Annotated in this window: 59 protein-coding genes (1 of these 59 running past the window's edge); 32 read left to right on the top strand and 27 right to left on the bottom strand. The window is 68.8% G+C overall.

Annotation, left to right across the window (positions count from 1 at the left end; genetic code table 11):
• Positions 1-246 precede the first annotated feature (246 nt).
• Positions 247-1434, top strand: a complete 1188-nt coding sequence (gene tuf / locus ACFV9C_RS27625) for an elongation factor Tu (RefSeq protein ID WP_380198136.1) — start codon at positions 247-249, stop codon at positions 1432-1434.
• A 13-nt stretch (positions 1435-1447) separates the two neighbouring features.
• On the opposite strand, the gene ACFV9C_RS27620 is transcribed toward tuf, so the two are convergent.
• Together ACFV9C_RS27620 and ACFV9C_RS27615 are read right to left on the bottom strand one after the other, a co-directional pair.
• Complete coding sequence (locus ACFV9C_RS27620) at positions 1448-1714, bottom strand: DUF4031 domain-containing protein (protein ID WP_380198134.1); 267 nt, start codon at positions 1712-1714, stop codon at positions 1448-1450.
• The gene (locus ACFV9C_RS27615) at positions 1711-2415 is read right to left on the bottom strand and encodes a copper homeostasis protein CutC (protein ID WP_380198132.1); all 705 of its coding nucleotides are present in this window, start codon (positions 2413-2415) and stop codon (positions 1711-1713) included. The genes ACFV9C_RS27620 and ACFV9C_RS27615 overlap by 4 nt, the downstream gene beginning before the upstream one ends.
• A gap of 100 nt (positions 2416-2515) precedes the next feature.
• On the opposite strand from ACFV9C_RS27615, the gene ACFV9C_RS27610 reads away from it, so the two are divergent.
• From ACFV9C_RS27610 to ACFV9C_RS27565, 10 genes are all read left to right on the top strand, one after another.
• Positions 2516-3553 carry a LacI family DNA-binding transcriptional regulator gene (locus ACFV9C_RS27610; RefSeq protein WP_380198131.1) on the top strand — a complete coding sequence of 346 codons (1038 nt, stop codon included), beginning with the start codon at positions 2516-2518 and terminating at the stop codon, positions 3551-3553.
• A 73-nt stretch (positions 3554-3626) separates the two neighbouring features.
• Positions 3627-3878 carry a hypothetical protein gene (locus ACFV9C_RS27605; protein WP_380198129.1) on the top strand — a complete coding sequence of 84 codons (252 nt, stop codon included), beginning with the start codon at positions 3627-3629 and terminating at the stop codon, positions 3876-3878.
• A gap of 59 nt (positions 3879-3937) precedes the next feature.
• Positions 3938-4282 (top strand): hypothetical protein, encoded by a 345-nt coding sequence (locus ACFV9C_RS27600; protein ID WP_380198127.1) that lies wholly within the window; start codon positions 3938-3940, stop codon positions 4280-4282.
• 57 nt (positions 4283-4339) lie between these two features.
• The gene (locus ACFV9C_RS27595; RefSeq protein WP_380198126.1) at positions 4340-4696 is read left to right on the top strand and encodes a hypothetical protein; all 357 of its coding nucleotides are present in this window, start codon (positions 4340-4342) and stop codon (positions 4694-4696) included.
• Positions 4693-5127, top strand: a complete 435-nt coding sequence (locus ACFV9C_RS27590) for a hypothetical protein (RefSeq protein WP_380198125.1) — start codon at positions 4693-4695, stop codon at positions 5125-5127. The genes ACFV9C_RS27595 and ACFV9C_RS27590 overlap by 4 nt, the downstream gene beginning before the upstream one ends.
• Entirely contained in the window at positions 5124-6644 is a 1521-nt protein-coding gene (locus ACFV9C_RS27585; RefSeq protein WP_380198124.1) for a multicopper oxidase domain-containing protein, read from the top strand. The genes ACFV9C_RS27590 and ACFV9C_RS27585 overlap by 4 nt, the downstream gene beginning before the upstream one ends.
• Positions 6645-6717: 73 nt before the next feature.
• Positions 6718-7047, top strand: a complete 330-nt coding sequence (locus ACFV9C_RS27580) for an ArsR/SmtB family transcription factor (protein WP_380198122.1) — start codon at positions 6718-6720, stop codon at positions 7045-7047.
• Positions 7044-7514: an SRPBCC domain-containing protein gene (locus tag ACFV9C_RS27575; RefSeq protein WP_380198120.1), complete on the top strand. Its 471-nt coding sequence runs from the start codon at positions 7044-7046 to the stop codon at positions 7512-7514. The genes ACFV9C_RS27580 and ACFV9C_RS27575 overlap by 4 nt, the downstream gene beginning before the upstream one ends.
• Positions 7515-7516: 2 nt before the next feature.
• On the top strand, positions 7517-8116 hold the full coding sequence (locus tag ACFV9C_RS27570) for a dihydrofolate reductase family protein (protein ID WP_380198118.1): 600 nt from the start codon (positions 7517-7519) through the stop codon (positions 8114-8116).
• A gap of 2 nt (positions 8117-8118) precedes the next feature.
• Positions 8119-8703: a dihydrofolate reductase family protein gene (locus tag ACFV9C_RS27565; RefSeq protein ID WP_380198116.1), complete on the top strand. Its 585-nt coding sequence runs from the start codon at positions 8119-8121 to the stop codon at positions 8701-8703.
• On the opposite strand, the gene ACFV9C_RS27560 is transcribed toward ACFV9C_RS27565, so the two are convergent.
• The gene (locus ACFV9C_RS27560; protein ID WP_380198114.1) at positions 8688-9359 is read right to left on the bottom strand and encodes a peptidyl-tRNA hydrolase; all 672 of its coding nucleotides are present in this window, start codon (positions 9357-9359) and stop codon (positions 8688-8690) included. The two genes, ACFV9C_RS27565 and ACFV9C_RS27560, sit on opposite strands and share 16 nt — an antisense overlap.
• Positions 9360-9558: 199 nt before the next feature.
• On the opposite strand from ACFV9C_RS27560, the gene ACFV9C_RS27555 reads away from it, so the two are divergent.
• Both ACFV9C_RS27555 and ACFV9C_RS27550 read left to right on the top strand, forming a co-directional pair.
• Complete coding sequence (locus ACFV9C_RS27555; protein WP_380198112.1) at positions 9559-10350, top strand: thymidylate synthase; 792 nt, start codon at positions 9559-9561, stop codon at positions 10348-10350.
• Positions 10347-10802 (top strand): dihydrofolate reductase, encoded by a 456-nt coding sequence (locus ACFV9C_RS27550; protein WP_380198111.1) that lies wholly within the window; start codon positions 10347-10349, stop codon positions 10800-10802. The genes ACFV9C_RS27555 and ACFV9C_RS27550 overlap by 4 nt, the downstream gene beginning before the upstream one ends.
• Positions 10803-10851: 49 nt before the next feature.
• On the opposite strand, the gene ACFV9C_RS27545 is transcribed toward ACFV9C_RS27550, so the two are convergent.
• A complete protein-coding gene (locus ACFV9C_RS27545) occupies positions 10852-11718 on the bottom strand; it encodes a hypothetical protein (RefSeq protein WP_380198110.1) in 867 nt (288 codons plus the stop codon).
• Complete coding sequence (locus tag ACFV9C_RS27540; protein WP_380198108.1) at positions 11715-15776, bottom strand: AAA domain-containing protein; 4062 nt, start codon at positions 15774-15776, stop codon at positions 11715-11717. The genes ACFV9C_RS27545 and ACFV9C_RS27540 overlap by 4 nt, the downstream gene beginning before the upstream one ends.
• 324 nt (positions 15777-16100) lie before the next feature.
• Between ACFV9C_RS27540 and ACFV9C_RS27535 the strand changes: the two genes are divergently transcribed.
• Genes ACFV9C_RS27535 through ACFV9C_RS27490 form a run of 10 tightly spaced genes read left to right on the top strand, consistent with a single transcriptional unit; the run spans position 16101 to position 28121 of the window.
• The gene (locus ACFV9C_RS27535) at positions 16101-17354 is read left to right on the top strand and encodes a toxic anion resistance protein (RefSeq protein WP_380198106.1); all 1254 of its coding nucleotides are present in this window, start codon (positions 16101-16103) and stop codon (positions 17352-17354) included.
• A gap of 24 nt (positions 17355-17378) precedes the next feature.
• Positions 17379-17957, top strand: a complete 579-nt coding sequence (locus tag ACFV9C_RS27530; protein WP_380198105.1) for a hypothetical protein — start codon at positions 17379-17381, stop codon at positions 17955-17957.
• Positions 17954-19291: an AAA family ATPase gene (locus tag ACFV9C_RS27525; RefSeq protein ID WP_380198102.1), complete on the top strand. Its 1338-nt coding sequence runs from the start codon at positions 17954-17956 to the stop codon at positions 19289-19291. Before ACFV9C_RS27530 ends, ACFV9C_RS27525 begins: the two co-directional genes overlap by 4 nt.
• Positions 19288-20613 carry a hypothetical protein gene (locus tag ACFV9C_RS27520; RefSeq protein ID WP_380198101.1) on the top strand — a complete coding sequence of 442 codons (1326 nt, stop codon included), beginning with the start codon at positions 19288-19290 and terminating at the stop codon, positions 20611-20613. Before ACFV9C_RS27525 ends, ACFV9C_RS27520 begins: the two co-directional genes overlap by 4 nt.
• Positions 20610-21602: a glutamate ABC transporter substrate-binding protein gene (locus tag ACFV9C_RS27515; RefSeq protein WP_380198099.1), complete on the top strand. Its 993-nt coding sequence runs from the start codon at positions 20610-20612 to the stop codon at positions 21600-21602. Before ACFV9C_RS27520 ends, ACFV9C_RS27515 begins: the two co-directional genes overlap by 4 nt.
• Positions 21599-22714: a hypothetical protein gene (locus tag ACFV9C_RS27510; RefSeq protein ID WP_380198098.1), complete on the top strand. Its 1116-nt coding sequence runs from the start codon at positions 21599-21601 to the stop codon at positions 22712-22714. The genes ACFV9C_RS27515 and ACFV9C_RS27510 overlap by 4 nt, the downstream gene beginning before the upstream one ends.
• Positions 22711-25062: a tetratricopeptide repeat protein gene (locus tag ACFV9C_RS27505; RefSeq protein ID WP_380198096.1), complete on the top strand. Its 2352-nt coding sequence runs from the start codon at positions 22711-22713 to the stop codon at positions 25060-25062. The genes ACFV9C_RS27510 and ACFV9C_RS27505 overlap by 4 nt, the downstream gene beginning before the upstream one ends.
• Positions 25047-26123, top strand: a complete 1077-nt coding sequence (locus ACFV9C_RS27500) for a PP2C family protein-serine/threonine phosphatase (protein ID WP_380198095.1) — start codon at positions 25047-25049, stop codon at positions 26121-26123. The genes ACFV9C_RS27505 and ACFV9C_RS27500 overlap by 16 nt, the downstream gene beginning before the upstream one ends.
• Before the next feature lie 13 nt (positions 26124-26136).
• Positions 26137-27414 carry a VWA domain-containing protein gene (locus ACFV9C_RS27495; RefSeq protein WP_380198094.1) on the top strand — a complete coding sequence of 426 codons (1278 nt, stop codon included), beginning with the start codon at positions 26137-26139 and terminating at the stop codon, positions 27412-27414.
• Positions 27411-28121, top strand: a complete 711-nt coding sequence (locus ACFV9C_RS27490; RefSeq protein ID WP_380198092.1) for an FHA domain-containing protein — start codon at positions 27411-27413, stop codon at positions 28119-28121. Before ACFV9C_RS27495 ends, ACFV9C_RS27490 begins: the two co-directional genes overlap by 4 nt.
• On the opposite strand, the gene ACFV9C_RS27485 is transcribed toward ACFV9C_RS27490, so the two are convergent.
• Both ACFV9C_RS27485 and ACFV9C_RS27480 read right to left on the bottom strand, forming a co-directional pair.
• Positions 28118-28573 carry a hypothetical protein gene (locus ACFV9C_RS27485; RefSeq protein ID WP_380198090.1) on the bottom strand — a complete coding sequence of 152 codons (456 nt, stop codon included), beginning with the start codon at positions 28571-28573 and terminating at the stop codon, positions 28118-28120. The genes ACFV9C_RS27490 and ACFV9C_RS27485 overlap by 4 nt on opposite strands.
• A 73-nt stretch (positions 28574-28646) precedes the next feature.
• Entirely contained in the window at positions 28647-29576 is a 930-nt protein-coding gene (locus ACFV9C_RS27480; protein WP_380198088.1) for a GNAT family N-acetyltransferase, read from the bottom strand.
• Positions 29577-29786: 210 nt separating this feature from the next.
• Here ACFV9C_RS27480 and ACFV9C_RS27475 point away from each other — a divergent pair, with 210 nt between their 5' ends.
• Positions 29787-30167, top strand: a complete 381-nt coding sequence (locus ACFV9C_RS27475) for a ribonuclease domain-containing protein (RefSeq protein ID WP_380198087.1) — start codon at positions 29787-29789, stop codon at positions 30165-30167.
• A gap of 45 nt (positions 30168-30212) precedes the next feature.
• Positions 30213-31163 (top strand): glycoside hydrolase family 6 protein, encoded by a 951-nt coding sequence (locus tag ACFV9C_RS27470; RefSeq protein ID WP_380198085.1) that lies wholly within the window; start codon positions 30213-30215, stop codon positions 31161-31163.
• 74 nt (positions 31164-31237) lie between these two features.
• Here the strand turns inward: ACFV9C_RS27470 and groL are convergent, their stop codons facing one another.
• The 4 genes from groL to ACFV9C_RS27450 form a co-directional block, all read right to left on the bottom strand.
• The gene (gene groL / locus ACFV9C_RS27465; RefSeq protein WP_380198084.1) at positions 31238-32863 is read right to left on the bottom strand and encodes a chaperonin GroEL; all 1626 of its coding nucleotides are present in this window, start codon (positions 32861-32863) and stop codon (positions 31238-31240) included.
• Positions 32864-33081: 218 nt separating this feature from the next.
• Entirely contained in the window at positions 33082-33408 is a 327-nt protein-coding gene (locus ACFV9C_RS27460; RefSeq protein ID WP_380198082.1) for an MmcQ/YjbR family DNA-binding protein, read from the bottom strand.
• A 33-nt stretch (positions 33409-33441) separates the two neighbouring features.
• Complete coding sequence (locus ACFV9C_RS27455) at positions 33442-34269, bottom strand: PASTA domain-containing protein (protein WP_380198080.1); 828 nt, start codon at positions 34267-34269, stop codon at positions 33442-33444.
• Positions 34266-34757, bottom strand: coding sequence for a SigE family RNA polymerase sigma factor (locus tag ACFV9C_RS27450; protein ID WP_380198079.1), 492 nt, complete (start codon positions 34755-34757; stop codon positions 34266-34268). The genes ACFV9C_RS27455 and ACFV9C_RS27450 overlap by 4 nt, the downstream gene beginning before the upstream one ends.
• 130 nt (positions 34758-34887) lie before the next feature.
• On the opposite strand from ACFV9C_RS27450, the gene ACFV9C_RS27445 reads away from it, so the two are divergent.
• Complete coding sequence (locus tag ACFV9C_RS27445; RefSeq protein WP_380198078.1) at positions 34888-35223, top strand: PspC domain-containing protein; 336 nt, start codon at positions 34888-34890, stop codon at positions 35221-35223.
• A gap of 68 nt (positions 35224-35291) precedes the next feature.
• On the opposite strand, the gene ACFV9C_RS27440 is transcribed toward ACFV9C_RS27445, so the two are convergent.
• Together ACFV9C_RS27440 and ACFV9C_RS27435 are read right to left on the bottom strand one after the other, a co-directional pair.
• Positions 35292-36257: a glycerophosphodiester phosphodiesterase gene (locus ACFV9C_RS27440; RefSeq protein WP_380198076.1), complete on the bottom strand. Its 966-nt coding sequence runs from the start codon at positions 36255-36257 to the stop codon at positions 35292-35294.
• Positions 36258-36320: 63 nt separating this feature from the next.
• Complete coding sequence (locus tag ACFV9C_RS27435) at positions 36321-36923, bottom strand: lysoplasmalogenase (protein WP_380198075.1); 603 nt, start codon at positions 36921-36923, stop codon at positions 36321-36323.
• Positions 36924-37010: 87 nt separating this feature from the next.
• On the opposite strand from ACFV9C_RS27435, the gene ACFV9C_RS27430 reads away from it, so the two are divergent.
• Together ACFV9C_RS27430 and ACFV9C_RS27425 are read left to right on the top strand one after the other, a co-directional pair.
• The gene (locus ACFV9C_RS27430) at positions 37011-38732 is read left to right on the top strand and encodes an ABC transporter ATP-binding protein (protein WP_380198073.1); all 1722 of its coding nucleotides are present in this window, start codon (positions 37011-37013) and stop codon (positions 38730-38732) included.
• Positions 38729-40465, top strand: coding sequence for an ABC transporter ATP-binding protein (locus tag ACFV9C_RS27425; RefSeq protein ID WP_380198072.1), 1737 nt, complete (start codon positions 38729-38731; stop codon positions 40463-40465). The genes ACFV9C_RS27430 and ACFV9C_RS27425 overlap by 4 nt, the downstream gene beginning before the upstream one ends.
• 115 nt (positions 40466-40580) lie before the next feature.
• On the opposite strand, the gene ACFV9C_RS27420 is transcribed toward ACFV9C_RS27425, so the two are convergent.
• Both ACFV9C_RS27420 and ACFV9C_RS27415 read right to left on the bottom strand, forming a co-directional pair.
• Positions 40581-41123 (bottom strand): rRNA adenine N(6)-methyltransferase family protein, encoded by a 543-nt coding sequence (locus ACFV9C_RS27420; protein ID WP_380198070.1) that lies wholly within the window; start codon positions 41121-41123, stop codon positions 40581-40583.
• A gap of 61 nt (positions 41124-41184) precedes the next feature.
• Positions 41185-42315 carry a CapA family protein gene (locus ACFV9C_RS27415; RefSeq protein ID WP_380198068.1) on the bottom strand — a complete coding sequence of 377 codons (1131 nt, stop codon included), beginning with the start codon at positions 42313-42315 and terminating at the stop codon, positions 41185-41187.
• A 100-nt stretch (positions 42316-42415) separates the two neighbouring features.
• Here ACFV9C_RS27415 and map point away from each other — a divergent pair, with 100 nt between their 5' ends.
• A complete protein-coding gene (gene map / locus ACFV9C_RS27410) occupies positions 42416-43183 on the top strand; it encodes a type I methionyl aminopeptidase (RefSeq protein ID WP_380198065.1) in 768 nt (255 codons plus the stop codon).
• A 4-nt stretch (positions 43184-43187) separates the two neighbouring features.
• Here the strand turns inward: map and ACFV9C_RS27405 are convergent, their stop codons facing one another.
• Genes ACFV9C_RS27405 through ACFV9C_RS27395 form a run of 3 tightly spaced genes read right to left on the bottom strand, consistent with a single transcriptional unit; the run spans position 43188 to position 45652 of the window.
• The gene (locus ACFV9C_RS27405; RefSeq protein WP_380198064.1) at positions 43188-44204 is read right to left on the bottom strand and encodes an Rv2578c family radical SAM protein; all 1017 of its coding nucleotides are present in this window, start codon (positions 44202-44204) and stop codon (positions 43188-43190) included.
• Between the two features lie 33 nt (positions 44205-44237).
• Positions 44238-44801 carry a DinB family protein gene (locus tag ACFV9C_RS27400; RefSeq protein ID WP_380198062.1) on the bottom strand — a complete coding sequence of 188 codons (564 nt, stop codon included), beginning with the start codon at positions 44799-44801 and terminating at the stop codon, positions 44238-44240.
• Between the two features lie 17 nt (positions 44802-44818).
• Positions 44819-45652, bottom strand: coding sequence for an NmrA family NAD(P)-binding protein (locus tag ACFV9C_RS27395; protein ID WP_380198061.1), 834 nt, complete (start codon positions 45650-45652; stop codon positions 44819-44821).
• Between the two features lie 72 nt (positions 45653-45724).
• Here ACFV9C_RS27395 and ACFV9C_RS27390 point away from each other — a divergent pair, with 72 nt between their 5' ends.
• The gene (locus ACFV9C_RS27390) at positions 45725-46501 is read left to right on the top strand and encodes a TetR/AcrR family transcriptional regulator (RefSeq protein WP_380198059.1); all 777 of its coding nucleotides are present in this window, start codon (positions 45725-45727) and stop codon (positions 46499-46501) included.
• Between the two features lie 65 nt (positions 46502-46566).
• Here the strand turns inward: ACFV9C_RS27390 and guaA are convergent, their stop codons facing one another.
• From guaA to ACFV9C_RS27350, 8 genes are all read right to left on the bottom strand, one after another.
• Entirely contained in the window at positions 46567-48117 is a 1551-nt protein-coding gene (guaA, locus tag ACFV9C_RS27385) for a glutamine-hydrolyzing GMP synthase (protein WP_380198057.1), read from the bottom strand.
• Between the two features lie 9 nt (positions 48118-48126).
• Positions 48127-48324 (bottom strand): hypothetical protein, encoded by a 198-nt coding sequence (locus ACFV9C_RS27380; RefSeq protein ID WP_380198055.1) that lies wholly within the window; start codon positions 48322-48324, stop codon positions 48127-48129.
• Positions 48325-48335: 11 nt separating this feature from the next.
• A complete protein-coding gene (locus tag ACFV9C_RS27375) occupies positions 48336-49415 on the bottom strand; it encodes a hypothetical protein (RefSeq protein ID WP_380198053.1) in 1080 nt (359 codons plus the stop codon).
• Positions 49412-50068 (bottom strand): dethiobiotin synthase, encoded by a 657-nt coding sequence (bioD, locus tag ACFV9C_RS27370; RefSeq protein WP_380198051.1) that lies wholly within the window; start codon positions 50066-50068, stop codon positions 49412-49414. The genes ACFV9C_RS27375 and bioD overlap by 4 nt, the downstream gene beginning before the upstream one ends.
• Positions 50065-51186 (bottom strand): 8-amino-7-oxononanoate synthase, encoded by a 1122-nt coding sequence (locus ACFV9C_RS27365; RefSeq protein WP_380198049.1) that lies wholly within the window; start codon positions 51184-51186, stop codon positions 50065-50067. The genes bioD and ACFV9C_RS27365 overlap by 4 nt, the downstream gene beginning before the upstream one ends.
• Positions 51186-52499 (bottom strand): adenosylmethionine--8-amino-7-oxononanoate transaminase, encoded by a 1314-nt coding sequence (locus tag ACFV9C_RS27360; RefSeq protein ID WP_380198047.1) that lies wholly within the window; start codon positions 52497-52499, stop codon positions 51186-51188. The genes ACFV9C_RS27365 and ACFV9C_RS27360 overlap by 1 nt, the downstream gene beginning before the upstream one ends.
• A gap of 86 nt (positions 52500-52585) precedes the next feature.
• Positions 52586-53533, bottom strand: coding sequence for a zeta toxin family protein (locus ACFV9C_RS27355; protein ID WP_380198046.1), 948 nt, complete (start codon positions 53531-53533; stop codon positions 52586-52588).
• A complete protein-coding gene (locus ACFV9C_RS27350) occupies positions 53530-53886 on the bottom strand; it encodes a hypothetical protein (RefSeq protein WP_380198044.1) in 357 nt (118 codons plus the stop codon). The genes ACFV9C_RS27355 and ACFV9C_RS27350 overlap by 4 nt, the downstream gene beginning before the upstream one ends.
• 182 nt (positions 53887-54068) lie before the next feature.
• Here ACFV9C_RS27350 and ACFV9C_RS27345 point away from each other — a divergent pair, with 182 nt between their 5' ends.
• Together ACFV9C_RS27345 and ACFV9C_RS27340 are read left to right on the top strand one after the other, a co-directional pair.
• Entirely contained in the window at positions 54069-54212 is a 144-nt protein-coding gene (locus tag ACFV9C_RS27345) for a hypothetical protein (RefSeq protein WP_380198042.1), read from the top strand.
• Positions 54213-54287: 75 nt separating this feature from the next.
• Positions 54288-54476: a hypothetical protein gene (locus tag ACFV9C_RS27340; protein ID WP_380198040.1), complete on the top strand. Its 189-nt coding sequence runs from the start codon at positions 54288-54290 to the stop codon at positions 54474-54476.
• A 264-nt stretch (positions 54477-54740) separates the two neighbouring features.
• Here ACFV9C_RS27340 and ACFV9C_RS27335 read toward each other — a convergent pair whose 3' ends face one another.
• Positions 54741-54774: the 3' portion of a tRNA (adenosine(37)-N6)-dimethylallyltransferase gene (locus ACFV9C_RS27335; RefSeq protein ID WP_380198038.1), read on the bottom strand. 1157 nt of this gene lie beyond the right edge of the window; 34 of the gene's 1191 nt are visible here — the last part of the coding sequence; its start codon lies off the right edge, out of view; it ends in the stop codon at positions 54741-54743.

Below are 54774 nucleotides of genomic sequence, written 5' to 3'. Positions count from 1 at the left end.
CCGTGATCCGCATGTTCCGCGTGGTTTTCCTCGAGCACGACCTGTCAGGCACCGGCCTGACGGGCGCTCCCACGTGGGCACCGTCAGTCGATTGCACCGGCACTCGAAGCTGACCCTCCTCCTGCCTCGCAGGACCCGCGGAGGAGGGTGGCCCGAACCGGCCCCCTCGTCGCGGTGACAGCGCCGCGAGGGCTTGCCGGAGGGTCCTGCCTCGTACCGAATCTTCTGACAGGCAAAGGAAAACTCATGGCCAAGAGCCAGTTCGTGCGGACCAAGCCGCACCTCAACATCGGCACGATGGGGCACGTCGACCACGGCAAGACCACCCTGACCGCCGCCATCACCAAGGTGCTCGCCGAGCGCGACCCGAACGTGAACCGCTTCGTCGCCTTCGACGGCATCGACCGTGCCCCGGAGGAGCTGCAGCGCGGGATCACGATCAACATCTCGCACGTCGAGTACGAGACCGCCACCCGGCACTACGCGCACGTCGACATGCCCGGGCACGCCGACTACGTGAAGAACATGATCACCGGCGCGGCCCAGGTGGACGCCGCGATCCTGGTCGTCTCCGCGCAGGACGGCGCGATGCCGCAGACGCGCGAGCACGTGCTGCTCGCCCGCCGCGTCGGCGTGCCGTACCTCGTGGTCGCGCTGAACAAGGCCGACACCGTCGACGACCCGGAGCTGCTCGACCTGGTCGAGCTGGAGGTCCGCGAACTCCTGTCGGAGTACGGCTTCCCGGGCGACGAGGTACCCGTCGTCCGGGTGTCCGGGCTGAAGGCGCTCGAGGGCGACCCGCGGTGGACCGCCGCGATCGGCGACCTGCTGGACGCGATCGACGACTACGTGCCGGTACCGGACCGTGAGCTCGGCGAGCCGTTCCTGATGCCGATCGAGAGCGTGCTCACGATCAGCGGCCGCGGCACGGTGGTCACGGGTGCGGTCGAGCGCGGCTCGCTGAAGGTCGGCGACGCGGTCGAGGTGGTCGGGCTCGGCCCGACGGTGACGAGTACGGCGATCGGCATGGAGACGTTCGGCAAGTCGCTGGAGTCCGCGGACGCGGGCGACAACGCGGCTGTGCTGCTGCGTGGCGTGAAGCGTGACGAGGTCCGTCGCGGCCAGGTGGTGGCGCTGCCGGGCAGCGTGCGGCCGCACCGGAAGTTCCGGGCGAACCTGCACGCGCTGTCCACCGCCGAGGGCGGCCGGCACACGCCGTTCGCCGCGGACTACCGGCCGCAGTTCTACTTCCGGACCACGGACGTGTCCGGCGGGATCGACCTGGGTGAGATCACCCTGGTGATGCCCGGCGACACGATCGAGCTCGGCGTGGAGCTGGCGAAGGCGGTCGCGATGGACGTCGGCCTCGGCTTCGCGGTCCGCGAGGGCGGCCATACCGTCGCCGCGGGCACCGTGACCGAACTGCTCGACTAGTAAGGAACGGCCCTCAATTCGTTGAGGGCCGTTTCCTGTGTCTGAGCCCCGACGCGATCAGCCGCTCGACCAGCTCGCGGCTGGAGACGGGTACGGCGCCGGCCCGGACGAGGTCGTCGTACCGGTCGCTGGGTACGTCGTAGTGGTCGCGGTCGAAGCCTCGCGCGGGGATGCCGGCCGCCTTCGCGAAGGCGTGGAGTTCCTCGTAGGACTCGTCGCTGACCAGGTGCGACCAGATCCGGTTCCAGGCCGGCCAGGCGGGTGGGTCGATCAGGATCATTCGCGGGCGTCCTGGGCGTCGAGCAGGTTGCGCCAGGAACGGACGAACCGGGAGTTCACGTACGCCTTCGTCCACGACCCGTCCTGGCGGACCGACGTACCGACGTGGAAACGGCGTACGCCGCTCTGGTACAGCCACGGCACGTGCTCCGGCTGCAGACCGCCGCCCGCCATCATCACGCCGGCCACCGCCGGGTCCTCCTTCGCGAGCCTGCACAGGTCGTCCAGCCCGTGGCTGACGCCGATGGAGGAACCCGCGGTCAGTACGCAGTCCAGCCCGGGCAGGCCGCGGAGTGCGCGCCAGGCCGGCTGCTGCTCGAGTACGGCGTCGACCGCGCGGTGGAACGTCCACGGCGTACCGGCGAACGTGCTGACCAACTGGCCGACGGACTCCACGTCCACCTGGTTGTCCGGGGTCAGGAACCCCAGCACGAACCCGTCGGCGCCCGCGGACAGGAAGGACTGCGCCATCGCGGTCAGCCGGTTCAGGTCGGCGCCGTTGGTGGTGAACGAGTTCTCCAGCCGCAGCATGACGCGCAACGGCAGGTCGGTGACGCGGCGGATCGCGCTCACCGTCGACACCGAGGGGCACAACCCGTCCGCCTCCATCGAGGCGCACAGCTCCAGCCGGTCCGCCCCACCCTCCTGCGCCGCCTCCGCATCCGCCGGATGCAACGCGATGATCTCCAGCAACGAACCCATGCGCGCCATCATCTCCCATATTCGTGTTGCACTCCCGCAGCGTCGTCTGTATCGTTTTTCTAGAACGATTTAGAAGAACGATACAGAAGGGGTGTACGCGATGGCCGGGGTGACGCTGAAGACCGTGGCGAAGGCCGTGGGCGTGTCGCCGTCGACGGTGTCGAACGCCTACAACAAGCCCGACCAGCTCTCCACGGCACTGCGCGAGCGGATCCTGGCCACGGCCCATGAGCTCGGGTACGCCGGACCCGACGCCTCCGCCCGCGCCCTGCGGAGCGGGAAGGCGGGCGCGGTCGGGGTGCTGTTCACCGACAAGCTCGCGTACGCGTTCTCGGACCCGTACGCGGTCGGCTTCCTCGCCGGACTGGCGGAGGTCGCCGAGGAGTTCTCGACCAGCCTGCTGCTGATGCCGCTCAGTTCCACGGACATCGCCGGCGGCAGCAACGCCGTCCAGCAGGCGGCCATCGACGCGGCCGCGATCTTTTGCGTACCGGGTGGGCATCCGGCGCTGGAGATCCTGGCGAACCGCGGCATCCCCGCGGTGTCGACCGATCGCGGCGACCACCCGGACCTGTCCTGGGTCGCGATCGACGAGGTCCAGGCGGCCGCGCAACTGGGCGAGCACCTGGCCCGGCTCGGGCACCGCGACGTCGTCGTACTGGTCGACAACGCGCAGGCGGCCGGCGGGCGGCCGATGGAGCTGACCGTCGACGAGGTCGGGTACACCGACTGCGAGTTGCGGATCCAGGGCCTGCAGAAGGCGATGCCGGACGCCCGGCTGCGGATCGTCTCCGGCGGGCACAACGCGATCGCCTCCGGGCAGCGCGGAGCGGAGTACGTCCTGGACTCGCAGGACCGGCCGACCGCGATCGTCGGACTGAGCGACGTCCAGGCGCTCGGTGCGCTGGAGGCGATGAAGGTCCGGGGGCTGACCCCGGGTCGCGATCTGACCCTGGCCGGGTTCGACGACATCCCGGCCGCCGCGGCCGCCGGGCTGACAACGGTCCGGCAGCCGATCAAGGACAAGGGCCGCGCGGTCGGCCGGATCCTGCTGGACCCGGCAACCACCGAGCGGCAGCAACTGATGCCGACCCAGCTGATCGTCCGCTCCAGCAGCGGGCCGGCTCCGCGGCACTGACAACCCAACATTCCTACCCGGAGCCATTCGGTTTCCGGGGCGATCAACCACGCTCTCAGGAGGGAGCAGCACCATGACGTACTTCATCGCCGGCAACACCGCTGTCGAGAACGCCCGCAGCCTGAGCCAGTCGGCACTCCCGAACGCCCCCCAGCAGTACGACGAACCACGCACGCCGGCCCGCACCCGCCGGCCGGTCCACGGACCCTCGTCGGTCCTCGTGCGTACGTCCGTCCGCGCACGGATCGGCGCCGTACTGCGCGCCGCCGCGGAACGCGAGGTCCGTCTCGCCGACCGCATCGACCCCACCTGCACGATCAACTGACCCGGATCGGCGGCCGTCCGCACTTGTTTTGTCGGCGCCGTCTGGCACCCTGAAGGGCGATGAACGAGCCAGGGGTGTTGCTGACCGCACGGGCGATGGTGCTCCACGACCTAGCCGCGCGCGGCTTCAACGACGCCGCGATGGTGTCCTTGCTGGAGGACGCCATCGCGGAACGCCAGTGGTGGCTCGACCAGTGGCCCGACGGCGCCGAACACATCGCCGGCCTGGTGGCCCAGGACGTCCAGGACAGACTGGTGGACAACCGGATCCGCTGGCCCCGCTGCACCGCCTGCGACGACCTCCACGACCACGAGCTCCGCATCGAGCCCGAGCTGGGCCCCGACCCGCACTGGGTCTGCGAACGAGCGGGGATCAGCGTCGCGCCCCTGGGAGGCCTTACCTGACCCTCCGGGAGATACCTGATTGATCTACATGTAGGCAGACTACTATTGTCTGTCTACATGAAGGTTCTCTACGCACTTCGGGGTGCGGCCGGGTTGCATGCGGTGGTGATCTGTCTGCAGCCGGTGTTCGCCGGGGTGTACCTGAACGGGACCCCGCTCGGCATCCGGATGCACGAGCACACCGCCGAGGGGCTGGTCGCCGTCGGGCTCGTTCAGTTGCTGGCAGCAACGTTCTGGTGGCGGGCCGGCGGCCGGTGGGCGGCGCCCGCGGTCAGTCTGCTGATCGTCGCCGGCGAGGTCGTGCAGACGGCGATGGGGTACAGCCGGCAGCTCGCGATCCACATCCCGCTCGGGGTCGCGCTGGTCGCGAGCACCGTGGCGTTCGCCTTCTGGATCAACCGGAGGCAGGCATGACCACACTCGAACAGCCGCCGCAGACCGCCGTACGGCGCCCGCGCGTCAGCCTGTACGCGTTGCGCGGCACGCTTGTCCTGCACGCGATCCTGATCGTCGCGCAGCCGATCGCCGCGGGCTACTTCCTGTCCGGGAACGTCGACGCGATGACCGACGTCCACGCCACCATCGGCGGCTCGGTCTGGATGATCGCGTTCCTGCAGACGATCATCGCGACGTTCTACACGATCGTCGGCCGCGGCAAGATCTGGCCCGCGATCCTGTCGCCGCTCCTGGTGGTCGCCGAGTTCGTCCAGCTCACCTTCGGCTACCTGCAGAACTTCGCCGTCCACATCCCCCTCGGTACGGCGATCGTCGGCACGGTGTTGTGGATGACCGTCTGGTCCTTCCGCAAGTCAGCCCGCCAGAACCGCCGGGAGGCGAAGAAATGACCATGTCCCGCCGCGGCTTCCTGGCCGTCACCGGCGGCACCGGCGCCGCGCTCACCCTGACCAGCTGCGGCCAGGAGGCAAGCCCCGCGCAGTCCGGAGAACTCCTGCGCAGCAAGGCGAAACTCCCCGCGCCGTTTCAGGTCCCGCTCCCGATCCCACCGGTCAAGAAACCGCTCCACTCGGACGCGAAGGCCGACTACTACCAGGTCGTCCAGCGCAAGGCGAGCGTAGAGATCCTGCCCGGCCTGAAGACCGAGATCATGGGGTACGACGGCCTGCTACCTGGACCGACCTTCGACGTACGCAGCGGCCGCACCACTGTGATCGAGCAGGTCAACCAGCTCGACGTATCCACCGTCGTCCACCTGCACGGCGGCCACACGCCCGCACCGAGCGACGGCTGGCCGCTCGACCTGATCATGCCCGCGAACGGTGAGCACGGCGACCATCACATGATGGGCGGCGGCGACATGACCATGGGCAAGCGCACGTACACGTACCCGAACACCCAACGCGCCGCGACCCTCTGGTACCACGACCACACGATGGACTACACCGCGCCGCGGGTCTACCACGGCCTGTTCGGCCTGCACATCGTCCGGGACGCCGAGGAGGAGAATCTCCCGCTGCCGAAGGGTGATCGGGAGATCCCGCTGGTGATCGCGGACCGTGCGTTCGATGCCGACGGCTCCTTTCTCTACCCCGCGCTGAAGGACGGCCCGGGCGTCGAGCCGGCGTACATGGAAGGTGTCGTCGCGGACGTCACGCTGGTGAACGGCGCGCCCTGGCCGGTGCACGAGGTCGACGCGGTCCGCTACCGCTTCCGCATCCTGAACGCCGCGAACGCCCGCCGGTACGAGCTCGCCTTCGACAAGGGTCCCGCGAAGTTCGTGCAGATCGGCAGCGACGGCGGCCTGCTGGACAAGCCGATCGAGCACAGCACGCTGGTGATCGCGCCGGCGGAGCGGTTCGACGTGGTCGTGGACTTCTCGCAGTACCGCCCGGGTGACGAGGTCACGGTCGTCAACAAGCTCGACGGCAACGCCAACGTCCTGCGGTTCAAGGTCGCCCGCAAGGCCATCGACGACACCAGCGTCCCGGCGACGCTCTCGTCGTACGCCGTGACGCCGAGGCCGAGCGGCGTGGCCCGGCGGGCGTGGCGGTTCCGGCGCGGTGACGCCGGGGACCATCGCGGCTGGACGATCAACGGGAAGGCGTTCGACCCGAAGGTGATGCAGGCGCAGGTCAAGCTCGATCAGTACGAGATCTGGACGTTCGTGACCGACGTACACCATCCCGTGCACGTCCATCTCGCGCCGTTCCAGGTGCTGACGCGGGGCGGAAAGAGCGAGCTCTCGGAGTACGACCACGGCTGGAAGGACACCGTGGACATCCGGCCGGCCGAGGTGGTCGAGGTGCTGGTCCGGTTCAGCGCGCACAAGGGCAAGTACCTGATCCACTGCCACAACCTCGAGCACGAGGACATGGCGATGATGGCGGGCTTCGAAACGATCTGACGACTCCTTGACGAGGGCGCCGGCCCGCTCCTATAGTCAACGTATCGGTTGATCAAGGGAGTGGTTGATAAAGATGACGGTTGATGATGATCAGCTCGACCGGTCGTTCGCGGCATTGGCCGACCCGGTCCGGCGGGCGATGATCGCGCGGCTGTCCCGCGGCCCGGCCACGGTGAACGAGCTGGCCGAACCGTTCCCGATCACCAAGCAGGCGGTCTCGCGGCACATCCAGGTGCTCGAGGCCGCCGGGCTGATCACCCGGACCCGGGACGGCCAGCGCCGCCCGTGCCACCTGGTGCCGGCCGCCCTCGAGGCACTGACGAGCTGGATCGACGAGTACCGGCTCGAGACCGAACGCCGCTTCCGCCGGATGGAAGCACTACTCAAGGAGAACCAGTCATGACCGGCACCACCATCAACACCCCCGCGGGGACTCCGTTCGTGGAGATCACCCGGGACTTCGAGGCCACCCCGGCACAGCTGTTCCGGGTGATGACCGACCGCGACCTGATCGCCCAGTGGCTCGGGCCGCGCGACCTGGACGCGACGATCGAGGAGTACGACGTACGGGCCGGCGGCAAGTACCGCTACATCCACCGCGACGCGAACGGCGAATACACGTTCCGCGGCGTCTTCCACACCGTGGAACAGGACAAGATGGTCATCCAGACCTTCGAGTGGGAAGGCGCGCCCGGCGAGGTCTGCATCGAGAAGATGACGCTCGAGCCGACCGAGAAGGGCGTCCGGCTGCACCAGCAGTCGGTGTTCCCGTCGGTCGAGGCCCGCGACCAGTCGATCGAGTACGGCATGGCGGACGGCGTCAACGACTCGATGGACCGGCTCGCCGAGCTGCTCGCGAAGGGGAGCTGATCATGAGCCAGGTGATCGTCGACATCTCGGTGTCGCTGGACGGGTACGTCACCGGGCCGAACGCCGGCGTCGGCAACGGGCTCGGCGACGGCGGCGAGCCGGTGCACGACTGGGTATTCCACGGTACGGACGCGGACCGCGCCGTGCTGAACGCGGCGTTCAACGCGAGCGGCGCGGTCGTCCAGGGCCGCAACCTCTTCGACGTGATCGACGCCCCGGACGGGTGGAGCGACGACATGGGGTACGGCGCGAAACCGACCGGCGAGGTCAACCCGCCGATCTTCGTCGTCACGCACAATCCGCCCGCCCACACCCGGCTCGGCGATCGCTTCCACTTCGTCGGCAGCCCCGGCGAGGCCGTCGAACAGGCGCGGGAAGTTGCCGGAGGCAAGGACGTGTACGTGATGGGCGGCGGCCATATCTGCCACGCGGTGCTCGCCGAAGGGCTGGCCGACGTACTGCGGTTGCACGTCGCCCCCGTCGTACTGGGAGGCGGTACGCCGCTGTGGCCGGCGGAGCCGTCCGCCGGGTTCGGGCTGGAGCTGGTCGAGGCCGTGTCGACACCGGCGGCGCAGCACCTGACGTACCGGGTGGTGAAGTAGCCGTGGGCAACGTTGTTGCGACCGCGGTGGTGTCGCTGGACGGGTTCGTCGCGGATCCGGAGGACCGGGTCGGGCCGTTGTTCGACTGGTACAACAACGGCACGGTGGAGGTGTACGGGACGGACCCGGACCGCGCGTTCCACGTCAGCCCGGCGAGTGCGGAGTACATGCGGTCGACCTGGCCGAACTTCGCCGCCTCGATCGTCGGCCGCAGGCTCTTCGACCTCACCAACGGGTGGAACGGCGTACCGCCCGTTGGTGAGCACGTGTTCGTCGTTACGCACCGGGCGCCCACGGACTGGCCGTTCCCCGACGCGCCGTACACGTTCGTCAACGGCATCGAGGAAGCCGTCGCGCAGGCGCGGGCGTACGCCGGTGATCGCGACGTCAGCATCACCGGCGGCAACCTCACCGGCCAGGCGATCGCGGCCGGCCTCGTCGACGAGATCGCCTACAGCGTGGTCCCGGCCCTCCTGGGCACCGGCAAGAGGTTCTTCGGTGACTACGTGGGGCCGGAAGTCCTGCTCGACAACCCCCGCGTCGTCGAAGGCGACCGCGTCACCCACCTGCACTACCGCTTGAGCTGAGGGTGGTCGGCGATCACGGTCTTCGAGCCGGGGGCGATCTCGGTGAAGCCGGCGTCCTGGACGACCGGGAGGTCGGTGGTCAGCAGGTCGGTCCACTGGGCGGGGGTGGCGGTTCGGACAGCGAGGGTGAAGTCGGAGGCCTGCCATTCCTTGCGGGCACTGTCCGGGAGCGCCCACCAGGCCAGTTGTGCCGCGTGACCACACTGCGCCATCGCCTTGCCGCTGGACATCTCCAGCGCCGGGTTGATCCACAGCACAGGTACACCGGCCTGCACCGCGGGAAGCTCCGCCGTGTCCTCGAAGTCCGTCCCACTCACCTGCAACTTGAACAACTCCACCGGCACGTCCTCGACGCCCGACGGCGGAAACACCCGCACCTCGGCGGTCTCGCCTCCGGACCCGTGGCCGGTAATCGTGATGCCTGGAAGGGCTTCGGCCCGGCGCCATTCGGCACCACGAGCACGTTTGGTGATCTTGCGGATGCGGTTGTCCTGCCAGGCCGCCATCGCCGCGGCCCACTCGCCTGCACCGTACGAACGCTCATCCGCAAGGATCGCCAGCACCGCACGAGCCGCCGTCTCTAACGCATCCGTCTGCGCCGGCCGTGCACTCTTCTCGACCCGAATGACGAGCGTCAACACCTGTTCAAAGTCCACGCGGCCAGTCTTTCAAACCACCAAGTCCACGACGAGATGACTGGCAGCGACGTTCGACCCCCGACGGAGGCTCATCTTGTCCGGTACCTGACGCTCTACGAGCGCCGAGCGATCCAACAAGGTTGTTGATTGCGACGACGCGTACCGTCAAGCGGCCAGCCTGTGCGGAACTTGACTCGCCACCTGCTAGCCTCGCAGCGTGCGCCAGTATCTTGACTTATTGGAGTTCGTGCGAGCCAAGGGCACCAAGAAGACGGACCGCACAGGAACAGGTACGCTCAGTGTGTTCGGCTACCAGGCAAGGTACGACCTGAGCGATGGTTTCCCTGCGGTCACGACCAAGAAGCTACAGCTCAAGTCAGTTGTCGGTGAGCTAATTTGGTTCCTCAGGGGCGACACCAACGTCCACTGGCTTCAAGAGCGTGGGATCGGGATCTGGGACGAGTGGGCAGATCATTGCGGTGATCTTGGACCCGTCTACGGCCACCAATGGCGCTCCTGGCCGACACCAGACGGCGGCTCGATAGACCAAATCTCAGCTGTCATTGAGTCAATCAAGACTAATCCGGACTCGCGGCGGCACATCGTAAGCGCATGGAATGTTGCTGACGTCAACGACATGGCGCTCCCTCCCTGCCACACGCTGTTCCAATTCTATGTGGCTGATGGCCGCCTGTCGTGCCAGTTGTACCAGCGCTCGGCCGATATATTCCTGGGCGTTCCGTTCAACATCGCTTCCTATGCTCTGTTGACCCACATGATCGCTCAGCAGACAGGCCTCGACGTCGGCGAGTTCGTGCACACGATGGGCGATGCCCACATCTATCTGAATCACCTGGATCAGGTCGAGCTGCAGCTCTCACGCGAGCCGCGCCCCCTGCCGACCCTGAAGCTCAATCGCCGTGGCGCGATTGATGAGTACGAGATCGAGGACGTCGAACTCGAGAACTACGATCCGCACCCTTGGATCAAGGCGCCCATCGCGGTATGAGTGTCATCCTCATCGCGGCGGTCGGAGAAAACGGTGTGATCGGGCGGGACAACGACCTGCCCTGGCGGATCCGGGAGGACCTGCAGCACTTCAGGCAGCTGACCCTCGGCCACACGCTCGTGATGGGCCGCAAGACTTACGACTCGATCGGCCGCCCGCTCCCGGGCCGCCGCACCGTGGTCGTCACCCGCCAGCCCGACTGGTCCGCGGACGGCGTCGAGGTCGTCCACACCCTCGAGGACGCCCTGACGTACGATGGCACCCTGCACGTCGCCGGCGGCGGCGACATCTACCGCCAGGCACTCCCGTACGCCCACCGCCTCGAACTCACCGAGGTCCATCAATCCCCCACCGGCGACGTCATGTTCCCGGCCCTCACCCCGCAGGACTGGACCGAGACAGCCCGCGAACCCCACGACGGCTTCGACTTCGTTAGTTACCGCCGCAGCTAGCGCTGCTCGCGGAACGTATCCCGTAGCGTACGTCCCGCGAGCAACACCCTCAGCTGGAGACTGCCGATTCTGTGCCGAGCAGCTTCTCCTCCAGGTCGTTAAGCAACGCCCGGACGGGACCCCAACAGAGCATCACGCTGTCTCGATCGAAGTCGGGCTGCTCAGCCAACTCCTTACGTGGATGGATGAAGTTTCGGAAATCACGGACGTTGTGCATGAACTTCGTCGCGTCGAATTGCAGGAAACCCATCGCATGAGCTCGGTTGATGAGAAAGTCCAGCGATGCGAAATCCAGCCGAACTGGTTTCCGATCGCGCCCGAGTGCCTTACCAGCGCGGAACTCGGCGTCGCGCTCCAGCAGAATGGCGAACAGAATTCCCTCAACCATGCTGCCGATACCGATGATTGCAAAGGTATACGCCCCGTTGGCTTCACAGATCCTGGTCTCCGCAAGCCGACGTGACAACATCGTCCGGGTCGCCTCGTCCTTAACCAGCGCCACGAGCCGTCGTTCGAGATCCTCCGGCTCGCTGAACATCGGTGCCCCGTCGCTCGCCGACAACCCAGCGAGGACCGGGCGCTGACCGACGAGAGTCACAATGAGCTGTTCCGCCCGAAGAACGCTGTTGACCTGATCCAGGAAGTCCTTCGCCACGGCGGCACCGCCGTCGTATTCGATGGGGTCGCACACTCGGCAAATGAGGTGCTCGACGTCGAGAGTGCCGTTTCGGTTCGACATCTGGTCTGCGAGCCAGAGTACTCGCTGCGATCCGTCGTACTCCGGGGGGTCTGTCCAGGCCGCGCGTCGCAGCAGCCCTTCCAGCTCATATCCGCGCCGGTTGTACGGTCCATCCTGGTCAACGATGATCTTGGCCAGCCGCTCAATGGTCCGGTCGTCCAGCATCCGCCGCGTCACTTGCTGCCCCCCTTCTCCGCCATGACTGTCTCCAACGCTCGGGTCAGCCGATCGACGATTACCTTGCCGCGCCGCTGAAATCCGAGCTCGCGCAGCCCTTGCTCGAGACGCGCGTCCTTCGTGAGATACAACTCGTCCGACAGCAGCCATCGAAACAGCGCCGTCAGCTCCCGATCCGTGTATTCGCTGATCTTGTAACCAGGTCGGATACGTGGCTTGGGTGCCTGTCGCACTTCGATCGGCGCCGGCCCGTCAGTACCAATCGACTCGTGCGACCCCTCGACCGCGGCCGGATCCACCGTCTCCGTTGCCGAGGCTGGCTCCTTCAGCGCGATCCGCCAGGCCTCCAGGATCCGCTCGAGCTCACCATCTGGGTCGGTGAACCATGCCGTCGACCAAAGCCGATGAAACCGCCAGCCCAGATTCTCGAGATGGGACTGCCGCAGCCTATCCCGATCGCGCGCGCTGTGGGCGTGGTGATACCGCTCCCCGTCCGTCTCCAGGGCGAGGACCAGACGTCCCGGTTGGTCAGGATCTCCGAGTGCGAAGTCGATCCGGTAACCCTCAGAGAACCCCCACTGCGGGTAGACCGGAACCTCGGACTCGATCAATGCCCGCCGAACGCCGTCCTCGAATCCGTTCAGTCCAGTCTCGAAGAGACGACCCACTTTTGCGAGGTCACCGCCGTGCTCGGCGAAGTCGAGGAAGCGCCGCAGCAGCTCTGCACCCGTAGGGTCCAGCCTGGGCTCGAGGTCAGCTGCCGAGAACGATGACACTACCGTCATCCGACGCTTCGCCCGGGTCACGGCGACATTGAGTCGCCTTTGGCCGCCCTCTTGGTTCAATGGCCCGAAGTTACGCGACACCCGACCGTCTGCCCGGCGCGGGTAGCCAACAGACAGGATGATCGAGTCTCGCTCGTCGCCCTGTACTCGTTCGAGGTTCTTGATGAAGAAGCGCCGCGATGCGCCGCCGTTGTCGCCGAAGAAGCCCTCGATCTCAGGCCGCTCTCGCAGCGCCGCACGTAGCGCCATCTCGATCCTGTCAGCGTGCCGCTGGCTCATAGCGATGACGCCGAGGCTTTCGTCCGGACGCTGCTGCGCGTGTTCAACGATCCGTTCGACAACCTTTGCAACCTCAGCCGGCGCCGAACCGTCCTGTCCAGGCTGAGCGATCCCATTTACCAGGTCCAAGGTAATCGGTGGGCCTTCGAGCGTCCCCGGGAAGGTGACCAGCTCACCACCGTAGATCTCCTTGTTGGAGAAGCTGATGAGCCGCTCGTCCCTACTCCTGTAGTGCCACTTCAACATGTGCCGATCCGTGAGCAGACTGCTCAGACGGGCGAGGATGGACTCATACTTGCCGAGATCGCCTGCGTCGTCTTCCTCATCGTCGTCCTCGGTCCCGGACAGCATGCGCTGGAAGTACATCGACGGCGGGAGCTGCCGATCGTCACCAGCCACCACGATCTTGCGACCGCGAACAATCGACGTGACCGCGTCCTGGGGCAGGATCTGGCTTGCCTCGTCGAAGATGACGATGTCGAACAGGCAAGCGGCCGGCAAAGTCTTGCTGACGAGTAACGGCGACATTGCCCAGCACGGCCGCACGGCGAGGAGTACGTCCGGTGCGGTCTCGACCAGCCGACGCAGCGGCATGTGACCGGTCTTGCGGGCGGCCTGCTTGCGCACGGTTTGGCTCTGCTCCGGATACGCATCGCACGCTCCGCTCAGCCGACGGGCCACCTCTCGGCGGATCCGCCGAGGCGCCGCGTCTCGGAGAGAGACGTCCATTGCTCCGAATTCAGCAACAGATCGGCTGTGATTCTTGGCCACGAAGTCACGAAGTGCCTGTGACTCAAGCTTGAATTCATCCATCAGTGACCGTATCCAGGCGAACCGCAGCGTCGCCGCCGCCTGATCAGCGTCCGCGTCCGACTGGATGATCTCGTCGAGCAGGCGGCTCAACCCGAGCTGCCCGAACTTCTGCTTGAGACCCGTCAGCTTGGGCATCTGCCACAGCGTGTCCCGATCTTCATCGAGTTCGTCGAGTGTGTTCCCTACGTGCTCGGCGGGACGCTGTTCAAGATCGTCGAGCCGAGTGCACAACGCGACCGCGGCGAGCTGAGTTCGAAGTGTCCGGTAGTGCGTCGTGATGTCTGCGAGCCCATGGACACTCATCGGCGCACGTTGGTCGGTCGACAGTCGAAGCCAAAGATCACGCCGGCTACGAAGCAGCAGTATTTCTCTGTTCAGGTCGCGTCGCTTCGTGATTCCGCGCCTCGACCGCACCCGGACGGCCTTGATCAGCTTCCTTCGCATACCGAATGGCATGCGAACTCCTTCAGCTTTGCGGACCGCACGATCTGCTGTGGCCAGATAGAGCGAGTCCAGGTCCTCTTGGAAGATGTCCTCGCCGAACTCCGATACGGCCTCGGAGATGCCACCGAGAAGGTCCAGAACCTCCTCCCATTCGGCGATTGACGTCGGCTTGGCCAGGCCCGTCTCGCGCAGCAGCCACTCCATGTCATCGGTGCTTCGCCGAAGCGTCGAGCCATTCAACTCGTCGAGCTCCGCCAGGACCGTCCGGATGTCATCGTTGGTACGAACGGTCGCGTGTGACCACGGCGACTCCCCGCGGAAGACGCGCGCACCTCCTGAGTCGACGAAGTCTCGGAGTTCCTGCGTGACTGCCTTGACTGTCTCCCCATCCAGCGCACGGAGGTCCCGGCTGCGAAACCGGATTCGGGTCTCAGCGCCTTGTTCGATGGTGAACGATGCCTCCAGGACCTGATACGCCGACATTCCCCATGGCTGGCGTACGGAGTGCAACTCATCGCTGTAGGCGATGATCCGACTCCGGCGTCCCGCGTACTCGGACGCAAGACCTTCGATCTGAACCGGCAACTCGGTAGCTGCACGATCGAGGCTCTGTGTCAGCTGCTGTGCGAGCTGACGCTTGTTCAGCTTCTGTTGATGCAGGTCCAGGACCAGGTTGTCGAGGTCGACGTCAGCAAGTCGCTGCGTTACTGCCTCGATCGCCGCGCGCTTCTCGGCGACAAAGAGGACCTTGAGACCGCGCCATGCAGCAGCAGCGATGATGTTCGCAATGGTTTGACTCTTGCCTGTACCCGGTGGACCTTCAATCAGCACGTTCTGGCCAGCAAGCGCAGCTGCGATGGCCAGCTCCTGTGAGGAATCGGCATCCTGCACGAGTACTTCATCCATCGGCTCGATGCGATCGATATCGACGGCGGAGGCCGATCGTCCTTCGACAAGAAGTTCCTGTTCGGCACCCTTGTCGCCCGCGAGCGCCGCGATGACGGCGTTCTGCGCCAGCAACTCAGTGGAGCGTTGCAGGTCCTGCACCATCGGAAGCTTCTCGTAGCTGAACAGCCCGATGGTGACTCGTGCTTCCAGATCCGCCACGATGTCTTGCGCGCCAAGGACGCTCTGGAGTCGTGCGAAGACAGCCTCCAGCTGTTCAGCGGGGTCCTCGTTCGCTGCCAGCGCACCATTCAGCTCGTCAGTAAAAACATCCAGATCGAGCTCGGCGCCATGCTCACTGACCAAGGCATAGAGCAGCACCGGGTTGACTTCGACCTCATCACCGGCGCGAAGGCTGTAGTCGCTCTCGCTCACCGTCTTTGCCTGGATCTCGACGGCCCGCAACAACAATGGCGCTCGGAGCGAGGAGGCAACCCTCGCAGCACCCCGACTCTGTGCCGAGACCTTGATCAGGCCGTGCGCGATTCGGCCGGCCTGAATACCCTGTTCCTCCTCCAGCGCCACGATCCGACGCTTCAGGTTTCTCGCCCGCGTACAAGCGTCGCGGTGATCGTCCGGTTCTCCGAACAAACCACGCAAGTTGACCGACGAACCTGTCAGCAGTAACCGGAGCTGATGCGGACTCGCCGCAGATAGGTCCAGACTTGCCGTCTTGGTATCGCGAAAGTGCAGCAGAGTATTGCGATGGCCAAGATCGATCAGGCTGGCCGCCCAATCGTTCGCTTTGGCCCGCACCAGATTGAGGCGCGCGTCATCGATTGATCCAGACAAACTTCTCCCCCTCCACGAAACGATCCGCCCGGACGGCGCCGACCGCCGAGGCCCGCCGTTCCGTGGCGAGCCTTTTAGTCTGAGGATTACTCAGCGTTAGGTCAACCCCAGAAGAAATGGAAAAATCTGGAAAAGTGGCAGCTCGGACAGGCGCTCCCTGGACTTCCAGTGCTCGCCCAACCACGGATGTCGCCTCGCGGCGTCTGGCACACACCTTGCTGACCCGGCAACGACTACGCAACGACAGCACAAGATCAGCCTGGAACCGACTAGATTGGGCGCGCGTCACGGGAGTACCAGGGGCGTCTTCCGGAGGGGAACACGATGACTGAAGCCGACAACACCGCTGCCGCTCAGCCTGTAGCCGCGGCGCCGTTGCAGCCGCCGACGGCCACCGCGCCGGGATTGATACTGACCGCGCCGCCGCCGTCACAGCCGGTGGCCGAGACAGCCGCTCCGAGTATGGCGCCGGCGGTCGACCCGGCCGCGTTGCCGGGGCTGGACAGCAAGGTCGACGCGTTCCTGACCGGGTTGATGGCGGCCGAGCCGCGGTCGCCGGAGTTCGCCACCAAGACGAGCGACGTCCGCAGCATGGGCGACGTCGACATCCGGTCCGCCGCCGAGAGTTCGAACCGGCTGCTGCAGTCGCCGGTGCGAGCGCTGCAGAGCGGCGGCCTGTCGGAGGGTTCGACGGTCGGCAAGACGCTGCTCGAACTGCGCCGTACGGTCGAGGACCTGGATCCGAAGGAAGCCAGCGGGCCGAAGAAGCTGCTCGGGATGATCCCGTTCGGCGACAAGATCGAGGACTACTTCCGCAAGTACCAGAGCGCGCAGAGTCACCTCGAAGGCATCCTGCACAGTCTGCGTAACGGCCAGGACGAGCTCGGCAAGGACAACGCCGCGCTGAACCTGGAGAAGCAGAACCTCTGGGACGCGATGACCCGGCTGAACCAGTACGTGTACGTCGCCGAGCGCCTCGACGCGCGACTGTCCGCGGCGATCGCGGAGCTCGAGGCGACGAACCCGGACAAGGCGAAGGCGTTCCGCGAGGACGTGCTGTTCTACGTCCGGCAGAAGCACCAGGACATCCTGACCCAGCTGGCCGTGTCGATCCAGAACTACCTGGCCATCGACATCGTGATCAAGAACAACATCGAGCTGATCAAGGGCGTCGACCGCGCGTCCACCACCACGGTGTCGGCGCTGCGTACGGCGGTCATCGTCGCGCAGGCGCTCGGCAACCAGAAGCTCGTCCTGGACCAGATCACCGCGCTGAACAGCACCACCAGCGGGATGATCGAGCGCACCTCGCAGATGCTCAAGGACAACTCGGTGGCGATCCAGCAGCAGGCCGCGTCCGCGACGATCGGGCTGCCGCAACTGCAGGCCGCGTTCGCGAACATCTACGCGACCATGGACGCGATCGACACGTTCAAGGGCGAGGCGCTGGACAACATGGCCGCCACGATCGGCACGCTGGAGAACGAGGTGACCAAGTCGCGTTCGTACCTCGACCGGGTCGCGCAGCAGAACCAGCAGGTCGTGCACGGCAGCCTCGACCTCAATCTCGGTCGCTGATCGACGCCTGGAGACGGGGGACGTATGGCGCTCGGTGACTTCTTTGCGCGGCTGACCGGTCGCAAAGAGGAGCCCGAGCCTGCCCCGGTGGACGCGCCGCCGACGACGGACGATCTGCTGGCGGCGCTCGTACGGGTCGAGCAGCTGGTGGCCGGGGGCGCCGTACCGGCGGTGGTGGCGTCGCGGGTCGGGCGGGTGGTGCGCGTCGTACGGGAGACGATTCCGCGGCTCGGGAACCTCGGCGGGAGCGCCCAGGCGTACTCCGTGATGGCGACGTGCACGGACTACCTGCCGGACGCGATCGGCGGGTATCTGCGGTTGCCGCGGCAGTGGGCGGACACCCGGCCGGTGGACCGTGGCAAGACGTCGCTGATGCTGCTGATCGATCAGCTGGACCTCTTGGCGGCGACGATGGACAAGGTGTTCGACGCGGTGAACCGGGCCGACGCGGCGGCGCTGATCACGCATGGCAGGTTCCTGCAGGAGAAGTTCGGCACCGGCTCCACCGGCGGAGGCTTGGCGCTCGGCCCGACCACGTCGACCCCGCCCCCGGACCCCGGAGCGGGACCACTTTCGCCACCACCAGGACGAGGAGGGTCATGAGCGGCACGGGGGGAAGCTCCTTGCAGCAGGCGTTGTCCGAGCTGCTCGCGGTCGCCGCTCGCGCGGGCGTCGCGGAATCGGCCGCCCGCGGCGAGGCACTCGCGCTCGCGGCCGCACTGGCCGAGTCGGCACCAGGCGCGGCCGCAGACTGGGGCAAAGCAGTCCCGGGCGGAACAACCCAGGACTTCTTCGACGCGGCCGTTCGCGGGCGCCGGTGGCGGGGCGCGCCGACCGCAGTACTCACCGAGCTGATCGCGAGCGGTTCGCCGGACAAGGCGGCGTACGCCGAAGCCCTCGCAGAGATCGCCTCCGCCGCCTGCGCGCTCGGCGAGCCCACCATGCGGGTAGTCGGAAACGCCTCGGTAGCAGCCGCCGCGCAACTACAAGCTGCCGGAGCACGCCCAATGCAGGTAGGCGCTCAACCCATCACTCCTCCACAACCTGAGTCAATCGAAGAAGAACCCGCTCCTGAACCCGAGAAATCGGTGGAGGAGTTGTTGGGTGAGCTTGATGAGTTGACTGGGCTGGCTCGGGTGAAGCAGGAAGTGCATCGGCAGGTTGCGGTGTTGCGGGTGGAGAAGTTGCGGGCCGAGGCGGGGCTGAAGAACGCGACGATCACCCGGCACCTGGTGTTCGTGGGGAACCCGGGGACCGGGAAGACGACCGTGGCACGGCTGGTGAGCGGGATCTACAAGGCGCTCGGGCTGCTGTCCAAGGGGCAGCTGGTCGAGGTGGACCGGTCGGAACTGGTCGCCGGGTATCTCGGGCAGACCGCGACCAAGACCGCCGAGGTGGTCGAGTCCGCAGCCGGTGGCGTGCTGTTCATCGACGAGGCGTACAGCCTGACGGCAGGCGAGAACGGCGCCGACCAGTACGGGCGGGAAGCCGTCGACACGCTGGTGAAGGAGATGGAGGACCGGCGCGACGACCTGGTCGTGATCGTCGCCGGGTATCCGGAGCCGATGCAGGCGTTCATCGCCGCGAACCCGGGGCTGGCGAGCAGGTTCCGGACCACGATCGAGTTCGAGAACTACAGCGACGAGGAGCTGACGGACATCCTCACCGGGCTCGCCGACGCGGCGGACTACGAGCTGGTGCCGGCCGCGGTCGAGGAGTTCCAGGGGATTCTCGCGGGTACAGCGCGGGACAGCTCGTTCGGGAACGGGCGGTTCGCGCGCAACGTACTGGAGGCCGCGATCGGCCGCCAGGCCTGGCGCCTCCGCGACACCACGGCACCGACCAAGGACGAACTGCGTCAGATCCTCGCCAAAGACCTCACCGAGGAACCCGACGGAGACAACCCAGACCGGAACGAGCGAGGAGAACAGGCGTGACACAGACGCAGAGTGCGCCGCCCGCGACCTGGGCGCCCGGGCCGGCGGGGGTGCCGCAGCAGGCGGCGGCCGCACCGGCGCCGAGCAGGCGCGGGGCGGTCGCGAAGTGGTTCGACGGTACGCCGGGCCGGATGCGCGCGTTCCTGTTGCTGCTCGCAGCGATCAGCGTGGTGTTCGGGCTCGCCGCCGCGCAGGGCTTCGGCCAGTCCGACGGCGCGCTCGACCGCGCGCAGGCGAACGCCGCCCAGCTGGTCCGGATCCAGGCGATCCACACCAACCTGGTCAGTGCGAACGCCGACGCCACCAACGCCTTCCTGGTCGGCGGTCTCGAGCCGCCGGACCAGCGCCAGCACTTCGTCGACTCGCTGGCCGCGGCCGCCGGGCTGATCGCCGAGGCCGCGACCGCCCAGCCGGCCGACCGCGACGTACTCGGCGAGCTCAACAAGACCCTGATCACGTACGAGGGCCTGATCGAGCAGGCCCGCGCCAACAACCGGCAGGGCCTGCCGATCGGTTCGCAGTACCTGAAGGACGCGAACTCGGTCCTCCAGGACGACTCGCTGCCGCTGGTGAAGGCGCTCGTCGAGGCGAACGAGAAGCGCGTCGACACCGAGTTCGACGGGATCAGCTACGGCACGATCTGGGTGGTTGTCGGCGGCCTGCTCGCACTCGTGGTGTTCGGCATCACGCTGCGCTGGCTGGCCCGCCGTACGCACCGCTACCTGAACGTCCCGATCGCCGCCGGTGCCGCGCTCGTGCTGCTCACCACCGCGGTCGGCGGCATCGCGCTCGCCGGCGCGTCCAGCTCCGCGAAGGACACGAGGAACTCGGAGTACGAACGAACTCTGGCCCTGTCCCGCGCCCGGATCGCCGCCTACGACGCCCGCTCGAACGAAAGCCTCACGCTGATCGCGCGCGGCTCGGGCGACGAGTTCGACAAGGCGTACAACACCGCGGCCGCGGAGGTCGACAACCAGCTCGGCAAGCTCGGCAGCGACGGCACCGGGTTGCGGAACGCCTGGACCAGCTACAAGGCGGTCCACAAGCAGGTGCGCGACGCGGACGCCAGCAAGGGCAATTGGGACGGCGCCGTCGCGATGGCGGTCGGGCACGACAAGACCAACAACTCGGTCGACACCTTCAGCGCCTTCGACACCTCGTCCAACCAGCAGCTGACCACGACGAGTACGGCGGTGCAGTCCAAGCTGAAGGACGCGCGGAACGGCCTCCCGCCGATCGGCTGGCTCGGCGTACCGATCGGCATCGCGGCCGCACTGCTCGTCGCCTGGGGCATGTCGCAGCGTCTGGAGGAGTACCGATGAAGAAGCTGATCCCGATCGCCGCCGCAGCGGCCCTCCTCCTCACCGCCTGCAGCTCCGGCAACTACGCGGCCACCCAGCTCCCGGTTCCGGAAACGACGCCGACCACTCCGGCCGCGGTCGCCGCGGGCCGGGCCTGCCCGGACGGCAAGAACCCGCTGGCGTCGTACGCACCGGACGCCATGACCCCGGCGCCGGGCGGCGTGATGCCGGCCGGCTCGTTCATGGAGAAGATCCAGCAGCGCGGCCGGCTGATCGCCGGTGTGTCCGCGGACAGCTACAACCTGGGCTACCGCGACCCGATCAGCGGAAAGATCCAGGGGTTCGACATCGACATGATCCAGGCGGTGGCCAAGGCCATCTTCCCGGACGCGGACACGAACCCGAACCGGGTCGAGCTGCGGGTGATCTCCAGCCCGGCACGAATCCCGTCGCTGCGCGACACCAAGAACCCGGTCGACATCGTCGCCCGGAACATGACGATCAACTGCGACCGCTGGAACGACATCGCGTTCTCCGCCGAGTACTACCGCTCCGGCCAGAAGACCCTGGTGCAGAGCGACTCGACGGCCAAGAGCACGAAGGACCTGTCGGGTCAGACAATCTGCGCACCGGCCGGCTCCACCAGCTACGACAACCTGAAGAAGGAGAACCCGGCCGTCAAGGCGGTCACCGCCGACACCGACACCGGCTGCCTGGTGATGTTCCAGCAGGGCAAGGCCCAGGGCATCAGCGGTGACGACACCGTGCTGGCCGGCGACGTCGCCCAGGATCCGTACGCGAAGGTCCTGCCGCAGCGGTTCAGCAACGAGCCGTACGGGCTGGGGATCTCGCTCAACCACGCGGACTTCGTCAGGTTCGTGAACGTGGTGCTGCAGCAGATGAAGGACGGCCCGGCGTGGAAGGCCTCCTACGACAAGTGGTTCAAGAACGCACTCGGTCCGGCGCCGACGCCTCCAGTAGCGGTCTACGGCCGGATTCCGCAGCAATGACCGTGCGTACGCCGACGGTCTCGGCGCCGGTGCCGCCGGGGAAGATGGGGAGCAGTGTTCCGGCGACGGAGTTGCTCGGCTTCCTCGGTGCGCTCGGGGAGTGGCGGGACCGGCGGAAGGCGGAGCTCGACGAGTTGGACCAGGCCGCGCTGCACTCGCCGGACGGCGATGCGCTGAGCGCGGACGTCGTCCTCAGCATGACGGTCTGGAAGGCGGTCTCGGACCGGTACGAGCTGATCCTGGTGACCTGGGACTCGGGCCGGGTCGGGCAGCAGGAGATCGAGCGGATCTCGTCGCTGATCTGGGGCGGGCTGGACGCCGGTGCCGCCGGCGGTTCGCTCGCCGTTTCGTTGCCCGAGGCCTGCAAATTGTCGGACGCGCTCGCGTCGAGCCTGCGGGCGAAGCTGGCGCTCGACCCCGCCGACGCCGATCTGGCCGCGCGCCTGCGCGACCTGCGCGCCCAGGTGGAGCGGATCAACGACCTGGTCAAGCAGGAACCGGGAGGAGTCCGCAACGACGCGCTCGCCAAGCACCACGACCTCGACCGCCGGCTGACCGACCTTGCCGACCGCAACAAACGCGGCGCCGACATCGGCGGCATGATCGGCCCGCTGGAGCACGACACGGCCACAGCCGAGCGGGACCTGATCGTCGGCGCCGCCACCCGCAAGGAGCGCGCCGCCGACGTGGCCCGTGCGCGCACGTTGCGCGGTGAGCTCGAAGCCCAGGGTACGGCGGTCCGTGCGCTCGCGGACAAGGCCGTCGCGACGGTCACCCCGGCGCCGCGGCTCGCCGTACCGGATGTGACCGCGCTCGGTCCGGTGCCGAACACGCCGGCCGAGCTCGCGCGGTACCTGACCCGGCTGGACGCGGTACGGCGGGCCCTCGGGCAGGCGCAGTCGGCGTACGGCGCCGCGCTGCAGCGCCGGGACGAGCTGAGCCAACTGCTGGACGCCTATCAGGTGAAGGCGGCAAGTGTTGCCGCAGGCAACGAAGATCTCGCCGAGCTGTACCGGCGCGGCCGTGCCGTGCTCGACACCGAGCCGGTCGACCTGGCGCGGCTCGGTGCGTTGGTAGCGGCCTACCAGGCCTACCTGGAGGGAACGAAATGACGACCTGCACCCAGCCGGGCTGTACCGGCTCGATCGTGGACGGGTACTGCGACGTCTGCGGCTCCCCCGCCGCCACAGGCACCCCCGCCGCGAGCACCCCGACCGCCGCCACGGCGACCGGCAAGTGCACCCAACCAGGCTGCACAGGTACGTACGCCGACGGCTACTGCGACGTCTGCGGATCGCCCGCGCCCGGCGCCGGTACCGCCGTACCGGACCCGGACCCGATCAGCTCGGTGTCGACGGTCTCGCGGGCGTCCAACCGGCTGGCGTCCACGCCGCTCGGCTCGGCCCGCGCGGCGCAGGCCGGTTCGAAGCTGACCCGCAAACTCGGTACGTCGTCCACCCGGCTGCGCGGCGCCCGGCTCGGCGCCGGGCTGACGAGCGTCCCGTCGATCCCCGCGATCGACGCGAGCAAGGCGATCCTGGCGAACCCGATGGTCCCGGAGGACCGGCGGAACTGCCCGAGCTGCGGCAACCCGGTCGGCCGGTCCCGCAACGGGCAGCCCGGCCGGACCGAGGGCTTCTGCCCGAAGTGCCGGAACCGGTTCTCGTTCGCGCCGAAGCTGCAGGACGGCGACCTGGTCGGCGGCCAGTACCTGGTCCGCGGCTGCCTGGCGCACGGTGGTTTCGGCTGGATCTACCTGGCCCAGGACAAGAACGTGTCCGACCGCTGGGTCGTACTCAAGGGCCTGCTGAACTCCGAGGACCCGGACGCGGTCGCCGCGGCGATCGCCGAGCAGCAGTTCCTGGCCCGGGTCGAGCACCCGCTGATCGTCGAGATCTACAACTTCGTCACGCACGACGGCGCCGGCTACATCGTGATGGAGTACGTCGGCGGCACGTCGCTGAAGTCCCTGCTCAAGGACCGGATGGCCGCGAACAACGGCCAGTACCACGCGCTCCCGATCGACCAGGCGATCGCGTACATGCTGGAGATCCTGCCGGCGTTCTCGTACCTGCACGACCTCGGCCTGGTGTACTGCGACTTCAAGCCGGACAACATCATCCAGGTCGGCGACGCGGTGAAGCTGATCGACCTCGGCGGTGTCCGGCGGATCGACGACCTGGACTCCGCGATCTACGGAACGGTCGGTTTCCAGGCGCCCGAGGTGGCCGAGGTCGGCCCGTCGGTCGCGTCCGACATCTACACGCTCGGCCGGACGCTGTGCGTGCTCGCGATGGAGTTCCGCGGGTACCAGAGCCGGTACGTCGCGTCGCTGCCGCCGGTCGACGAGGTCCCGCTGTTCCAGGAGTACGACTCGGTGTACCGGCTGCTGGCGAAGGCGTGCGCGCCGTCCCCGGCGGACCGTTTCCAGTCGGCGGACGAGTTCCGCGTGCAGCTGCTCGGCGTACTGCGTGAGGTCGTTGCGGAGAAGCAGGGCGTCAAGGCGGCCCAGCACTCGGCGTCGTCGCTGCTCTTCGGGTCCCCTGGCGACAGGGCCGCCGGGCTGGGCGACGCGGCCGCGCCGTGGCAGCAGCTGCCGTCGCTGGCGCCGGACGAGGGCGACAAGATGGCCGGCTGGCTCAAGACCGTCAGCGTGCCGGACCCTGCCAAGCGGTTGGAGCTGCTGGTCGACGCGCCCGAGCAGTCGGCGCAGACGCTGCTTGAGGTGGCCCAAGCCGCGCTGGAGGTCGGGCCGGAGCGGTACGACATGGTCGACACCGCGGTGAACGACCTGCTCACGGCTGATCCGTGGGAGTGGCGTGCGGTCTGGATGTCCGGCCTGGTCGCCATGGCGCGTGGTGACTTCAAGGGCGCGCAGTCCGCGTTCAACGCCGTGTATGGCCAGGTGCCGGGCGAGCTGGCGCCGAAACTCGCGCTGGCGATCGCCTGTGAGCACAGCGGCGAGTTCAACGTTGCCGAGGGCCTCTACCTGGCCTGCGCCCGTACCGACGCCAACTACATCGCACCGTCCGCGTTCGGTCTGGCCAACATCAGGACCGAGCGCAAGGACCTCGACGGAGCGCTCACCGCACTCGACCTGGTGCCGCGAACCAGCGGCGAGTACGTGCGTGCTCGTCGCCAGCGAGCCGGACTCCTGGCAGGATCGGGGCGTGGCCTTCCCGCGCTCGCCGAGGCGATGGACAGCATCGCGACGCTGACCATCGACCCGGCGGACCGGGCCAACCTGGCCGCGAACGTGTTCCGGACCGCGCTGACCGAGGTCCAGCAGACCGGTCCGCAGGAAGCCCTGCGGATCGACGGGCGGGTGGCCACCGAGGCGTCCCTACGGGACGGGCTCGAGGCCACCTACCGGCTGCTGGCCGGTCAGGCACCGACCCGGACGGAACGGATCGCCCTGGTCGACCAGGCCAACGAGGTTCGAGGATGGACGCTGCGATGACGAGTACGACCAACACGGCCTGCCCCAGCTGCGGCGGACCGGTGGCCGAGGCCGATCTGTTCTGCGAGGCCTGCGGCGCCGAGCTCAAGCCGGGTACGCCGGCCCCGGGCACGCCGGCCCTGGACACCGACACCGAGCCCACCGTGGAGATCACCGCGGTCGGCAGCCTGGAGGGCGGACCGGTCGGGCCGTGCGCGTCCTGCGGCGGCACGGTCGGCGCCGACGGGTACTGCGAGACCTGCGGGACCAAGGCCGCGAAGCCACGGGACCACTTCGCCGAGCAGCCTGCCCCGTGGGTGGCCGGCGTCTGCGACCGCGGCATCCGGCACAGCCGGAACGAGGACGCGATGGCGCTCGGCGCGGACGCCGCACCGGGCAGCCGCGCGCTGCTCGTGGTCTGCGACGGCGTCAGCTCCTCGCTCGACTCCGACGTCGCCTCCTTGGCGGCGGCCCGGGCCGCGCTCGAGGTACTGGTCGCCGACCACGCGCACGGGATCGGTACCGAGACCTCGCGGGCCTCGGCGATCGGGGCCCGGCTCAAGGCGGCGGCCGACGCGGCGAGCGACGCCGTACTCGACAGCACCAGTCCCGACAGCCCGAACCCGGCGTCCTGCACGTTCGTGGCCGCGGTCATCGAGGACGGGCTGCTGGTCGCGGGCAACATCGGCGACAGCCGGGCGTACTGGTTCCCGGACGGCGCCGAGCCGGTCTCGCTGACCACCGACGACTCGTGGGCCGCCGAGCTGATCGCCAGCGGCGTGTCCCGCGAGGAGGCCGAGTCCGGGCCGCACGCGCATGCGATCACCCGGTGGCTCGGCAAGGACGCCCCGGACCACACGCCGCGCACCACGACCCTGGAGATCGAGGGTGCCGGCTGGCTGCTGGTCTGCTCGGACGGCCTGTGGAACTACTGCTCGGAGGCGGCACCGCTGGCCGACCTCGTACGTCAGACAGCTGCGGACCACAGCGGCGAGCCGAGGGCCACCGCGTCCGCCCTGGTCGACTGGGCCAACGCCCAGGGTGGCCAGGACAACATCACCGTCGCGCTCGCGCGCGTTTGAGGAGGAACCCGAGATGGCCGACTTCACCGCCACCGTCTACCAGAACGAGTTCCTGCCGGACGGCGGGACCGACGTCCACGCGATCGTCACCGTGACCTGCGCCGGGGCCGGTGCCGCCGGCCAGTCCGGGAGCGGCGACGCGGGCGAGATCATCATCGTCGACACCTCCGGCTCGATGGGCCGCGACGGCGTCCAGGCGGCCGCGTACGCCGCGCAGACCGCGCTCGACCAGATCCTCGACGGGGTCTGGTTCGCGGTGATCTCCGGCAACGACCGCGCGCAGCTGGCCTTCCCGCCCTCCGCGGAGCCGGTGATGGTCAGGATGGACCCGTACACCCGGCAGGCCGCCAAGGACGCGGTGTCCCGCTTCTACGCCGACGGCGGTACGGCGATGGGTACCTGGCTGCGACTCGCATCGCGGGTGTTCGCGACGGTGCCGTCGCTGTCGCAGAAGCACGCGCTGCTGCTGACCGACGGCGAGAACCAGCACGAGACGCCGGAGGCGCTGACCCAGGCGATCGAGTCGGTCACCGGCCAGTTCCAGTGCGACGCCCGCGGTGTCGGCGTCGCCTGGCAGGTGGACGAAGTACGGCGGATCTCGCAGGCGCTGCTCGGCACCGTCGACATCATCCCGGCACCGAACCAGCTGGCCGCCGAGTTCGCGAAGATCATCCAGAACGCGATGAGCCGCGGTGTCGCGCAGGCAGATCTGCGGGTGTGGGCGCCGCAGGGTGCCGAGGTGCTGTTCGTGCGGCAGGTCGCGCCGACGGTCGAGGACCTGACATCGCGCCGTACGGCGGTGAACCCGCTGACCGGGTCGTACCCGACCGGGTCGTGGGGTGACGAGTCGCGGGACTACCACGTGGCGATCCGGCTGGCCGCGAAGGCGGTCGGGCAGGAGCAGCTCGCGGCGCGGGTCCAGCTCGTGCTCGGTGACCAGACGGTCGCGCAGAGCCTGGTGAAGGCGCTGTGGTCGGCGGACGACGCGCTCACCACCCGGATCAGCCCGGAGGTCGCGCACTACACCGGGCAGACCGAGCTGGCGCAGGCGATCCAGGACGGTCTGGCCGCGAAGGCCGCCGGCGACACGGCGACCGCGACCACCAAGCTCGGCCGCGCGGTGCAGCTCGCCGCCGCGACCGGCAACGAGGAGGCGACCACGCGGTTGCGGAAGGTTGTCGACATCGACGACCAGGAAACGGGTACGGTGCGGCTCAAGCGCACCGTCGAGAAAGCCGACGAGATGGCACTCGACACGGCCTCCACCAAGACGACCCGGGTACGCAAATGACCGTGAACTGTCCCAGCGGACACCCCAGCACCTCCACCGACTACTGCGACGTCTGCGGCCTCCCCATGGCCGCACCGGAGGCACAGGAAGCTGCACCGCCTGCTCCGGAAGCGCCGGCACCGGCACCAGCTGGTCAGAGCTGTCCCAACTGCTCGGAGCCCGCGTCGGCGGACGCCCTGTTCTGCGAGAACTGCGGCTACGACTTCACCACCGGCACCATGCCGCGTCCGGCCTCGTCCCTCGACCTGCCGGCCGCCCCAGCGCCCACGACCCCATCCGCTCCGGCGGCAACGGCCGAGTGGGTCGTCGAGCGGTGGGTCGACCCGGACTGGTACGCCGTACAGCAAAGCGACGACCCCTGCCCGTCACCGGGTCTGCCTGCGGTGATCCCGCTGGTGGAGAAGAGCCTGCTGATCGGCCGGCCGTCCCGTAGCCGCGGTATCTCGCCAGAGGTCGACTGCGGCGACGACACCGGTGTCAGCCGCCGCCAGGCCCAGCTGACCACCGACGGCCAGCGCTGGTGGGTGGAAGACCTGCAATCCTCCAATGGCACGTACGTCGCGTCCGCCGCCGGTCCGCTCCCGGAAACGCCGATCGTCCCCGGCCAGCGCCAGGAGCTGAACCCGGACGACCGCATCTATGTCGGCGCCTGGACCCGTCTCGTCGTCCGCAAGGCCACCCCGGAAGAGCTCGCCGGCCAGGCCTAGACGTCGGGCTGGACCTCTCGGGTCCAGCCCTTCGCCGGGTGGACGCACAGCCATTCGATCAGCGCCGATCCGGCCACGATCGGGATCACCCACGCCCACGGGCGCTCCGGCAGCCCCACGATCGCGATCGCCGTCCACAGCGCGATCCAGCCGCCGCCGTACCCGCGCAGCACCCCGCGGTACCAGAGCCCGCCGGGCGCCTCGGCCGCGCGCTGGCCGAAGTACACGAACAGGTACGACGCCACGGTGATCGGCCAGAAGTACCAGAGCCGGCCCCAGTCGTACGGCACCATCACCAGTGCGGTCAGGCAGACCAGCGCGATCGCCCAGTGGTAGACCTCGCCGGCCCAGTTCAGCCCGCGGCGGCGCAACGTGAGCGCGATCGCCGCCGGGCCGAACGGGACGGCCACGACACCGGCGAAGCCGTGCAGGATCAACGCGATGTCACGCATCGCGGCTCCCCAACCCTCCTGAATGTCAGGGAGCATAAGGATCTCCGCCCGGCACGTCTCTAGCTCAGGCCGGTCAGTTCTCCGGGAACGACAGCACCCGCCGGACGGCGAACTTCCGGTACCCGAGGCGCTCGAAACTCTTCGCCATCGGCACGTTCCCGAAGTCCGTGTCGGCGCGGATGTGCTCGGCGCCGGTCTCCGCGAGCAGATGGGTGATCTCGGCCAGCAGGTCGTCGCTGAGCCCGCGCCCGCGGTGCTCCGGTACGACGCCGAGGTACCCGACGACCGGCCCGCCCGCGTTCGCCGACGGCATCGCGAACCCGACCAGGTCATCGCCGTCGTACGCGACCCGCCACAGGTCCCGGTCCCCCGGCATCGACTTGTACAGGGCGAGCTCCTCGCGGGCCGCTTGTTCGACGCCCAGCCGGGCGATCTCCCGCGCGGTCGCCGCGTCCAGGCTGCCCTGGCTGACCCGCATGAACACGTCGACGAACGCCTCGTCGTCGGCCGGCTCGAACCGCAGCCGGGTCGACCGCGACGGCAGACCGTACGGCGGCTTCCACTCGTACCGCAGCCGGTCGGTGACGCTGGTCATGCCGACCGCGGCCGCCGCCCGCGCCCGCGGCTCAAGCGCCGCGACCACGTCCGGCTCGTCCTGCCAGTCGCTGTCCAGGAAGAGGTGGTACTCCGGCGGCTCCTGGCCGTCCGGGCGGGACGCGACCGCGTGCTTCAGCAGCTCGGTCCAGGCCGGGACCGGGTCGTCGTCGCCGGCGTAGTACAGGCCGTCGACGCTGTACGGGTGCTGCTCGTCCGGGACGCCCCACCAGATCGCCAGCGCCCGGATCGCGCCATTCTCCTCGGCGACCCAGGTCCAGTCGTGCTTGTAGTAGCCGGCGGCAACGTACTCGCGGTACCGCTCGGCGGTGACGGTGTTCACGGACTTCTGCTCGATCAGAGCAAGGATGGTGCCGAGGTCGGCCTCGACGGTGGTGCGGATGTTCACGAATCCTCCAGCAGGAGGCGCGCTCCGCTCAGTGCGAGCTGTGCGAGCGGTCAGGACGCGCCGGGAAACAAGTCAGTGTGTTCATCGGTCGCTCCTTCCGCTCCGGGTCCTACTCGCCGCGCCAGACTCTAGGAGTACGCCGGGTCATAGTCCAGCTGTTATTCACAGCTGGGATGTACCGGCGTGGTTCGGGCGGGGAATGACCCGAGCATGAGAACCCTCATCGCTGCCGTGACCCTGGCATCCACCGCTGTCCTCGGGTCCACGGCGTACGCCGCCCCCACCGCCCCCACCACGATCGACACCTGCGCGCTCAGCTCGTTGCCGTCGCAGGCCGACGACACGCTCCAGCTGATCCACTCCGGCGGGCCGTTCCCTTACAGGCAGGACGGCACCGTCTTCTCCAACCGGGAGGGCGTCCTCCCGTCCGAGTCCTCCGGCTACTACCACGAGTACACCGTGATCACGCCCGGCTCCCCGGACCGCGGCGCCCGCCGGCTGATCGGCGGCGGCGCGAAGACCACGCCGGCCCACGTCTACTACACGAGCGACCACTACTCCTCGTTCTGCGAGGTCGACGAGAACAGCTGACGGTAGTGTGGTCGGCACGTTGAGTGATCAGGAGGATTGTTCGCGATGCCGACTCTGCGTCCCGTGGCCGCCGGCCTGTTGCTGACCGCCGCGCTGCTCGTCTTCGGCCGGCCCGAGTCCGGGCTGGCCGAAGCGACCGGCGACCCGCTCAAGCTGACCAACGGCCTGTACGTCGACCCCGCGTCGGACGTGGCGGCGTACGTACGGCGGCATCCCGAGGACACCGAGCTCGCGTCGAAGATCGCCGATCAGCCGTCGGCGCGGTGGATCGGTGCGTTGAGCGGAGACGTGAAGGCGGGCGTCACGGCGTACACGACGGCGGCCGCGAAGGCGGACAAGCTGCCGGTGCTGGTGACGGACGACCTCCCGGGACGGCAGTGCGGGATCGGCGGCGGGGCCGCGTCGGACGCGGCGTACCGGCGCTGGATCTCGGCGGTGTCGGACGGGATCGGGACGCGGCCCGCGGTCGTGGTGCTGGAGCCGGACGCGCTCGCGCGGCTCGACTGCTACCCGACGTCGGAATGGAACGCGCGGATCGCGCTGCTGAAGTACGCCGTCGGCGTGCTGGCGGCGAAGAACCCGAACACCTGGACGTACCTCGACGCCGGGAACGTGACGTCGGGCGACGCGAAGGAGATCGCCCGCCGGCTGCGGCTCGCGGACGTCGGGAAGATCCGCGGGTTCGCGCTGAACACCGCGAACTACTTCACCACCGACCAGTCGGTCGCCCGCGGCACCGAGATCCTTGCCGCGCTCGGCGGCGGCTCCCACTACGTCATCGACACCAGCCGCAACGGCAACGGCTCCGACGGCAGCTCCTGCAACCCACCCGCCCGCAAACTAGGCACCCCACCAGCCGCGGCCGAGCCCCCCGTCGACCTAACCCTCTGGCTCCGCACCCCCGGCCAATCCGACGGCCCCTGCGGCCAAACCCCCACCCTCCCCACCGGCACCTTCTCCCCCCTCCTAGCCCACCATCTGATCTCAGGTATCTGAACGCAAAAGGTCCCGGGCGTTGGCCCGGGACCTTTTGTTCGGTGCTTGTGCTGTCGAACTACAGGACTACTGGATCAGAAGTCCATGCCGCCCATGTCGGGCGCGCCGCCCGGAGCGGCCGCGGCCTTCTCCGGCTTGTCGGCGATGACGGCCTCGGTGGTGAGGAACAGGGCCGCGATGGACGCCGCGTTCTGCAGCGCCGAGCGCGTCACCTTGGCCGGGTCGATGATGCCGGTCTTGATCAGGTCGACGTACTCACCGGTCGCGGCGTTCAGACCGTGACCCGGCTCGAGGTTGCGGACCTTCTCCACCACGACGCCGCCCTCGAGGCCGGCGTTCACGGCGATCTGCTTCAGCGGCGCCTCGACGGCCGAGCGCACGATCTGCGCACCGGTCGCCTCGTCACCCTCGAGCTCCAGCTTCGCGAACGCCGCCACGGACGCCTGCAGCAGAGCCACGCCACCACCGGCGACGATGCCCTCCTCGACGGCCGCCTTCGCGTTGCGAACGGCGTCCTCGATGCGGTGCTTGCGCTCCTTCAGCTCGACCTCGGTGGCCGCGCCGACCTTGATGACCGCAACGCCGCCGGCCAGCTTGGCCAGCCGCTCCTGCAGCTTCTCGCGGTCGTAGTCGGAGTCCGACTTGTCGATCTCGGCGCGGATCTGGTTCACCCGGCCGGTGATCTGGTCGGCGTCGCCCGAGCCCTCGACGATGGTCGTCTCGTCCTTGGTGACGACGATCTTGCGGGCCTGGCCGAGCAGCTCCAGGTCGACGGTGTCGAGCTTGAGGCCGACCTCCTCGGAGATCACCTCGCCGCCGGTCAGCACCGCGATATCGACCAGCATGGCCTTGCGGCGGTCACCGAAGCCCGGCGCCTTGACGGCGACGGCCTTGAAGGTGCCCTTGATCTTGTTGACGACCAGGGTGGCCAGGGCCTCGCCCTCGACGTCCTCGGCGATGATCGCCAGCGGCTTGCCGGTCTGCATGACCTTCTCCAGCACCGGGACCAGGTCCTTGATGCTGCCGATCTTGCTGTTCACCACCAGGATGTACGGGTCGTCGAGGACGGCCTCCATCCGGTCGGTGTCGGTCACGAAGTACGGCGAGATGTAGCCCTTGTCGAAGCGCATACCCTCGGTGAGCTCGAGCTCGAGGCCGAAGGTGTTGCTCTCCTCGACGGTGATGACACCTTCCTTGCCGACCTTGTCCATCGCCTCGGCGATGATCGAGCCGACCTGGGTGTCGGCGGCCGAGATGGACGCCGTCGCCGCGATCTGCTCACGGGTCTCGACCGGCTTGGCCAGCGCCAGCAGCTGCTCGCTGACCGCCTCGGTGGCCTTCTCGATGCCCTTCTTCAGGCCCATCGGGTTGGCGCCGGCGGCGACGTTGCGCAGCCCCTCGCGGACGAGGGCCTGAGCCAGCACGGTCGCGGTGGTGGTGCCGTCACCCGCGACGTCGTCGGTCTTCTTGGCAACTTCCTTGACGAGCTCGGCCCCGATCTTCTCGTACGGGTCCTCGAGCTCGATCTCCTTGGCGATGGAGACACCGTCGTTGGTGATCGTGGGGGCGCCCCACTTCTTCTCCAGCACGACGTTGCGGCCCTTCGGGCCGAGCGTCACCTTGACGGCATCGGCGAGGGTGTTCATCCCTCGCTCGAGGCCGCGGCGCGCCTCTTCATCGAAAGCAATCAGCTTGGGCATTCTCCGCGAGTCCTCCCGCGTCGAGTCTTTGGTGTTCAGCCGGCTCCGATGCCCGCGACGGACGGCACCCGACCGCGACGCTCATGTCCCGCCGCTGCCCGGCACCTCATCGAGGCCGTCTTTCTTACTCACCCGCCGGGCACGAGCACTTATCACTCTCGCCCTTGGAGTGCTAACCAAGTATTAGCACTCGCCCCAAACGAGTGCAAGCCGGGCCCTCAGCTGCCGAGCTGCGCGACAAGGTACTTCGGGGCGGTCAGCCGCCACGCCTCCGTGATCAGCTCGCCGATCTCCTCCTCGTCGGCCAGCCCGAGCTCGACGAGCACCCAGCTGCCGCCCCAGGACGCGGTGAAGACCGCCGGGTCCTCAGCCACCAGCGCCTCCAGCTCCTCACGCGCCACCTTGAGGTGCATACGGGTCTGGTCGTCGGACAGGTACGCGAAGCTCTTGTTCCGCACCTTGAACACCGGCTGCCCGGCCCAGCCCTCATGCTCCTCGGCTCCCGGCAACCCCGCCATCACCTTCACCACCGCCGCCGCATCCATACCCTCAGACGCTAGGCGTCCCCGCCGACAATTTCAGGACTTCACGAAGTATGTGACGGTGACCGTCGCGCCGGGTGCCAGCATCGTCCCCGGACCAGGCGAAACCGCATGGATCGTTCCGGTCGCGTAGTTGGGCGACCTGACCGTCCGCAGCGCCGGCTTCAGCCCCAGGCGGGTGAGCTCGGCAATGTAGGCGTCCGCAGTCGGCCACCGGCCCGCCCGGTCGTAGGTATGGACGAGCGGTACGGCGACCCGGTCCGGCACCAGCACGATCCGCCGCAGGATGCGGTCGACCTCGTCGGCGCGAGTGGACGACTGCGCCCAGAACCAGACATCTCGGGACGGGATCCACACTGCTCCCGAGCACACCTGCACGTGGTTCCAGTCCGCGCTGCACGTCGTGCGCTGCCGCTGGGCAGGTACGCCGTCGATCTCAAGCGTCTCGTCGGCGTGGAACGAGAACATCCGCGGCGCGCCCTGCCCGAGCTGCACGCTCTCGACCCCGGCGGGACGTGGCATCGCACAGTAGGTGATCGCCCCCAGGTCGACGACGACAGTGTCGACCCTCGGCGTCGCACAGGTGAGCTGGTTCGTCCCCCAGGTCGCGGGTACGGCGATGGCTGCGTGGCCGATGCCGACCAGGCGGGTCGGGGGTGGCGCGGCCGGGGTGGTTTGTGGGGGTGGGGTGAGGAGGGCGGTCGCGCTGATGACGGCCCCGACTGCTGCGGCGGCGGCTCCCACGGTTGTCGCCGTACGGCGGCGTCTGCGGCGTTTGGCGCCGGTGTGGAGGGCTTCCAGTGGGGGTGGGCCTACGGGGGTTCGGGCCGCGGTGCGTTCCAGGAGGTCGGGTAGGTCGGTCATCGGGGTTCTCGCAGTTCTGCCAGGTTCGGGTCCTGCGACAGGGCCTTCACGGCGCGGGACAGGCGGCTTTTGACGGTGCCGGCGGCTACTCCTAGGACGGAGGCCATCTGTTGTTCGCTCAGGTGCGCGTAGTACCGCAGTACGACCGCCGTGCGCTGGTCACCGGGCAGCCGGGCCAGTGCGCGCATCATGGCGTCGGTGTCGTCGACGGTTGTGGTCTGGTCGGTGCCTGTGGTCTCGGGGAGCGTTTCCGACGGCAGCTCCCCGTGCCAGCGGCGTCTGCGGGAGGAGCGGAAGCAGTTGACCAGTACGCGGTGCACGTACGCGTCCCGGTCCTCCGCCACGCGCACCCGGTTCCACTTGAGCAGACAGCGCTCCAGGGCGGTCTGGACGAGGTCTTCGGCTTCGGACGGCGTACAGCCGAGCAGCACCGCCGACCGGACCAGTGTCGGCCAGCGAGCGGTCACGTACTCGGTGAACTCGTCCACTCCGCCTCCTCACCCTTAGAGACAGGCTGGCGGGTGAGCCGGGTTCCACGAAAGTCGTCGGGGTCGGGTCAGGGGTCGGTCGGTACCGATCCTGATGTGCGGAGGGGTGCCGGAACGGGACAGTAGAGCCATGACGAACTCCAACGCACCGTTCCAGAACCTCTCCGGCAAGGTCCTCCGTCGTTCCGCGAACCAGCGGATGCTCTCCGGCGTCTCCGGCGGCATCGCCGAGTACCTGAACGTCGACGTGACCCTGGTCCGCCTCGGCTGGGTCGGCCTGACGCTGATCACCGGTGGCGCCGCGATGATCGGCTACGCGGTCGCCTGGATCGTGATCCCCGAGTCCGACGGCAAGGCCGTCTGGCAGAACGTCCAGCACTCGGTGAACCAGCACCAGGACAGCACCGAGCAGGACATCGCCTCCCGCATCTACGACGACACCAACAACAAGCCCCCGGCGGCGTGAGAACGGCTGCGCCCGCCGGAGGCGCAGGACCCCAGGCGGGGTGACCGCAGGCAGCGGTTGCCCCGCTGCTACACGTTGAGAGCAGACTTGCGCAGTGCCGCGACCGCCTGGTCCGGGTGGTCGGAGAAGACGCCCTGCAGGCCCAGTGCGGCGAAGCGGGTCAGTTCGGTCGCGAAGTCGGTGGCCGTCGGCAGGAAGCGCCGCTCGGCGCGGAACGTCCAGACCTGGACCGCCAGACCGGCACGATGCGCGTTGTCGACCAGCCGGGTCGGCTCCCCGAGGCAGCCGTCCGCAGTACGCGGTACGACGAGGTCCTTGTGCGGCGCCAGCACCTGTGCATACGTCGCCACCTCCCGCAGGCCCCGTGGCTCGATCAGGTCGGCGTACGTCCGCCCGTCACCCGTCCGCAGGAAGTCGTTGGGTGCGCTCTCGGCGTCGATCAGCTGCACCAACGGCACGTGAGCCATCACCGACAGCCGGCGCAGGCTCGTCGGCTCGAACGACTGCACCATGATCTCTTCCGGCCGCAGCCGGAGCGCCAGGATCCGCTCGGTGAGCAGTTCCTCGAGCGGTAGTCCGAGCCGCCGGAAGTACGCCGGGTGCTTGATCTCCGGGATCACCCCGATCGGCCGTCCCAGCCGCGCCGACTCGCGCCGCGCCAGCCCCACCACGTCGTCGAAGGTGGGGATCTCTTCCAGCCCGTCGTACGCCGTGTTGTTCGCCCGGAGCGCGGGCATCCGCTCACGGGTCCTCAGCGTCCGGAGCTCGGCGTACGTGAAGTCCTCGACGAACCATCCGGTGACGGCCGTCCCGTCGACGATCTTGGTGATCTTCCGGTCCGCGAAGACCGGGTGCTCCGCGACGTCCGTCGTACCGGAGATCTCGTTCTCGTGCCGGCAGACCAGGACACCGTCGAGGGTGGCGACCAGGTCCGGTTCCAGGTAGTCGGCTCCCTGGACCGCGGCCAGCCGGTAGGCCGCCGGCGTGTGTTCCGGGCGGTACCCGCTCGCTCCCCGATGCGCGATCACCAACATGGATCTAGGACAGGGGCCCGACATTGCCCGACGGGAACCCGTTGCCCAACGCAAGGTGAAGGTCTACCGACTGTCACCACGCAACACACCACTCGACAGCAGGTACTGCGCGACGCAGTACGTCGCCATCACCAGATAGTCGCGCGCTGTGAAGTCATGTCCTGCCAAACCCACGCCGATGAGCCCGTCCGAGATCAGGAACACCGCACCACCCAGACCGGCACGCCAGCCGTTCCAGCCGCTCGTGACAGCCGTAGCAGTGACCAGCAACGAGTAGACAGCCACAGGAATCCGGTTGTCACCAAGACCGGGCCAGAGCAGCGCCAGGGCTCCAAGCCAGACCACCCCGTACGCCGCTGCGAGCACAAGCGACCTCTTACGAGCACGGCGAGCGAACAGCACCACATAACAGACATGTGCGACGCCGAACGCCAGCATGCCCGGTATGAGCTGATCCACCTGCAACAGGAAGTCCCCGGCCAGGGACGCGACCAGGGCGACCAGCAGCGTCCCTGGACCGCGATTGACCCGCACCCACACCGCCAGCGTCGGCATCAGCAGCACCTTGGTGATCAGCTGTGACCACGTCTCCCCGACCGCGATCGTCACCAGATGCGCCGCCGTCAGTACGCCGTACGCGAGCAGCCAGCCCCATCCCCTCGTCATGCCCCCGATGGTGCCGGTTCGAGGGGTCCACAGCTGCGATTAATTCGCATGCGAACTGTCGGAGCCGGGACCTAGCCTGAACGGGCCATGAAACAACTTCCCCTCGCCGATCCCGGCCTCCCGAACCATCGCTCGCCGGCCCGCTACCTGTGGTGGGTCGCCCGCGGTCAGTCCCGCACGCTCGCCGGCGGGATGGGCTTCGGAATTCTCTGGATGGCAGCGCAAGCATTCATCCCGGCGATCCTCGGCCGGGCCATCGACGAGGGGATCGCGGCGCGGGACGGCGAGCGGCTGCTGCGCTGGACGGCGCTGCTGTTCGTGGTCGGCGTCGTGCAGGCGACGGCCGGGATCATGCGGCACCGGTTCGCGGTCACCAACTGGCTGACCGCGGCGTACCGGACGGTCCAGGTGGTGACCCGGAAGTCGGCCGACCTCGGTGCCACACTGCCGAAGCAGCTCGCCACCGGCGAGGTGGTCAGCATCGGCGCCGGCGACCTGTCGTACATCGGGAACCTGATGGAGATCTCGGCCCGGTTCGCGGGCGCGATCGTGGCGTTCTTCGTGGTCGCGGTGATCCTGCTGTCCTCGTCGACGATGCTCGGGCTGGTGGTGCTGATCGGCGTGCCGGTGATGCTGTTCGCGCTCGGCCCGATGCTGCGGCCGCTGCACAAGCGGCAGTCCGCGCAGCGCGAGGCGGTCGGCGAGCTGAACTCACTCGGTTCCGACATCGTCGCCGGGCTGCGGGTGCTGCGCGGCATCGGCGGAGAGGAGTCGTTCTCCAAGCGGTACCGGAGCGAGTCCCAGCAGGTGCGCAAGGCCGGCGTGCGGGTGGCCGGGATCCAGTCGGTGCTGGACGCGGCGCAGGTGCTGCTGCCCGGCATCTTCGTCGTCCTGGTCGTCGGCCTCGGCGCGCACTTCGCGCTCCGCGGTCAGCTGAGCGCGGGCTCGCTGGTCGCGTTCTACGGGTATGCGACGTTCCTGGTGCTGCCGCTGCGGACGGCGACGGAGTTCGCAAACCAGCTGATGCGGGGCCTCGTGGCCGCGGGCCGCGTGAACCGGGTGCTCGAGTTGCAGCCGGACATCGTCGAGCCGGACACCCCGGTGCGGCTGCCCGACCACGGCGACCTGGTCGACCCGGTCTCCGGCATCCGCGCCCGCGACGGGCTGCTGACCGCGATCGTGTCCGCCGAGCCGGACAGCTACGGCACACTCGCCGACCGCCTCGGGCGGTACGACGACACCAGCGAGGTGCGGTACGGCGGTGTCACACTGGCCAGCGCCACCCGGTCGGACATCCGCGAGCGGATCCTGGTGAGCGACACCGGCTCCCAGCTGTTCACCGGCCTACTGCGCGCTGAGCTCGACCCGACGGGCCGGCGTACCGACGACGAGCTGCTGGCGGCGATGCGTACGGCGTCCGCGGAGGACGTGCTCGTGGCGCTGCCGGACGGGCTCGACTCGGAGGTGGAGGAGAAGGGCCGCTCGTTCTCCGGCGGCCAGCGGCAGCGGCTCGTCCTGGTGCGAGCATTGCTCGCCGACCCGTCCGTGCTGGTGCTGGTCGAGCCGACGTCGGCGGTCGACGCGCACACCGAGGCGCGGATCGCGGACCGGCTGCACGAGTACCGGGCCGGCCGGAGCACCGTCGTGCTGACCGCGAGCCCGCTGCTGCTGGACCGCGTCGACGAGGTGATCTTCGTCGCCGCCGGCCGCGTCGTTGCCACCGGCAAGCACCGCGAGCTGCTCGCGTCCACCCCGCGGTACCGCCGCACCGTCACCCGTCAGACCGAAGCAGAGGAGGCCCTGCGATGAGGCAGATCCTGCCCGTGGCCGGGTCGGCCGAGATCCGGCAGCACGCGCGTCGGCTGGCCCGCCGGCATCCGCGGACGTTGCTCGCCGCGATGTTGTTGCACGCGCTCGCGGCGGTGTCCGGGCTGGCGGCGCCGCGGCTGATCGGTGACCTGGTCCAGGACGTCCAGCACGGTACGACCGCGGCCAAGGTGAATCTGGTGATCGTCGTGATCGCCGGGTTCATCGTGGCGCAGTCGCTGCTCACCCGGTGGGCGCGGTACAAGTCGTTCGCGCTCGGCGAGCAGGTGCTGGCCGAGCTGCGCGAGGAGTTCGTCGACAACGCGCTGGCGCTGCCGATCGGCACGGTCGAGCGGGCCGGGACCGGGGATCTGTTGTCGCGGACGTCGCGGGACGTGGACACGCTGTCGCGGACGGTGCGGTTCGCCGTACCGGAGACGATCATCGCGTTCGTCACGGTGATCTTCACGGCGGTTGCGACGGCGCTCGTCGGCGTGTGGGTGCTGGTGCCGTTGGTTGCGATGGTGCCGCTGCTGTGGCTGAGTACGAAGTGGTACTTGCGGCGGGCGAAGGACGGGTACCTTCGCGAGAACGCGGCGTACGCGCAGATGACCAGCTCGCTCGCGGAGACGGTCGAGGGGGCGCGGACGGTCGAGGCGCTGCGGCGGTACGACGACCGGGTGCGGCGCGGGGACGAGGACATCCGCGGGTCGTACAACGCCGAGCGGTACACGTTGTTCCTGCGGACCGTGTACTTCCCGGCGGCCGAGCTGGGGTATCTGGTGCCGGTTGTCGGGACGCTGCTGTTCGGCGGATGGCTGCATCTCAACGGGCATGTCTCGCTGGGGGCGGTGACGGCCGCGGTGCTGTACGTGAACCAGCTGATCGACCCGGTCGACCGGTTGCTGTCCTGGCTGGACGAGCTGCAGTCGGGTGGGGCGGCGTTCGCGCGGTTGCTCGGGATCAGCGACGTACCGGATGATCGGACGCCGTCCGGTGAGCGGCCGGACGGCGAGCTGGTCGAGGCGCGGGACGTGCGGTTCTCGTACGTCGATGGGCGGGACGTGTTGCACGGGGTGGATCTGACGATCCAGCCCGGCGAGCGGATCGCGATGGTCGGGCCGTCCGGGGCCGGGAAGTCGACGTTGGGGAGGTTGGTGGCGGGCATCCATCCGCCGCGGACCGGATCGGTGACGGTCGGCGGAGTCGGCATGACGGACCTGCCGTTGGACGAGCTACGCAGACAGGTCGCGTTGGTGACGCAGGAACACCACGTCTTCGTGGGTACGCTGCGGGACAACCTGTCGATGGCGCGTCCGTCGGCCACCGACGCTGAGCTGTTGGACGCGCTAAGTGCTGTCGACGCACGGGACTGGGCCGAGGCGCTACCGGCCGGTTTGGACACGCGGGTCGGCTCCGGCCAGCTGACACTCACCCCTGCGCAGGCGCAGCAGCTCGCACTCGCCCGTTTGGTCCTGGCCGACCCTCACACCTTGGTCCTGGACGAAGCAACCTCCCTGATCGACCCGAGAGCAGCCCGCCATATGGAACGCTCCCTGGCCGCAGTACTGGAAGGCCGAACGGTCATCGCCATCGCCCACCGCCTCTACACAGCCCACGACGCCGACCGAGTAGCCGTAGTGGAAGACGGCCGAATAACAGAACTAGGCAGCCACGACGACCTAGTAGCCCACCAAGGCTCCTACGCCGCCCTCTGGAACTCCTGGCACGGCTAACAACTGACACTCCATCCACGCGGATTGGCGGGGCGACCGCGCGCGGTCAACTGGACTACCCCGCGTGGGCTTGATTCCCAACCCCCGCCCCGAGCGAAGCGAGGGGCGGGGGTTCTTAGCGTTTGCGTAGTAGTAGGACTGAGGAGTCGACGTGGGGTGGTGGGGTGAACGCTCTGCGGGGTAGGTGCAGGCCGATTGACGGGTTGTAGTGGCGGAGCCACCTGTTGGCTCCGGGAGCTTCGCCGCGGACCCACCGGTTCGCCACCTGCCGCTGCAACACCAGATCGGCCGACACCAGGCGAGAGCCCTGTGCCAGCAGGCGTTTCAGCAGCAGCGTGGAGATGTTGTACGGCGGGCTCGACACCACCCGGAACGGTCGTGACGGCAACCGGAGATCACCGGCATCCGCACGAACCACCGTCACCGGTGCGTCCGCGAACCGCCGGCGCAACCTGTCGGCACGACCCGGATGGAGTTCGACCGCGATCACGCGGGCGCCGGCGCGGACCAAAGGCGCGGTCAGTGCGCCGAGGCCGGCACCGACGTCGAGGACGAGGTCGCCTGGGACGATCCCGGCCGCGTCCACAACCCGTTGGGCCCAACGACTATCGAGCGGATGCCATCCCCAGGCACCCCTCGCCTGCCCGGAGGCGGGCACGACGGACCATCACGAAGTACGTAATCATGCGGTCGACCCTAAACGCCGCATCCTCCACTGTTCAAAGCATTTTCGGCGCCGCCCCCAGCGCCGTCACGGTCTCCGTCGTACGCCGTTCCGCCAACTCGAGCCGCCGACGCCGGGCGGTGCCCTTGGCGAGCTCCCGCCGTACGTCGAGCACCCGCACCGGCAGGTCGTCCGTCATCAGCAGCGGCGCGTACTCCGCCGCCGTCCGCCAGCCGCTCGCACCACGCGTGAACGTGAACCGCGTCAGCAGCCCCTCCGCCTTCCGGCTCTCCGGCTCCCGATGCGCGGCGACCAGGTTCCCGTGCCCGTACGCGATCCACTTCCCGTCGATCTCCTGCATCGGCTGCACCACGTGCGCATGATGCCCGATCACCAGGTCGATGTTGCTGTCGGCAAGCAGTTGCGGCCCGACTTCGCGCTGCAGGTCGTCCAGCTTGCTGGAGTACTCCGTTCCCCAGTGGCAACTGACGATCACCAGCTCCGCGCCCCGATCACGCGCCTCCTGCGCGCGCAGCCGGATCGACTTCGTGCTGATCTTGGCGGCCCGCCAGGTCTCCCCGTCCGGATACGGCAACCCGTTGAACCCGAACGTGAAGCTCAACGACGCGACCTTCACCCCGTGTACGTCGACGATCGTGACCTGCTCCGCATCGGACCGCGACCGCGCCGTACCGGCATGCCTGAGACCGGCCTTGTCGAGCGTGTCGAGCGTCCGGTCGACGCCCGCGGCGCCACCGTCGAAACTGTGGTTGCTGGCAGTCGTGCACAGGTCGTACCCGGTCCGCTTGAGCGCGGTCGCGATCTGCGGCGGCCCTTGGAAGAGCGGGTAGCCGTGGTACGGCCCGCCGAGCTTGGCGAGCGGCGTCTCCAGGTGTGCGATGGCGAGATCAGCCTGCTGTACAAGGGGTTTCACGCTGCTCATCAGCGGAGCGAAGTCCCATTGACAGTCGGAGCCGTCGCGTTTCGCGGTGGTCCACAGACGTTCGTGCAGCAGTACGTCGCCGGTCGCGACGACCGTGATGCGTTGCGGCCTCTGTCCCGGCGAAGGCGTCGTCGAACGAGGGCTCGTCGCGTCGGCGTACGTGTCCGCCAGACATCCGCTGGTCGTCAGCGCGGCGGCTCCGGCGAGCATTCCCCCGAGTACTGCGCGTCGTCGTACCGCCATCCCCGCCCCCTTGGTGTTGTCGGTGGAGACGCCGGGTCCGCGCGGTTGGTTGGGACGGAGACCTGATCGTGTCCAACGCGGTGTGGTAGTAAGTGGAACCATGGTCGAGCTGAGGACGCCGGCGGAGATCGAGCAGATGCGCGCGGCCGGGCGAGTGGTCGCGAACGCGTTGCAGAGCGTGAAGAAGCACGCCACGGCCGGCGTCTCGCTGCTCGAGCTCGACGAGGTCGCGCGGGACGTACTGCGGTCCGCCGGCGCGGTGTCGTTGTTCGACGGATACCAGCCCGGGTTCGCGACGGCGCCGTTCAGCGGCGTGATCTGCGCATCGGTGAACGACGCCGTACTGCATGGTCTGCCCAACGAACTACGACTGCAGGACGGCGACCTGCTGAACGTGGACTGCGGCGCGTCGGTCGACGGCTGGTGCGCGGACTCGGCGATCAGCTTCTGCGTCGGCACGCCGCGGGCCGCGGACCTGGAGCTGATCGCGACCACCGAGGAAGCCCTCGCGGCCGGAATCGCGGCCGCCGTACCGGGCCACCGGATCGGCGACATCGGCGCCGCGATCGGCCGGGTCGGCCAACGCGCCGGCGTCGGCACCAACCTCGACTTCGGCGGCCACGGCATCGGTCGCCGCATGCACCAGGACCCGCACATCCCGAACGACGGCCGCCCGGGCCGCGGCCTCAAACTCCAGGCCGGCCACGTCTTCGCGATCGAACCGTGGTTCTGGTCCGGCCCCGGCTCCGCCTACCGGATCGACGCCGACGGCTGGACCCTCCGCTCCGCCGACCACACCCGCGGCGCCCACGCCGAGCACACCGTAGCCATCACCCCCGAAGGCCCCCGAATCCTCACGCTGCCCTAGGCCTTCAGAACAAGGGGTCTTGGGGAGGTTGTGGTGGGTGCATGCCGCGGATGGGTTCGGAGCGGTGGGATGTGCGGGCGCCGAAGCCGTGTTTCCTCAGCAGGGGGCGAACTTTGGTGTCGAAGGCACGTTGGTAGCTGGGGGCCGCGTAGGCGCCGTGGGCATACAGGGACTCGTAGCAGCTGACCAGGGCGGGGTGGTCGTAGGCGAGCCATTTCATGAACCACTCCTTCACCCCGGGTCTCAGATGCAGCACGAGCGGGGTGACGCCGGTGGCGCCCGCGGTCGACAGGGAGGCGAGGAGTTCGTCGAGCTGCTCGGTGGAGTCGGTCAGCCAGGGCAGGACGGGCGCGACCATCACGCCGCACGGCAGCCCGGCGTCGCGGATCGCGCGGATGAAGTCGAGGCGGCCGCGGACCGACGGTACGCCGGGCTCGAGGCGGCGGCGTAGCACCTCGTCCCCCAGGGCCAGCGAGACCGCGACACCGACTGGGACGTCGGCGGCTGCCTCGGTCAGCAGTGGCAGGTCACGGCGGAGCAGGGTGCCCTTGGTGAGGATGGACAGCGGCGTGCCGGAGGAGGCAAGCGCTTCGATGATGCCCGGCATCAGGCGGTACCGGCCCTCGGCGCGCTGGTACGGGTCGGTGTTGGTGCCCAGGGCAACCGGTTCGCGGGACCAGGACGGACGGGCGAGCTCGCGGCGCAGGACCTCGGCGACGTTGGTCTTCACCACGATCTGCCGGTCGAAGTCCTGCCCGGTGTCGAGCTCCAGGTACGCATGGGTCGGGCGGGCGAAGCAGTACCGGCAGGCGTGGGTGCAGCCGCGGTACGGGTTCACGGTCCAGTTGAACGGCAGCGCCGAACCGGGGACCGAGTTCAGCGCGGACCGCGCCAGCACCTCGTGGAACGTGATCCCCTGGAACTCCGGCGTCGTCACCGACCGCACCAGGCCCGCGATCGCCCCGAGCCCCGGCAACGTCCCCGGGGTCTCGGCGTCGATGCGTTGCCCCGCCCACCTCATGCGCTATAGTCGAACACATGTTCGACACCGACGTCAATTCACCGCCCGCGCAGCCTCCTCGACGCGCTCGCGGTGTGCCGCCCACCAGGCCGCGTCCCCCTCCGGCAGGTTGGAGTTGTTCGGACTCATCCCGGCGGCCCCGTCGAGCAGCTCACGCAGGATGTCCGCGTGCCCGGCGTGCCGGTTCGTCTCGGCGATCATGTGTACGAGGATCGCGTGCAGCGTCGTGTCCGGCGTTCGCCACCACGGCACGTGCCCCGGTGCGTCCAGCGCCAGCGCGTCGATCGTGGCGTCGGCATGCGCCCACACCCGCCGGTACAGACCGACGATGTCCTCGCGCGTCTCCTCCGGGGTCACCCACGAGTCGGCATTCGGGTCCGCGTCGTCGTCCCACCAGGACATCTCCTCGGGGAACGGCCGCTCGAACGTCTTCCCGAAGTACCAGGCCTCCACGCTCGACAGATGCTTGATCATCCCGAGCAGATTGGTCCCGGTCGGCGTCAGCGGCCGGCGTACGTCGTACTCACCGAGTCCGTCGAGCTTCCAGACCATGGCCTCACGGGCCTTACGGAGGTATCCGTGCATGAGATCTTTCACGTCCGCGATCATGCCAGTCAGCGGAACGCGTCGGCATTCGCGCGAGCCCATTCGGCATAGGTGACCGCAGGGCGGCCGGTCAGTTCGAGGACCGCGGGCTCGGGTTTCATCGGCCACTCCGCCATCATCCGGAAGCCGTCGAGCAGCCACTGAGCGGTTTCCAGGCCGACCGCCGGAGCCAGCGCCGCGAGGTACTCGTCCGGCGTCTGCTCCTCGAAGCGGACCTCCTTGCCGATGGCTGCCGCGATGTGCGCGACCTGCTCCGGCGGGGTGATCGCCTCGGGCCCGCTCATCGCGATCTTCGCGCCGTCGTACCGCTCCGACAGCAGCACCACCCGCGCCACCGCCGCGATGTCGGCGAGGTCGATCGGCGTCTGCACGGCGTTCCCGAACGGCGCCCGCACCACTCCCTCGGCCTTGATCGACGGCGCCCAGCCGAGCGTGTTGGTCATGAACTGCCCCGGCCGCAGGAACGTCCACGTGAACCCGCCCGCCTCGATCGCCCGCTCCAGCCGGTAGTAGTGCCAGCTCGCCGGATCCCCCTGCGCCTCGTACTCCGCCGGCTCCCCCGACAGTACGACGACCCGCCGCACGCCGGCGTCCCGCGCACAGCGGACGAAGTCGTCGACGTACGCCGGAAGCGGCGCCAGGTACACCGTGTCGACGCCCGCGAGTGCCGCGGGCAGCGTCGCCGGCTTCCCGAGGTACCCGCGGGCGACCTCCACGCCCTCCGGCAGCGCCGCACGCACCGGGTTCGCGGTCAGCGCCCGCACCGGCGCGCCCGCGGCGACCAACTCGTCGACCAGCAGCCGCCCCACGCTCCCGGTCGCGCCCGTCACCAGGATCGTCATGTCCGTCTCCTCTCCCACAATGAATTCCCGTAGGGTATACGAGAATTCAATCGAGCGCCTATCGTAGGCCGCGTGAGTGAGCGGCGAAGTGGTGAGGGACAGCCGGACCGGACGCTGGCGTTGCTGTGGCGCAACCACCGGCAGCTGCCCTCGGACCCGCAGCGCAAGCGCGGCGCCGGGCGGCGGCCCTCGCTGACCGTCGACGACGTCGTACAGGCAGGCATCCGGCTCGCCGACGAACAAGGGCTGACGGCCGCGTCGATGGGCGGGCTGGCGAAGGAGCTCGGCGTCGGCACGATGACGCTCTACACGTACGTACCGTCCAAGGAGGAGTTGCTCGACCTGATGGTCGACCAGGTGCTCGGCGAACGCCGCCTGCCAGGCCCGGGCGAGCGGCGACCGGCGGACTGGCGCGAGCAGGTGGAGATCTACTCCGTCCAGACGCGGGAGATGTTCCGGCGGCACCTGTGGTTGTCGCAGATCTCCACGATCCGCCCGCCGGTCGGCCCGGGCATGCTCGCGGGACGGGAGTACCTGCTGTCGGTACTGCTCGGCCTCGGCCTCAGCCCGACCGAGACGAACACGGCCGCGCTCGCGATCACGACGTACGTCGACTCGGCCGCCGGCCTGGAAGCGGAGAGTCGCCTCGTCGAGCAGACGACCGGGCAGACCAACAACGCCTGGTGGTCCGAGCGCAACGACCTGTGGGAGACGTACTTCGACGTCGACCGGCATCCGGCGATGACGGCCATCTGGCACGCCGACGGCTACAAGTCCACCGCCGACGACGCCTACCGCTACGGCCTCGACCGCCTGCTCGACGGCATCGAACCGTCAGCGAGCACCTGACAACACGTTCGCGCCGACCGGGTTGAGCGTGTGCCTCCCCCGAGGAAATCGCTCGCTGTGATGGATCACTCCCACTCGATGGTGCCCGGCGGCTTGCTCGTGACGTCGAGCGTGACGCGGTTGATCTCGTCGACCTCGTTGGTGATCCGGGTCGAGATGCGTTCGATCACGTCGTACGGCAGCCGCGCCCAGTCGGCCGTCATCGCGTCCTCGCTGGTCACGGGGCGCAGTACGACGGGGTGGCCGTACGTCCGGCCGTCACCCTGGACACCGACCGAGCGGACGTCGGCGAGCAGCACCACCGGGAACTGCCAGATGTCGCGGTCCAGCCCAGCCGCGGTCAGCTCGGTGCGAGCAATCAGATCCGCTGCGCGCAGGATGTCCAGCCGCTCGCGGGTGACCTCGCCGATGATCCGGATCGCCAGACCGGGGCCAGGGAACGGGTGCCGGTAGACCATCGTCTCCGGCAGGCCGAGGGCCAGCCCGAGCTCGCGGACCTCGTCCTTGAACAGCGTCCGCAGCGGCTCGATCAGGCTGAACTCGAGGTCGTCCGGGAGCCCGCCGACGTTGTGGTGGGACTTGATGTTCGCCGCGCCCGCGCCGCCGCCGGACTCGACCACGTCCGGGTACAGCGTGCCCTGGACCAGGAACTCGATGTGCCGCTCGGCGTCCACCTTCCGCGCGGTCGCCTCGAACGTCCGGATGAACTCGCGGCCGATGATCTTCCGCTTCTGCTCCGGGTCGGTGACCCCGGCCAGCGCACCCAGGAACTGGTCCTCGGCGTCGATCGCCTCCAGCCGGATCCCGATCGCGGCCGCGAAGTCCTTCTCGATCTGCTCGGACTCACCGGCCCGCTGCAGGCCGTGGTCGACGTACACGCAGGTCAACTGGTCGCCGATCGCCTTGTGCACCAGGGCCGCCGCGACCGCGGAGTCGACGCCGCCGGACAGCGCGCACAGCACCTGCTTGTCGCCGACCTGCTCGCGGATCAGCGCGACCTGCTCGTCGACCACGTTCGTCGTCGTCCAGTCGCCCTTGCAGCCGGCGATCTCGTACAGGAAGTGCTCCAGCACGGTCTGCCCGGCCTGCGAGTGCAGCACCTCCGGGTGCCACTGCACCCCGGCGAGCCTGCGGTCCAGGTCCTCGAACGCCGCGACCGGCGCGCCCTCGGACCCGGCCAGTACGGCGAACCCGGCCGGCGGCGCGTGCACCGCGTCACCGTGCGACATCCACACGTTCAGGTCCGCCGGGACGCCCGCGAGCAGCGTCCCCGCCGCGCTCACGGTGACCGGCGTACGCCCGAACTCCCGCAGCCCGGTACGCCGGACCTCGCCGCCGAGCGTCTGCGCCATCGCCTGGAACCCGTAGCAGATCCCGAACGCCGGAACACCCGCCTCGAACAGCCCCGACTCGACCCGCGGCGCCCCCTCGGCGTACACCGACTGCGGCCCGCCGGACAGGATGATCGCCTTCGGCCCCTTCGCCAGCATCTCCTCGACCGGCATCGAGTGCGGCACGATCTCGGAGTACACCTTCGCCTCCCGCACCCGCCGCGCGATCAGCTGCGCATACTGCGCCCCGAAGTCAACAACCAGAACCAACTCATGCTCCGCCACCCGCAAAGCCTATCGGTGCAGGTCAGCCGGGCTGTAATCCACCGCATCCGCGCTCACCGGCAACGGCTCGTTGGTCACCTCGAGCCCCGGGAACCGTCGCCGCATCTTCGCCTCGTGCCGCGCCGCGGCCGCGTCGTCGCCGATGTACTCGGAGATCCGGTGCGGACCGAACCACAGCCGCACCCGGTACCGGCAGGTTGTGCTCACGAACGCCGACGCTAGTGGCGCCAGTTGTCGCCGGTGTTACCGTCCGTTACAACCAGGAGACGCTTCGGCGCCCGGAATGACAGCAGGTCGATCATCGGCGGGTCTTCGGTCAGGCGGACACGGGTCAACACGTCCTGGGCGCATTCGAGCGCGACTCGGGTTTCGAGGCGGGCCAGGGTGGCGCCCAGGCAGCGGTGGAGGCCTAGGCCGAAGGCTTGGTCGGCGGGGCCGTTGTTGGCGGTGAGGGTGAGGAGGAGGGGGGAGCTGGGTGGGAGTTGTACGTCGCCGAGGGTGGTGGCGGTGGCGGTGATGCGGCGCCAGGTGGGGACGGAGGAGGCGTTGCGGAGGACGTCCTCGACCGTCTCGGACGGGTCGATGCGGTGGCCGAGGGAGCGGTGGAAGGCGGTGGAGATGAGTTGGGTTGTGGTCTCCTGGCCGGCGATCAGGAGGAAGTAGGCGGTCGCGCAGATCTCCTCGTCGGAGAGGCCCAGGTCGACGAGTACGCCGAACAGGTCGGTGCCGGAGGTCCTGCGTGCGGCCGTCGTACGGGTGCGTAGCCAGGCGTAGAACTCGGCCGCGGTGTGGGCGAGTTCCAGCTGGCGGTCCGCGTCGGGGGTGCCCCAGAAGAGTTCGAGCGAGTCGAGGCTCCAGGCCTTCAGGGACGGTACGTCGACATCCTCCAGGCCGAGGAGGTGGAGTACGACGAGGGCGGGAGGCTCGGCCGCGATCGACTGGACGAGGTCGACCTCTTCGCCGGCGGCCAGGCGGGCCGAGGTGGCGGCAACGCGGGTGGTGTTGAGCTCGCGGGCGAGCGGCTCGACGGCGGCGACCCGGGCCGGGCTGAAGAACCGGGCAACGGCGGCGCGGATCGGCCGGTGGGACGCGCCGGCGTTGTTCGCCAGCGTCGGCGGGAGCGCGAACCCGACGGCCGACAGGACGCGGAGCGCCTTCACGGACAGCGGGGTGTGCGCGAGTACGGCGTTGTCCGGCCGGAACGTCTCCGGGTCGAGCAGCACCGCACGCGCCAGCCCCGGATCGTCGACCACCCAGTACCCGAGCGCCTCGTCGTACCGGGCCGGGCAACCGCTCACTCGAACCAGCTCGGCGCCGTGGCGCGGAACTTGTCCCGCGGCCAGGTGCCGACGCCGGACGGGATCCGGCCGATCAGCGGGACGCCGGCCGTGGCCGGCAGGTCGTCCAGGTTGCAGCGTTCGGCGAGGTCCGGGTCGTCCGGCCAGGATCCGATCACCAGGCCCTCGACCGGCAGCTCCCGGGTCCGCAGCGCCTCGACCGTCAACGCGGTGTGGTTCAGCGTGCCGAGCCCGGCGCGGGTCACCACCACGAACCGGAACGGCGACGTCAGGTGTTCCGCGAGATCCGCCAGGTTGTTGCCATCGGCATCGAGCCCGACGAGCAGGCCGCCGGCGCCCTCGACCAGCACGGTGTCGTACTCCCGGGCGAGGTCGTCCACGGACGCGGCGTACTCCTCGACCGACGGCAGCGCGATCCCGGCTCGCCGGGCCGCCGTGGTCGGAGCCAGGGGTTCCGGCAGCCGGACGCCCTCGTGCAGCGCGGTCACCCCGCTGAGCCGCCCGACCTCCGCGAGGTCGCCCGGTTCGTCCGGCGCGACACCGGTCTGCGCCGGTTTCACCACCGCGACCGACTCCCCCGCACACACCGCGAGCGCGGCCGTGACGATCGTCTTGCCGATATCGGTGTCGGTACCGGTGACAAAGGTGATCATGAGCAGTGCCCGATCGCGTCGGCGATCACGGCGCAGGCGCGATCGAGGTCCGTTGCTGACAGTCCGGCGTGCGCGGTGAGCCGCACCCGGGAGATCCCGTCCGGGACCGACGGCGGCCGGAAGCTCCCGACCCGTACGCCGTTCTCCAGACACAACTCGGCCGCCCGCACGGCCTCCCGCGGCCCCGGCATCGGCACCGAGACAACAGGACCGGAGGCGGGCGGTACGTCGCAAGCGGCCGCCAACCGGGCCGTCGCAGCGTGAATCGCAGCCGGGCGATCGGGTTCGGACCGGAGGACCTGGAGCGCGGCGAGGGCAGCGGCGCAGGCAGCCGGGTTCAGGCCGGTGTCGTAGATGAACGGGCGGGAACGGTTGACCAGGTGGTCGCGCAGGACGGACGGCCCGAGCACAACCCCGCCCTGGGATGCCATCGACTTCGACAGGGTCATGGTCACGACGACGTGGTCGAGACCGGCGAGCCCCAACCCGTGCACCGAGCCGTGGCCCCCTCCCGTGACGCCCAGCCCGTGCGCCTCGTCGACCAGCAGTACGGCGTTGTGCGCCAGCGCGAGGGCCGCGAGGTCGGTCAGCGGGGCCTCGTCGCTGAGCACGCTGAACACCGACTCGGTCAGCACTAGCGCGTGCGGCTCGTTGCGCTCGGCAAGTACTTTCTCGACGGCGTCGACGTCGTTGTGCGGCACGACCTCGACCCGCGACCGCGCGAGCCGGCAGGCGTCCACCAGCGACGCGTGCACGTGCTCGTCCGACACCAGCAGCGTGCCCGGTCCGCCGAGCGCGGTGACGATGCCGAGGTTCGCCAGGTACCCGGACGAGAAGGCGAGCGCGGACTCCTGCCCGGCGTACGCCGCCAGCGCGGATTCGAGCTGCTCGTGGAGTTCCGTCGTACCGGTGACCAGGCGGGACGCGGTCGCACCGGTCCCCCAGGTCTCGACCGCCGCGGCCGCCGCCGCCACGACGCGCGGGTCGCGGGCCAGGCCGAGGTAGTCGTTGCCCGCCAGGTCGATCAGGTCCTCGCCCGCGGCCCGCGCCCGCAGCCGCCGGGTCAGCCCGCGCGCCTCCAACGCGGCGGCCTTCGGAGCGAGCCAGTCGTCGAGCATCAGCCGGCCTCCTCGACCGCGCCGGTGATCGCCGCGGCGATGGTCGCGATCTCGTCGTCGGTGCAGACGTACGGCGGCATCGTGTAGACGAGGTCGCGGAACGGCCGTACCCAAACACCGCGCTTCAACGCCGCCTCGGTCATCCGGGGGAGGTCGACCGGACCGCTGAGCTGTACGACGCCCACCGCGCCGATCACGCGGACGTCCTTCACCGCGGGGAGATCCCACGCCCTGCTCAAGCCCGACGAAAGCCCCGCGGAGATGGAAGCCACCCGAGAAGCCCAGTCCTGAGACAACAGCAGATCGAGGGATGCCAGGGCGACCGCGCAGGCTAGGGGGTTGGCCATGAAGGTGGGGCCGTGCATGAGGGCGCCGCCCGGTCCGTTCGAGACCGTTTGCGCGACGTCCGGCGTACACAGCATCGCCGCCAGCGACAGGTACCCACCGGTCAGCGCCTTGCCCACGCACAGGATGTCCGGGTCGACACCTGCGTGCTCGGACGCGAAGAGCGTGCCGGTCCGCCCGAAGCCGGTCGCGATCTCGTCGAAGATCAGCAGGAAACCGTGGCGGTCGGCGAGTTCGCGGAGTACTTGGAGGCACGCGGGGCTGTACGGGTACATCCCGCCGGCGCCCTGCAGGACCGGTTCGACGATGATGGCGGCGATCTCGTCCGCATGCTTCGCCGCCAGCGCAGACATCGCATCGGCCCAGGACTGCAGTTCCGGGTCATCCAGCGAGCGCGCGAAGTCGGCCGGGGGTTGGGGGCCGAAGACCTGCTCCTGCAGTGCGCCGGTGAAGAGCGAGTGCATGCCGTTGACCGGGTCGCAGACGCTCATCGGCGCGAAGGTGTCGCCGTGGTACCCGCCGCGCACGGTCAGCATCCGGGTCCGCCCGGTGTTGCCGCGGGCAACCTGGTACTGCAGCGCGAGCTTGATCGCCACCTCGACCGAGACCGACCCCGAGTCGCAGAAGAACACGTGCCGCAGCGGATCCGGCGTGATCTCCACCAGCCGCTCCGCCAGCCGGATCGCCGGTTCGTGGGTCAGCCCACCGAACATCACATGGCTGAACTCGTCCACCTGCGCCTTCAGCGCCGCATCCAGCACCGGATTCCGGTACCCGTGGATCATGCACCACCAGGACGCCATCGCGTCGATCGCCTCGACGCTCCCACCTGCCCCGTCGTCCAGCCGCAGCCGCACGCCGGACGCCCCGCGCACCAGCCGCACCGGCGACGGCGCACTCAGCGACGAGTACGGATGCCAGAGCAACTCCGCATCCCGCTGCTCCCAAGCACTGCCCGACCGTGACACCGTCCGCCTTCCGTCCTGAGGCCCACCACGGTAATCGCTGGGCACCGCCGACGGCGGCACGGGTGGTCAGGATGTGATCAGTGCCTCTAGTACGACGACGTACCGGCCTTCGCTCTGTGCAACGTCAATGCGTCGGGGTGTATCCGCGACCGGCCCATCGCCGTCACCGCCCGAGTGCCCTCGACCGCCTCGTCCCGGATCCACTGCACCGGCGCGACGAGCCCGAGCGGCTCGATCTGCGCCACGGCCTCCAGGAAGTAGCGCGACTCCAACACCGTCCACGCCCGCTCGCGCTCCCACGCGATCGCATCCGCGGTCCGGGCCTGCTGCTGCCAGCCCCGGCTGTCGTCGCGCTGGTTGCCGTACACCAGCTCCCCGTCAGGCCGCAGTACGGCGACACGCTCGGCCCAGTCACCCGCGTCGACGAGCTCCGCCGCCCGTACGACGGCCGCGTAACCGGCATCGTGGGCGCTCTGCTCGACGAGCCGGCCGAAGCCGAACTTCTCCAACGACCGGATGTGCCGCTCGAGGACACCGAGCCGGCTGCGCGCCTCGTGCACGGCCAGCAGCGCCACCTCGACCTGGTAACCGGCCGCGTGGAACCGGGCAGCCGAGGCCGCGAACAGGTCCGGGTCGGCGAGCTCGGTCTCGACGATCACGTCGTACCGCTCCCCGATCGCCAGCTCCTCGGCCAGTGCGAGCCAGCGCAGGCCGTCCGCGGCGACGTACCGTCCGGCGGCCGGCGGGGTATCGCTGATCTGCTCGTAGAAGTCCGGGTGGTACGGCTCGTAGGTCAGGGCGCTGAGGACGAGCGGGCCGCCGCGGCCGCGCAGGACCGCCTTCGCGAGCGCGGTGATCGACGCCTTGCCGTCACCCGGCTGACCGCCGACGAACACCACAACCGGGTGCTCCTGCGGTACGCCGACCAGCTGGTCGGGCACGATCCGGTCGCGGAAGATGCGCCGGCTCTCAGCTTCGTCGAGCAGGTGCTGGTCATCCTCACCGGCTGCTGCAGTCCCCCATGGAGCGGTCACTGTGCCTCGTCGTCCTCGCCGTCATCCTCATCGTCGTCTTCATCGTCATCGTCGTCCTCGTCGCCGACAGCGAGCAGGTTGTCGGCGTCGAGCGCGATGCTCTCGATCGAGCGGCTGTCCAACGGGGTGAGCTCCTGCGCACGCTTCGCCCAGGCGAGCTGTTCGGCGCGCCAGAGCTCGATGGTGTCGGTGTCCGGCTCGTCCGACAGTTCCTCGGTCGCGATCAGCTGCGCGTAGAAGCCGATCGACTGCCGGACCCCCTCCAGCATGGTCTCGTACCCGACCCCCCGGGGCGACGTCCACGACGCTTTGCCCAACCCGGCGAGCACGTTGACGGCGGCGACGTTTACCACGCCTGAATCTTATCCGACCGTCTGGGTCAGAGCCGCACAGACCGCAGATGCGGCTGAACGGTAGGTGAACCCCCGGCGCGGTTATGTTTCCAAGACGTCGAACCGGAGGGGAACCAGTGACCGGTGGACGGCGTCTGCTTCAACAGAACAGACCAAGGAACGCAGCGAAGAGGGGCGATGAGGTGGCGTCGTACGGCAAGGACAACAAGGTCAAGAGCGGCGGCAAGACCGAGAAGAAGTCGGGCTCGAAGAGCCACGACATGCCGGTCCTGTACCCGGCCGGTCATCGCCCCAAGGGCAAGGACGGCAAGGGCACGAGCCGCTAGTCCGCTGCACGACCTCTACCGACAAACACTCACGCACGGGCCGGGGACCGCTGCCCGTGCCGGAAGGGATAGACGATGGCTACCGGTAAAGACGGCAAGGAACGCGAGCACAAGGGCAAGGGCAAGAACACCGAGACCAAGCACCAGTACGGTCAGGCTCGCAACAAGGCCGACCAGCAGCGCAACCCGAACCCGAACACCCGGGCCGGGCGCGCGGTCATCAAGGCGAACAAGGAAAAGGGCAAGGACGGCAAGAGCAAGTAGTACGTACCGGTCGTACTCGGTGCATCAGGCCTAGGCAGCCGCGAAGTCGCGGATTCACCGGAAGGAGTGGACTTGTCGTACGGAACGCGGGACGCCCAGAATCGTGGGCTCGACAGACGCAAGGTTGAGACACCGAACCCCAACACCCGGGCGGGCCGGGCGCTCATCAAGGCGAACAAGCAAAAAGGCAAGGACGGCAAAGGCAGGTAACACGTCGAGCCTTCGCGGCCGGGGCAACCGTTGATCGGTTGGGCCCGGCCGTTGTCATCTCGGCCGCCGCCGCCCGCGCTGGTCTCGC

Origin of the sequence: Kribbella sp. NPDC059898, from assembly GCF_042730855.1 — a bacterium.
Lineage (GTDB): Bacteria > Actinomycetota > Actinomycetes > Propionibacteriales > Kribbellaceae > Kribbella.
The sequence above is the reverse complement of the archived record's forward strand: the minus strand, read 5'-3'. Positions and strand labels throughout refer to the sequence as shown.

What these genes read in the sequence shown, in the direction of transcription:
- tuf (WP_380198136.1), top strand. Translation starts at nt 247, where the DNA reads ATGGCCAAGAGCCAGTTCGTGCGGACCAAGCCGCACCTCAACATCGGC.
- ACFV9C_RS27620 (WP_380198134.1), bottom strand. Translation starts at nt 1,714, where the DNA reads ATGATCCTGATCGACCCACCCGCCTGGCCGGCCTGGAACCGGATCTGG.
- ACFV9C_RS27615 (WP_380198132.1), bottom strand. Translation starts at nt 2,415, where the DNA reads ATGGGTTCGTTGCTGGAGATCATCGCGTTGCATCCGGCGGATGCGGAG.
- ACFV9C_RS27610 (WP_380198131.1), top strand. Translation starts at nt 2,516, where the DNA reads ATGGCCGGGGTGACGCTGAAGACCGTGGCGAAGGCCGTGGGCGTGTCG.
- ACFV9C_RS27605 (WP_380198129.1), top strand. Translation starts at nt 3,627, where the DNA reads ATGACGTACTTCATCGCCGGCAACACCGCTGTCGAGAACGCCCGCAGC.
- ACFV9C_RS27600 (WP_380198127.1), top strand. Translation starts at nt 3,938, where the DNA reads ATGAACGAGCCAGGGGTGTTGCTGACCGCACGGGCGATGGTGCTCCAC.
- ACFV9C_RS27595 (WP_380198126.1), top strand. Translation starts at nt 4,340, where the DNA reads ATGAAGGTTCTCTACGCACTTCGGGGTGCGGCCGGGTTGCATGCGGTG.
- ACFV9C_RS27590 (WP_380198125.1), top strand. Translation starts at nt 4,693, where the DNA reads ATGACCACACTCGAACAGCCGCCGCAGACCGCCGTACGGCGCCCGCGC.
- ACFV9C_RS27585 (WP_380198124.1), top strand. Translation starts at nt 5,124, where the DNA reads ATGACCATGTCCCGCCGCGGCTTCCTGGCCGTCACCGGCGGCACCGGC.
- ACFV9C_RS27580 (WP_380198122.1), top strand. Translation starts at nt 6,718, where the DNA reads ATGACGGTTGATGATGATCAGCTCGACCGGTCGTTCGCGGCATTGGCC.
- ACFV9C_RS27575 (WP_380198120.1), top strand. Translation starts at nt 7,044, where the DNA reads ATGACCGGCACCACCATCAACACCCCCGCGGGGACTCCGTTCGTGGAG.
- ACFV9C_RS27570 (WP_380198118.1), top strand. Translation starts at nt 7,517, where the DNA reads ATGAGCCAGGTGATCGTCGACATCTCGGTGTCGCTGGACGGGTACGTC.
- ACFV9C_RS27550 (WP_380198111.1), top strand. Translation starts at nt 10,347, where the DNA reads ATGAGTGTCATCCTCATCGCGGCGGTCGGAGAAAACGGTGTGATCGGG.
- ACFV9C_RS27535 (WP_380198106.1), top strand. Translation starts at nt 16,101, where the DNA reads ATGACTGAAGCCGACAACACCGCTGCCGCTCAGCCTGTAGCCGCGGCG.
- ACFV9C_RS27530 (WP_380198105.1), top strand. Translation starts at nt 17,379, where the DNA reads ATGGCGCTCGGTGACTTCTTTGCGCGGCTGACCGGTCGCAAAGAGGAG.
- ACFV9C_RS27525 (WP_380198102.1), top strand. Translation starts at nt 17,954, where the DNA reads ATGAGCGGCACGGGGGGAAGCTCCTTGCAGCAGGCGTTGTCCGAGCTG.
- ACFV9C_RS27515 (WP_380198099.1), top strand. Translation starts at nt 20,610, where the DNA reads ATGAAGAAGCTGATCCCGATCGCCGCCGCAGCGGCCCTCCTCCTCACC.
- ACFV9C_RS27510 (WP_380198098.1), top strand. Translation starts at nt 21,599, where the DNA reads ATGACCGTGCGTACGCCGACGGTCTCGGCGCCGGTGCCGCCGGGGAAG.
- ACFV9C_RS27505 (WP_380198096.1), top strand. Translation starts at nt 22,711, where the DNA reads ATGACGACCTGCACCCAGCCGGGCTGTACCGGCTCGATCGTGGACGGG.
- ACFV9C_RS27500 (WP_380198095.1), top strand. Translation starts at nt 25,047, where the DNA reads ATGGACGCTGCGATGACGAGTACGACCAACACGGCCTGCCCCAGCTGC.
- ACFV9C_RS27495 (WP_380198094.1), top strand. Translation starts at nt 26,137, where the DNA reads ATGGCCGACTTCACCGCCACCGTCTACCAGAACGAGTTCCTGCCGGAC.
- ACFV9C_RS27490 (WP_380198092.1), top strand. Translation starts at nt 27,411, where the DNA reads ATGACCGTGAACTGTCCCAGCGGACACCCCAGCACCTCCACCGACTAC.
- ACFV9C_RS27485 (WP_380198090.1), bottom strand. Translation starts at nt 28,573, where the DNA reads ATGCGTGACATCGCGTTGATCCTGCACGGCTTCGCCGGTGTCGTGGCC.
- ACFV9C_RS27475 (WP_380198087.1), top strand. Translation starts at nt 29,787, where the DNA reads ATGAGAACCCTCATCGCTGCCGTGACCCTGGCATCCACCGCTGTCCTC.
- ACFV9C_RS27470 (WP_380198085.1), top strand. Translation starts at nt 30,213, where the DNA reads ATGCCGACTCTGCGTCCCGTGGCCGCCGGCCTGTTGCTGACCGCCGCG.
- groL (WP_380198084.1), bottom strand. Translation starts at nt 32,863, where the DNA reads ATGCCCAAGCTGATTGCTTTCGATGAAGAGGCGCGCCGCGGCCTCGAG.
- ACFV9C_RS27460 (WP_380198082.1), bottom strand. Translation starts at nt 33,408, where the DNA reads ATGGATGCGGCGGCGGTGGTGAAGGTGATGGCGGGGTTGCCGGGAGCC.
- ACFV9C_RS27455 (WP_380198080.1), bottom strand. Translation starts at nt 34,269, where the DNA reads ATGACCGACCTACCCGACCTCCTGGAACGCACCGCGGCCCGAACCCCC.
- ACFV9C_RS27445 (WP_380198078.1), top strand. Translation starts at nt 34,888, where the DNA reads ATGACGAACTCCAACGCACCGTTCCAGAACCTCTCCGGCAAGGTCCTC.
- ACFV9C_RS27440 (WP_380198076.1), bottom strand. Translation starts at nt 36,257, where the DNA reads ATGTTGGTGATCGCGCATCGGGGAGCGAGCGGGTACCGCCCGGAACAC.
- ACFV9C_RS27435 (WP_380198075.1), bottom strand. Translation starts at nt 36,923, where the DNA reads ATGACGAGGGGATGGGGCTGGCTGCTCGCGTACGGCGTACTGACGGCG.
- ACFV9C_RS27430 (WP_380198073.1), top strand. Translation starts at nt 37,011, where the DNA reads ATGAAACAACTTCCCCTCGCCGATCCCGGCCTCCCGAACCATCGCTCG.
- ACFV9C_RS27425 (WP_380198072.1), top strand. Translation starts at nt 38,729, where the DNA reads ATGAGGCAGATCCTGCCCGTGGCCGGGTCGGCCGAGATCCGGCAGCAC.
- ACFV9C_RS27415 (WP_380198068.1), bottom strand. Translation starts at nt 42,315, where the DNA reads ATGGCGGTACGACGACGCGCAGTACTCGGGGGAATGCTCGCCGGAGCC.
- map (WP_380198065.1), top strand. Translation starts at nt 42,416, where the DNA reads ATGGTCGAGCTGAGGACGCCGGCGGAGATCGAGCAGATGCGCGCGGCC.
- ACFV9C_RS27405 (WP_380198064.1), bottom strand. Translation starts at nt 44,204, where the DNA reads ATGAGGTGGGCGGGGCAACGCATCGACGCCGAGACCCCGGGGACGTTG.
- ACFV9C_RS27395 (WP_380198061.1), bottom strand. Translation starts at nt 45,652, where the DNA reads ATGACGATCCTGGTGACGGGCGCGACCGGGAGCGTGGGGCGGCTGCTG.
- bioD (WP_380198051.1), bottom strand. Translation starts at nt 50,068, where the DNA reads ATGATCACCTTTGTCACCGGTACCGACACCGATATCGGCAAGACGATC.
- ACFV9C_RS27365 (WP_380198049.1), bottom strand. Translation starts at nt 51,186, where the DNA reads ATGCTCGACGACTGGCTCGCTCCGAAGGCCGCCGCGTTGGAGGCGCGC.
- ACFV9C_RS27340 (WP_380198040.1), top strand. Translation starts at nt 54,288, where the DNA reads ATGGCTACCGGTAAAGACGGCAAGGAACGCGAGCACAAGGGCAAGGGC.